Origin of the sequence: Streptomyces sp. CB01881 (genome assembly GCF_002953255.1) — a bacterium.
Classification (GTDB): Bacteria; Actinomycetota; Actinomycetes; order Streptomycetales; family Streptomycetaceae; genus Kitasatospora.
Genome location: NZ_CP026498.1, coordinates 1,533,011 through 1,586,185 on the forward strand (window position 1 = coordinate 1,533,011; position 53,175 = coordinate 1,586,185).

At 74.7% G+C, this 53,175-nt stretch carries 47 protein-coding genes and 1 pseudogene (1 of these 48 running past the window's edge); 23 read left to right on the top strand and 25 right to left on the bottom strand.

What is annotated here, in order from left to right:
* The 3 genes from C2142_RS06705 to C2142_RS06715 form a co-directional block, all read right to left on the bottom strand.
* Positions 1-848: the 5' portion of a glycosyltransferase gene (locus C2142_RS06705; RefSeq protein WP_241002417.1), read on the bottom strand. 511 nt of this gene lie to the left of the window's left edge; the window shows 848 of its 1,359 coding nt (coding positions 1-848); its start codon is at positions 846-848; the stop codon falls past the left edge of the window.
* Positions 841-1,695 (bottom strand): polysaccharide deacetylase family protein, encoded by an 855-nt coding sequence (locus C2142_RS06710; RefSeq protein WP_148641532.1) that lies wholly within the window; start codon positions 1,693-1,695, stop codon positions 841-843. The genes C2142_RS06705 and C2142_RS06710 overlap by 8 nt, the downstream gene beginning before the upstream one ends.
* 314 nt (positions 1,696-2,009) lie before the next feature.
* Positions 2,010-2,282 carry a hypothetical protein gene (locus C2142_RS06715; protein WP_148641533.1) on the bottom strand — a complete coding sequence of 91 codons (273 nt, stop codon included), beginning with the start codon at positions 2,280-2,282 and terminating at the stop codon, positions 2,010-2,012.
* Positions 2,283-2,672: 390 nt separating this feature from the next.
* Here C2142_RS06715 and C2142_RS06720 point away from each other — a divergent pair, with 390 nt between their 5' ends.
* The gene (locus tag C2142_RS06720) at positions 2,673-3,695 is read left to right on the top strand and encodes a polysaccharide deacetylase family protein (RefSeq protein ID WP_241002418.1); all 1,023 of its coding nucleotides are present in this window, start codon (positions 2,673-2,675) and stop codon (positions 3,693-3,695) included.
* Between the two features lie 780 nt (positions 3,696-4,475).
* On the opposite strand, the gene C2142_RS06725 is transcribed toward C2142_RS06720, so the two are convergent.
* Positions 4,476-5,252: an aspartate/glutamate racemase family protein gene (locus tag C2142_RS06725; protein ID WP_148641534.1), complete on the bottom strand. Its 777-nt coding sequence runs from the start codon at positions 5,250-5,252 to the stop codon at positions 4,476-4,478.
* An 18-nt stretch (positions 5,253-5,270) separates the two neighbouring features.
* On the opposite strand from C2142_RS06725, the gene C2142_RS06730 reads away from it, so the two are divergent.
* Positions 5,271-6,449 (top strand): glycosyltransferase, encoded by a 1,179-nt coding sequence (locus C2142_RS06730; protein WP_148641535.1) that lies wholly within the window; start codon positions 5,271-5,273, stop codon positions 6,447-6,449.
* A 24-nt stretch (positions 6,450-6,473) separates the two neighbouring features.
* Positions 6,474-7,220 (top strand): class I SAM-dependent methyltransferase, encoded by a 747-nt coding sequence (locus tag C2142_RS06735; protein ID WP_148641536.1) that lies wholly within the window; start codon positions 6,474-6,476, stop codon positions 7,218-7,220.
* Positions 7,221-7,386: 166 nt separating this feature from the next.
* Here the strand turns inward: C2142_RS06735 and C2142_RS06740 are convergent, their stop codons facing one another.
* From C2142_RS06740 to C2142_RS06760, 5 genes are all read right to left on the bottom strand, one after another.
* Positions 7,387-8,262 carry an alpha/beta hydrolase gene (locus C2142_RS06740; protein WP_148641537.1) on the bottom strand — a complete coding sequence of 292 codons (876 nt, stop codon included), beginning with the start codon at positions 8,260-8,262 and terminating at the stop codon, positions 7,387-7,389.
* Positions 8,263-8,312: 50 nt separating this feature from the next.
* Positions 8,313-8,609, bottom strand: coding sequence for a hypothetical protein (locus C2142_RS06745; protein WP_148641538.1), 297 nt, complete (start codon positions 8,607-8,609; stop codon positions 8,313-8,315).
* A gap of 291 nt (positions 8,610-8,900) precedes the next feature.
* Positions 8,901-9,584, bottom strand: coding sequence for a thiol:disulfide interchange protein DsbA/DsbL (locus C2142_RS06750; RefSeq protein WP_162002421.1), 684 nt, complete (start codon positions 9,582-9,584; stop codon positions 8,901-8,903).
* Positions 9,585-9,861: 277 nt separating this feature from the next.
* Positions 9,862-10,728, bottom strand: coding sequence for a slipin family protein (locus C2142_RS06755; RefSeq protein ID WP_148641540.1), 867 nt, complete (start codon positions 10,726-10,728; stop codon positions 9,862-9,864).
* Between the two features lie 142 nt (positions 10,729-10,870).
* Positions 10,871-11,992: a glycosyltransferase family 4 protein gene (locus C2142_RS06760; protein ID WP_206670917.1), complete on the bottom strand. Its 1,122-nt coding sequence runs from the start codon at positions 11,990-11,992 to the stop codon at positions 10,871-10,873.
* 322 nt (positions 11,993-12,314) lie between these two features.
* Here C2142_RS06760 and C2142_RS06765 point away from each other — a divergent pair, with 322 nt between their 5' ends.
* Positions 12,315-13,433, top strand: a complete 1,119-nt coding sequence (locus C2142_RS06765; RefSeq protein WP_241002419.1) for a glycosyltransferase family 4 protein — start codon at positions 12,315-12,317, stop codon at positions 13,431-13,433.
* Positions 13,434-13,598: 165 nt separating this feature from the next.
* On the opposite strand, the gene C2142_RS39460 is transcribed toward C2142_RS06765, so the two are convergent.
* Both C2142_RS39460 and C2142_RS39465 read right to left on the bottom strand, forming a co-directional pair.
* Positions 13,599-14,399 carry a hypothetical protein gene (locus C2142_RS39460; RefSeq protein WP_162600480.1) on the bottom strand — a complete coding sequence of 267 codons (801 nt, stop codon included), beginning with the start codon at positions 14,397-14,399 and terminating at the stop codon, positions 13,599-13,601.
* 243 nt (positions 14,400-14,642) lie between these two features.
* Positions 14,643-14,813, bottom strand: coding sequence for a hypothetical protein (locus C2142_RS39465; RefSeq protein WP_241002420.1), 171 nt, complete (start codon positions 14,811-14,813; stop codon positions 14,643-14,645).
* A 116-nt stretch (positions 14,814-14,929) separates the two neighbouring features.
* On the opposite strand from C2142_RS39465, the gene C2142_RS06775 reads away from it, so the two are divergent.
* The 7 genes and pseudogenes from C2142_RS06775 to C2142_RS06810 all read left to right on the top strand — a co-directional run bounded on the left by C2142_RS06775 (position 14,930) and on the right by C2142_RS06810 (position 23,744).
* Positions 14,930-15,622, top strand: coding sequence for a CpsD/CapB family tyrosine-protein kinase (locus tag C2142_RS06775; RefSeq protein ID WP_162600481.1), 693 nt, complete (start codon positions 14,930-14,932; stop codon positions 15,620-15,622).
* Positions 15,619-17,477 (top strand): annotated as a pseudogene (locus C2142_RS39470) (aminotransferase class I/II-fold pyridoxal phosphate-dependent enzyme). The gene C2142_RS06775 and the pseudogene C2142_RS39470 overlap by 4 nt, the downstream one beginning before the upstream one ends.
* A 127-nt stretch (positions 17,478-17,604) precedes the next feature.
* A complete protein-coding gene (mscL, locus tag C2142_RS06790; RefSeq protein WP_148641542.1) occupies positions 17,605-18,060 on the top strand; it encodes a large conductance mechanosensitive channel protein MscL in 456 nt (151 codons plus the stop codon).
* A gap of 466 nt (positions 18,061-18,526) precedes the next feature.
* Positions 18,527-19,357 carry a DUF6643 family protein gene (locus C2142_RS41940; RefSeq protein WP_346766363.1) on the top strand — a complete coding sequence of 277 codons (831 nt, stop codon included), beginning with the start codon at positions 18,527-18,529 and terminating at the stop codon, positions 19,355-19,357.
* 222 nt (positions 19,358-19,579) lie between these two features.
* Entirely contained in the window at positions 19,580-20,458 is an 879-nt protein-coding gene (locus C2142_RS06800) for an MOSC N-terminal beta barrel domain-containing protein (protein ID WP_148641543.1), read from the top strand.
* A 227-nt stretch (positions 20,459-20,685) separates the two neighbouring features.
* Positions 20,686-23,115 carry a right-handed parallel beta-helix repeat-containing protein gene (locus tag C2142_RS06805; protein WP_148641544.1) on the top strand — a complete coding sequence of 810 codons (2,430 nt, stop codon included), beginning with the start codon at positions 20,686-20,688 and terminating at the stop codon, positions 23,113-23,115.
* Positions 23,116-23,288: 173 nt separating this feature from the next.
* Positions 23,289-23,744, top strand: coding sequence for a DUF6191 domain-containing protein (locus C2142_RS06810; RefSeq protein ID WP_148641545.1), 456 nt, complete (start codon positions 23,289-23,291; stop codon positions 23,742-23,744).
* A gap of 27 nt (positions 23,745-23,771) precedes the next feature.
* On the opposite strand, the gene C2142_RS06815 is transcribed toward C2142_RS06810, so the two are convergent.
* Positions 23,772-24,362, bottom strand: a complete 591-nt coding sequence (locus C2142_RS06815; protein ID WP_148641546.1) for a TetR/AcrR family transcriptional regulator — start codon at positions 24,360-24,362, stop codon at positions 23,772-23,774.
* Positions 24,363-24,489: 127 nt separating this feature from the next.
* On the opposite strand from C2142_RS06815, the gene C2142_RS06820 reads away from it, so the two are divergent.
* Positions 24,490-24,999, top strand: coding sequence for a DUF4267 domain-containing protein (locus tag C2142_RS06820; protein WP_148641547.1), 510 nt, complete (start codon positions 24,490-24,492; stop codon positions 24,997-24,999).
* Between the two features lie 171 nt (positions 25,000-25,170).
* On the opposite strand, the gene C2142_RS06825 is transcribed toward C2142_RS06820, so the two are convergent.
* Positions 25,171-26,304: a PLP-dependent cysteine synthase family protein gene (locus tag C2142_RS06825; protein ID WP_148641548.1), complete on the bottom strand. Its 1,134-nt coding sequence runs from the start codon at positions 26,302-26,304 to the stop codon at positions 25,171-25,173.
* Between the two features lie 193 nt (positions 26,305-26,497).
* A complete protein-coding gene (locus C2142_RS06830; protein ID WP_148642241.1) occupies positions 26,498-27,724 on the bottom strand; it encodes an ROK family protein in 1,227 nt (408 codons plus the stop codon).
* 236 nt (positions 27,725-27,960) lie between these two features.
* On the opposite strand from C2142_RS06830, the gene C2142_RS06835 reads away from it, so the two are divergent.
* Both C2142_RS06835 and C2142_RS06840 read left to right on the top strand, forming a co-directional pair.
* A complete protein-coding gene (locus C2142_RS06835; RefSeq protein WP_241003128.1) occupies positions 27,961-29,085 on the top strand; it encodes an MFS transporter in 1,125 nt (374 codons plus the stop codon).
* Between the two features lie 78 nt (positions 29,086-29,163).
* Positions 29,164-29,913 carry a barstar family protein gene (locus tag C2142_RS06840; protein WP_148641549.1) on the top strand — a complete coding sequence of 250 codons (750 nt, stop codon included), beginning with the start codon at positions 29,164-29,166 and terminating at the stop codon, positions 29,911-29,913.
* A 66-nt stretch (positions 29,914-29,979) separates the two neighbouring features.
* Here C2142_RS06840 and C2142_RS06845 read toward each other — a convergent pair whose 3' ends face one another.
* A complete protein-coding gene (locus C2142_RS06845) occupies positions 29,980-31,203 on the bottom strand; it encodes an RNA-guided endonuclease TnpB family protein (RefSeq protein WP_148641550.1) in 1,224 nt (407 codons plus the stop codon).
* A gap of 183 nt (positions 31,204-31,386) precedes the next feature.
* Here C2142_RS06845 and C2142_RS06850 point away from each other — a divergent pair, with 183 nt between their 5' ends.
* On the top strand, positions 31,387-31,965 hold the full coding sequence (locus C2142_RS06850) for a HutD family protein (protein WP_148641551.1): 579 nt from the start codon (positions 31,387-31,389) through the stop codon (positions 31,963-31,965).
* Positions 31,966-32,082: 117 nt separating this feature from the next.
* Here the strand turns inward: C2142_RS06850 and C2142_RS06855 are convergent, their stop codons facing one another.
* On the bottom strand, positions 32,083-33,075 hold the full coding sequence (locus tag C2142_RS06855) for an alpha/beta fold hydrolase (protein WP_241002421.1): 993 nt from the start codon (positions 33,073-33,075) through the stop codon (positions 32,083-32,085).
* Positions 33,076-33,189: 114 nt separating this feature from the next.
* On the opposite strand from C2142_RS06855, the gene C2142_RS06860 reads away from it, so the two are divergent.
* Both C2142_RS06860 and C2142_RS06865 read left to right on the top strand, forming a co-directional pair.
* Positions 33,190-34,467 (top strand): helix-turn-helix domain-containing protein, encoded by a 1,278-nt coding sequence (locus C2142_RS06860; protein WP_148641552.1) that lies wholly within the window; start codon positions 33,190-33,192, stop codon positions 34,465-34,467.
* Between the two features lie 160 nt (positions 34,468-34,627).
* The gene (locus C2142_RS06865; RefSeq protein ID WP_241002422.1) at positions 34,628-35,083 is read left to right on the top strand and encodes a hypothetical protein; all 456 of its coding nucleotides are present in this window, start codon (positions 34,628-34,630) and stop codon (positions 35,081-35,083) included.
* A gap of 160 nt (positions 35,084-35,243) precedes the next feature.
* On the opposite strand, the gene C2142_RS06870 is transcribed toward C2142_RS06865, so the two are convergent.
* A complete protein-coding gene (locus tag C2142_RS06870) occupies positions 35,244-36,002 on the bottom strand; it encodes an acyltransferase (RefSeq protein ID WP_148641553.1) in 759 nt (252 codons plus the stop codon).
* A gap of 121 nt (positions 36,003-36,123) precedes the next feature.
* Between C2142_RS06870 and C2142_RS06875 the strand changes: the two genes are divergently transcribed.
* The gene (locus C2142_RS06875) at positions 36,124-36,912 is read left to right on the top strand and encodes a maleylpyruvate isomerase family mycothiol-dependent enzyme (protein ID WP_148641554.1); all 789 of its coding nucleotides are present in this window, start codon (positions 36,124-36,126) and stop codon (positions 36,910-36,912) included.
* 18 nt (positions 36,913-36,930) lie between these two features.
* Here C2142_RS06875 and C2142_RS06880 read toward each other — a convergent pair whose 3' ends face one another.
* Positions 36,931-37,704 (bottom strand): enoyl-CoA hydratase family protein, encoded by a 774-nt coding sequence (locus tag C2142_RS06880; protein WP_148641555.1) that lies wholly within the window; start codon positions 37,702-37,704, stop codon positions 36,931-36,933.
* A gap of 189 nt (positions 37,705-37,893) precedes the next feature.
* On the opposite strand from C2142_RS06880, the gene C2142_RS06885 reads away from it, so the two are divergent.
* Both C2142_RS06885 and C2142_RS06890 read left to right on the top strand, forming a co-directional pair.
* Entirely contained in the window at positions 37,894-38,691 is a 798-nt protein-coding gene (locus C2142_RS06885) for an ATP-grasp domain-containing protein (protein WP_148641556.1), read from the top strand.
* A gap of 59 nt (positions 38,692-38,750) precedes the next feature.
* Entirely contained in the window at positions 38,751-39,167 is a 417-nt protein-coding gene (locus C2142_RS06890; protein ID WP_241002423.1) for a RidA family protein, read from the top strand.
* On the opposite strand, the gene C2142_RS06895 is transcribed toward C2142_RS06890, so the two are convergent.
* A complete protein-coding gene (locus C2142_RS06895; RefSeq protein ID WP_148641558.1) occupies positions 39,164-40,618 on the bottom strand; it encodes an MFS transporter in 1,455 nt (484 codons plus the stop codon). The two genes, C2142_RS06890 and C2142_RS06895, sit on opposite strands and share 4 nt — an antisense overlap.
* Positions 40,619-40,702: 84 nt before the next feature.
* Here C2142_RS06895 and C2142_RS06900 point away from each other — a divergent pair, with 84 nt between their 5' ends.
* Positions 40,703-41,695: an ArsR family transcriptional regulator gene (locus tag C2142_RS06900; RefSeq protein WP_148641559.1), complete on the top strand. Its 993-nt coding sequence runs from the start codon at positions 40,703-40,705 to the stop codon at positions 41,693-41,695.
* A gap of 303 nt (positions 41,696-41,998) precedes the next feature.
* On the top strand, positions 41,999-44,317 hold the full coding sequence (locus C2142_RS06905) for a glycosyl hydrolase family 18 protein (RefSeq protein ID WP_148641560.1): 2,319 nt from the start codon (positions 41,999-42,001) through the stop codon (positions 44,315-44,317).
* A 106-nt stretch (positions 44,318-44,423) separates the two neighbouring features.
* Here C2142_RS06905 and C2142_RS06910 read toward each other — a convergent pair whose 3' ends face one another.
* Positions 44,424-45,572 (bottom strand): geranylgeranyl reductase family protein, encoded by a 1,149-nt coding sequence (locus tag C2142_RS06910; protein ID WP_241003129.1) that lies wholly within the window; start codon positions 45,570-45,572, stop codon positions 44,424-44,426.
* Between the two features lie 298 nt (positions 45,573-45,870).
* On the opposite strand from C2142_RS06910, the gene C2142_RS06915 reads away from it, so the two are divergent.
* On the top strand, positions 45,871-47,238 hold the full coding sequence (locus tag C2142_RS06915; RefSeq protein ID WP_148641562.1) for a dipeptidase: 1,368 nt from the start codon (positions 45,871-45,873) through the stop codon (positions 47,236-47,238).
* A 40-nt stretch (positions 47,239-47,278) separates the two neighbouring features.
* Here the strand turns inward: C2142_RS06915 and C2142_RS06920 are convergent, their stop codons facing one another.
* From C2142_RS06920 to C2142_RS06940, 5 genes are all read right to left on the bottom strand, one after another.
* Complete coding sequence (locus C2142_RS06920; protein WP_148641563.1) at positions 47,279-48,103, bottom strand: DUF4184 family protein; 825 nt, start codon at positions 48,101-48,103, stop codon at positions 47,279-47,281.
* 170 nt (positions 48,104-48,273) lie between these two features.
* On the bottom strand, positions 48,274-49,341 hold the full coding sequence (locus tag C2142_RS06925) for an NUDIX hydrolase (protein ID WP_148641564.1): 1,068 nt from the start codon (positions 49,339-49,341) through the stop codon (positions 48,274-48,276).
* A 464-nt stretch (positions 49,342-49,805) separates the two neighbouring features.
* Positions 49,806-50,705, bottom strand: a complete 900-nt coding sequence (locus C2142_RS06930) for a C40 family peptidase (RefSeq protein ID WP_148641565.1) — start codon at positions 50,703-50,705, stop codon at positions 49,806-49,808.
* Positions 50,706-50,968: 263 nt separating this feature from the next.
* Positions 50,969-52,390 carry an acyl-CoA synthetase gene (locus C2142_RS06935; protein WP_148641566.1) on the bottom strand — a complete coding sequence of 474 codons (1,422 nt, stop codon included), beginning with the start codon at positions 52,388-52,390 and terminating at the stop codon, positions 50,969-50,971.
* Between the two features lie 195 nt (positions 52,391-52,585).
* Positions 52,586-53,175: electron transfer flavoprotein subunit alpha/FixB family protein (locus tag C2142_RS06940; RefSeq protein ID WP_241002424.1), on the bottom strand; the 590-nt coding region annotated here is incomplete at its 5' end.

The following is a 53,175-nucleotide window of genomic DNA, read 5'->3' on the forward strand; positions in this document are numbered from 1 at the left end:
CGCCGGCCGACCCCGCCGACCAGCAGCTCGTCCGGCCCGACACCGAGTTCGGCACGGAGCCGGGCGCGGGCACGAGCCCGGTCGCCCGGGTCGGTGGCGAAGCGGGTCAGGTCCACGCCGTTGCCGACCACGCGCGAACGGCGGGCCGGCACGGCACGGGACAGGGTGCGGCGGTCCTCGCCGTTCTGGTACAGCTCGGCGTGCGAGAAGCGGCCCGCGAAGGCCTCCACGCCGAGCACGAACGCCCGCTTGGCGAACGGGTCGTGGGCCTGCGCCCAGAGGCCGTGGCAGGTGTTCACCACCACGGGCACCCGGGCGAGCCGGCCCAGCACGCGGCCGAGCACGCCGGTCTTGGGGTTGTGGGTGTGCAGCACGTCCGGACGGAGCCGGTTCAGCACGGCGAGCAGCTCGCGGGCGGCCGCGGCGTCGGCGCGGGGCTGCCAGGCCCGGGTGAGCGCGTGCAGCGGCTGGTGCCGGACGCCGATCGCCTCCAGGTCGGTCACGTACGGGCCGGGCGCGCTGATGCCGTAGGTCTCGAAGCCGGCCTCCAGGTCCACCTTGAGCTCGGTGGCCAGGAGGAGGTGGAGGCTCATGTCGACGGTGGTGAGGTGGGCGACGCGCAGCGGGCGGCCGCCGGGGCCGCGCAGCCGGGGCACCAGGGTGCTCGGCCCGGATGGGGTGGGGTCGGGCGCAGTGGGCCGGGGCATGGCGGGCCGAGGTGCGCGCGACCGGGGCGCAGTGGGCCGGGGCTCTGCGGGGCCGGAAGTGGTGGGCTTGGAGACGCCGGGCTCGGAGGCGCCGGGCTCGGGAGCGGTGGGCTCGGGTAGCGGGGCGGTGGACTCAGGCACGCGCACCCACCGCCTTCGCGGTCGCGACGATCCGGGCGTAGGCCCGCTCGGGTATCAGCCGGCCGTAGAGCTTCGCGCGGAAGAAGTCGATCGGGTCGGTGCGGCGGACCGGCACCCGGCACAGCCGGACCGGGTCCCCGCCCGGGGTGTTGCGCCCGACCTCACCGGTGGCGGCGGTCCGGAACCGGGCCCGCAGCGCCGGCTCCATGTGCGGGACGGAAACGCCCCAGGTGTAGGCGTAGTGCCGGGGGCGGGCCCCGAGGTGCTGCTCGACATCGTCGTTGCAGGCGTCCAGTTCGGCGGTGGTGAGCAGCTCGGGCCGCGCGTGGCTCCGGGTGTGGTTGGCGACCGTGCACAGGCCCGAGGCGGTCATCTCGCGCAGCTGCTCCCAGCTGAGCCCCGGGGCGCCCGAGGTCTTCGCGGTCGAACCCTCCCAGCGCATCTCGCCGCCGACGTGGCCGCTGGCGAGGTAGACCGTGAAAGGGAGGCCGCGCTCGCGCAGCAGCGGCCAGGCGTTCTCGTAGACGTCGGCGAAGCCGTCGTCGAAGGTGAGCACCGTGCTGGGGGCGTGGCGGCCGGCCTCGATCCGGTCCACGGCCTCGTCCAGCGAGACCACCCGGCCGGGCGGGAGTTCGGCGAGCAGGTCCGCCTGGGCGGTGAAGTCCGAGGTGGCGACGTCCAGTTCGTCCGGGCTGCCGCCGCCGACGCGGTGGTGGATCAGGACGGTGGCACCCTCGCCCGGCCTACCGCCGACCGCACGGGCCAGCTGGCGTTTCACCTGCTCGCGGATACCCCCGGACGCACCGGCCGTCGCCCCGGCCTCCGCGGGCCCGGCTGTGCCGCTCATCGATCCCCCTGCGCCTATTTCCACCCTCGGCGGCGCCCTCCCCGGCGCCGCCAAGTGGCCTTTTATTCGGCGCAGTTGGCGACCGAATGGAAATCACAGTAGGGGGAACTGTGGGGCTGATGACCCGGAATTGTGAAAGAAGCGAGAAGGAGTTGGCAGATGGGCTGAAAACCGGCCGATCCGACCGGTTGGAATCGATCAGCCGTTCAGTCGACGGCGCGGCTTTCCGGCCTCCCGGCCGCGCCCGGCCCGACCGTCGGCGGGGCTGCCGTCCGAACCGGTCGCGGTCTCAGAGGGTCGCGCCGGTCGCTGTCTCAGAGGGTCGCGCCGCGCCGGTACCGCAGCAGGGCGAACGCGATCCGACCGAGCAGGAGCACCCCGGCGGCAAGACAGCCGGCCACCGCCATTGCCCAGGCCGGACCGTCACTGTCCGGAACCACCACCGCGACCACGATCCCGATCGCCAGGCAGGCCAGGCCGACCATCGCCAGCGGGATCTGGTGGGTGACCAGCGCACCGCCACTCCATGCTCGGGCCATCCGGGTCGCACCGTGCAGGTGGAAGTGATCACGTTCCGCATCTGCCATGAGCCCAAGGTACCCCGAGGCTGCCCGGGAGGCAGCCCGCAAGGAGTGGTATTCCCTGCACTCTGCGCAACCGAAAAGGCTTCGACGGCACTCCGGCGCACCCCCTCGGGCGTTTGTTTCGGACCCACGAAAAATCCTCGCCCGTCCGGTACAACCATCTACGGCGTGTAGGGGTCTCCACTACATTGAGCGATCCAGGAGCCGTCCGCGGTGCGGGTTGGGAGTCCCCGCCGAGGACCGGAAAAACCCAGGGGGCGGAGCCGCCGTGCCCTGGAGTCGGAGGCCGGGCTCCGTCCTCCGACGGTACCGCCACGCCGCACCGGCGACCGAGGGGGAACCGTGCCGCAGTCCCAGTCCACGACATCGATCTCCAGGCCCCGGAGCAGCTCCGTGGTCCGCGCCCTTCCGGGCGTGAACGTGCACCCGCTGTCGCAGGCGGCCGCCGGGCAGCCGGCCGCCCGGCAACCCGTCGTCCGTCCGGTAGCGGCGGCACCCCAGTCGGCCGCCGGACGCGGTGACTGGCTGCGCTTCGCCCCCGTCCAACCGCTGTTCCGGGCCCGGGCAGCGCAGCGGCTCGCCGTGCTCGCATACCACGGCGTCACCGACCCGCGATCCTTCGGCGCCCAGCTCGACCGCCTGCGAAGACTCGCCACACCCGTCTCGCTCTCCGCCGTCCAGCAGGCCGTCACCGAACGGCGGCCCCTGCCGGCCCGCAGTGTCCTCGTCACCTTCGACGACGCCGACCGCAGCGTCCTCACCCACGCCCTGCCCGCCCTCAACGACCGGGGTATCCCGGCCGCCGCCTTCGTCATTTCCGAGCTGATCGGCACCGAGAAACCGTTCTGGTGGCACGAGGCCGACTTCCTCGCCCGGCACGGGGGACGCGCCCGCTCACTCGACTGCGGACACCCCTCGCAGCTGCTCCCCCGGCTCAAGGCCATGGCCGACCCGGACCGGCGGCGCAGCCTCCAGGAGCTGCGGGTCAGTGCCGACCGCCGCCCTCCCCGGCAGGAACAGCTCACCCCCGCCGACCTGCTCGCCCTGCGCGAGGGTGGAGTGGCGATCGGCAACCACACCCAGGGGCACCCCTGTCTCGGCCGCTGCGACGACGCCACCGTCCGTACCGAGATCACCGGCGCCCACGAGGCCCTCACCCGCTGGCTCGGCGAACCACCGGCCGCCTTCGCCTACCCCGACGGCGGCCACGACCCGCGCGCGGAAAGCGTCCTGCAGGAGCTGGGCTACCGCCTCGGCTTCCTCTCCGACCACCGCCTCGGCCCCCGCCTCCCCAACCACCCCCTCCAGATCAGCCGCCTCCAGGTCGACTCGACCACCAGCACCCGCCGTTTCGACACCATCCTCTCCGGCCTCGAACCCGCCTACCGCCGCTGGCGCGGCCAGGCCGTGGCCTGACGGCGAAGGGCGAAGCGGGTGGCTGCGCAGGAAGTCGACCCGCCCGACTTCCTGCGCAGCGGCATCGGCCCACCCGCGCTGCACCAGCGCAGCGATAACTGTTTGCAAAGTGTGCCTGCGCCCGCGCGCCAGAAGTCGGCCCGTCCGACTTCCCGTACAACCGCACCGGCCCACCCTCGGTACACCGGGACCGCAACAACTGTTTGCAAAGTGTCCGTGCACCCGCGCACCAGAAGTCGGCCCACCCAACTTTTCATGCAGCGGCTGGCCTGCCCGCGCCGAGCCGACTCCGCGACAACTGTTTGCAAAGAGTCCGTACACCCGCGTGCCAGAAGTCAGCCCACCCGACCTGCCAAGTTGCAGCAGCGGCTGGCCTGCCCGCGCCGAGCCGACCCTCCACAATTATTTGCAAAGTGCCCCTACGCCCGCGCACCCGAGGTCGGCCCGCACGGCCTCCCATGCCACCGCACCGGCCCGCCCTCGCTGCACCGGTGCCACGGCAATTGTTTGCAAAGTGTGGCTACGTCAGGCGACACCCGCGCGCCAGAAGTCGGCCCGTCCGGCTTCTCATGCGCCTCGAAGCCTCGCCCGAGGCTCGGGCTGCGCGGAACGTCGCCGGAGGGCGCCCCGCGGCCTCGGGCCCGGGCCATCGAGGGCGCACGGGTCGGCCGACAGACGGAGCGGGAGGGCCCGGAGAGGCCAGGAGCCGACCGCAGGCTGCCAAAGCGGCCAAAAAGCAGAAGAGCGCCGCCGACAGCAGCGAACCAGGAGCCCCGCCCGTCAGACCGCCGGGGCCGTGGCGGCGAGGGTGTGGCCCTGCGGATAGAGGAGCGCGGCCGGGGGGAGCGCGGCGGGCGCACCGGCGTGGAGGACGGTCAGGGTGCCGTTGCCGGTGCGGGCCGGGTCGGCGATGCGGCGGAGGGCCTGGGCGGCGACGGCGTCGGCGGAGCCGTGCAGGATGAGGTCCGGGGCCGCGACGGGGGCGACCGCGGTGCGGATGCGGTCGGCCACCAGTTCGTAGTGGGTGCAGCCGAGCACGATGGCCGCCGTGCCCGTCGGCGTGCGGGCGGCCGCGTCGGCGATGGCCGCGTCGATGGCGGCGTCGTCGCCGTGTTCGACGGCGTCCGCCAGGCCGGGGCAGGCGACCTCGGTGACGGCGGCCGTCCCGGCGAAGTCGCGGATGAGGCCGCGCTGGTAGGCGCTGCCCGTGGTGGCCGGGGTGGCCCAGATGGCGACCGGGCCGCCGAGGGCGGCGGCCGGCTTGATGGCCGGGACGGTGCCGATGACGGGCAGCGCGGGCTCCAGTTCGGCGCGCAGGGTGGCGAGCGCGTGGACGGAGGCGGTGTTGCAGGCGATCACCAGGGCGTCCGGCCCGAGGGCGGCGGCCGCCCGCGCGCAGCCGAGGGCGAGCGCGGTGACCTCCTCGGGCGTCCGCGGGCCCCAGGGCATCGAGGCGGGGTTGGAGGACAGCACCAGGTCGGCGTCGGGGCGGAGCCTCCGCAGGGCGGCAGCGGCGGCCAGCAGGCCGATTCCCGAGTCCATCAGTGCGATCTTCACAGGGCAAGACTTTAGTCGATGCCCCGCTGCGGGCCCCGGGTGCGGCAGACTGCCCGGGTGACCGTCCTGCTGTGGATCGCCGTGCTCTCCCTGCTGGTCTGGCTCTGGCTCGCGTGCTGCCACGGGTTGTTCTGGCGCACCGACGTACGGCTGCCGCCGCGCCGTCCGCCCGCCCGTTGGCCGCAGGTCGTGGTGGTGGTGCCGGCCCGGGACGAGGCGGAGGTGCTGCCGCTCAGCCTGCCCGGTCTGCTGGCGCAGAAGTATCCGGGCCGGGCCCGGGTGGTGCTGGTGGACGACCACAGCTCGGACGGGACCGGAACGCTGGCGCGTTCGCTCGCCATGCCCGGCGGGCTGGAGCTGACCGTGACCACCCCTCCCCCGCTGCCGCCCGGCTGGACGGGAAAGCTGTGGGCGCTGCGGCACGGGGTGGAGCTGGCCGGTCCGGACGCCGAGTACCTGCTGCTCACCGATGCGGACATCGCGCACGGACCGGACTCGCTGGCCGAGCTGGTGGCCTCCGCCGAGACCGGCCGGCTGGACCTGGTGTCGCAGATGGCCCGGCTGCGGGTGGAGACGGGGTGGGAGCGGTTGATCGTGCCCGCGTTCGTCTACTTCTTCGCCCAGCTGTACCCGTTCCGCCGCAGCAACCGGCCCGGGGCCCGGACGGCCGCGGCGGCGGGCGGCTGCTCGCTGGTGCGGCGGGAGGCCCTGGAGCGGGTGGGCGGGGTGGCGGCAATCCGGGGGGCGGTGATCGACGACGTGTCGCTGGCCCGTGCGGTGAAGGCGGCGGGCGGCCGGACCTGGCTTGGCCTGGCGGAGCAGGTGGACAGCGTCCGCCCGTACCCGCGGCTGGCCCAGCTCTGGCGGATGGTCTCGCGCAGCGCGTACGCGCAGCTGCGGCACTCCCCGCTGCTGCTGGTCGGGACGGTGGCCGGCCTGGCGCTGGTGTACCTGGTGCCGCCGGTGGCGGCCGTCACGGGGGCGGTCACCGCGCACTGGGCGGTGGCGGCGGCCGGCGGGGCGGCGTGGGCGCTGATGGCGGGGACGTTCGTGCCGATGCTGCGCTACTACCGCCGGCCGGCGCCGGCCGCGCTGCTGCTGCCCTTCACCGCGTTGCTCTACCTGCTGATGACGGTGGACTCGGCGGTACAACACTGGCGCGGACGCGGGGCCGCCTGGAAAGGCCGGACGTACTGAGCCCGGTTGGGCCACACTGTTCGAATGGACCGTCAGACGATCTCCCGCCTTGCCCACGCCCACCATCCGATCGCCGCGCCGATCACCGACGAGTCGGTGGCCCGGCTGCTGGCCAGGGCGACCGAGCACACCGAGACCGGCCGGGCCCTGGACCTCGGCTGCGGCGAGGGCGCCTGGCTGGTCCGGGCGCTGGCGGCGCGGCCGCACTGGCAGGCGGTCGGCGTGGACCTGGACGCGGCGGCGCTGACCCGGGCCCGGGAGACGGCCACGGCGCTCGGGGTGGAGCGGCGGATCGGCCTGCACCACCTGGACGCCCGCGAGTTCAAGGCCAAGGAGCCCTTCGACCTGGTGCTGAACGTCGGTGCGACGCACGCCTTCGGCGGCTTGCTGCCGACCCTGGCGGCCGCCCGCGAACTGCTGGCCCCCGGCGGTCTGGTGCTGGTCGGCGAGGGTTTCTGGGAGTGCGAGCCCGCCCAGGCCGTGCTGGACGGCCTGGGCGCGGCCCGGGACGACTTCGCCGATCTGGCGACCACCACCGACCGGGTGATGGCCGACGGCTGGACGCCGGTGTACGGGTACGTCAGCAGCCTGCAGGAGTGGGACGACTACGAGTTCTCCTGGACGGGGTCGCTGTCGGCCTGGGCGCTGGACCACCCGGACCACCCGGACGCGGCGGCCGCCCGTGAGGCCGCGGACCGGCACCGCACCGAGTGGCTGCACGGCTACCGGGGCACCCTGGGCTTCGTCACGTACCTGCTGCGCCGCGACTGAGCCGCGGCCGGGCCGAGGCACGCCCGGCCCGGCCCGCACACCCGCCCCCGCACACCCGACTCCGGCACACCCCTGCCCGGCAAGCCCACCCCGCCGCGACCCGACACGATCAGCTCCGCCCCCGCCCCGGACCACCCCACCCCGGACCGGCGGCCGGGGCACGGGCCTACTTCTGCGTGCGGGCGAGGAAGTCGTCGATCAGCGGGGCGATCTCCGGCAGCTTCTCCTCCAGCGCGAAGTGCCCGGTGTCGAACACGTGCAGCTCGGCGTCGGGCAGGTCGCGCAGGTAGGCCCGGGCGCCGGGCTCGGTGAAGAACGGGTCGCCCACGCCCCAGAGGATCAGCGTCGGCGGCCGGTGGGCGCGCAGCCACTCCTGCCAGACCGGGTAGAGCGCGACGTTGGAGTGGTAGTCGAGGGCGAGTTCGACCTGGATGTCCTTGCGGCCGGGCTGGTCGAGGAAGTGCTGGTCGAGGGTCCAGCCGTCGGGTGCGACGAGCTCCCGGTCGCCGGTGCCGCCCTCGTACTGGCTGCGGGTGACCTCCAGGGTGAGGATGGAGCGCGCCCGTTCGGCGGCGCCGTCGACACCGTGCTGGTTGGCGATGAACTCCCTTGCCAGGTCGGAGAGTCCCTCCTCGTAGGCGTTGCCGTTCTGGACCACCAGGCCGGTGATCCACTCTGGGTGGCGGGTGGCCAGCCGCAGGCCGACGGGGGCGCCGAAGTCGAAGACGTAGAGGGCGAACCGGTCCAGCCCGAGGGCCAGGCAGAAGCCCTCGACGACGTCGGCGAGGGTGTCGAAGCGGTAGGTGAAGTCACCGGGCGCGGGGCTGTCGCTGTGGCCGAAGCCCGGGTAGTCGGGGGCGATCAGGCGGTAGCGGGTGCCGAGCGTGTCGAGGAGCCGGCGGAACTGGTGGGAGGCGGAGGGGAATCCGTGCAGCAGCAGGAGGACGGGCGCGTCGCTCGGACCGGTCTCCCGGTAGAAGACGCGCAGGCCGTTCACGTCGACGTGGCGGTGCCGGATGTGCGGGATCGTCAGCTCGCTCATGCTAACTATTAAACTCCCACGTACCAGTTAGATGCAACGCCTTCCGGCGATCACCGGCCCAGCAGCCGCAGCGCGGCCGGCTTGGTGAACTCGTACCGGGTCATCTGTTCGAGGTCCTTCAGCCAGCCCGTCACCCGGGCCGGGCGGGCCGGCACCCGGCCGTACAGCTCCTCGAAGGCGGAGGTGACGCCCTCCAGCGAGAACCGGCCGACGACCCACTCCCGCCCCCAGGAGCCCAGCCGGGCCCGGTGATGGAACAGAGCGCGAGCGGGGTCAGCACCGCCCAGGCGAAGCCGAGCACCGCCTGCTTGTACCGGGCGCGCAGGTCGCGCTCGGCCAGCGCGCACCAACTCCCGTGCGCCCCCGAGCTCCCGGGCCACCTGCGTGGGGCTCGGCCGGCGCTTGAAGACCAGCTCCGGCGGCGGGCCGCCTCGGGGCGGCCGATGTCTGGCTGTCGCGCTCGTCGACGAGCTGCGCGCGTTGTCCCCCACGGACCCCTGCCCTCTCCGGTACCGCCGGTATCGAGAAGTGGGCCCGCCACCACGGCAGTTACCGGCCTCGGCGGTGCGACCCGGCGTCCACTCTGGCGCAGGGTGTGGTCACCGGGGGTCGGTTCGGTGAAGGTGATCGGGTCGGGGTCAGTGCTGCTCGTGGCGCGGATTGCGCTGCTGGTCCTGCTGGACCAGCCGGTCGAGGACGTCGGGCATCGCCTCGACGCCGCCGGCCTGGGTCGGCGAGGTGCGCTGCTCGCCCTGGACGACGACGGTGGGCAGCTCGTTGATCCCGTACCGGACGAACATCGCGGCGGCCTCGTCGACGGCCTGCTGCACGTCGGCGGAGCGGTAGGCGTCCCGGAACTGCTGCGGGTCGACGCCCTGGCGCAGCGCCCAGTTGGTGGCGGTTTCCTCGGTGGTGAGGTCCTGCTTGTTGGAGTGGATCGCACGGAAGGCGCTGGTCTGCAGGCGCTCGACCAGGTCGAGGCGCTCCAGCGTGTAGTAGAGGCGTGCGTGGCCGCGCTGCGTGACCTCCCCGCGGCTGCGCGGCCAGATCGCGGGCACCCGGCGCAGGTCGACGTCCTCGCGGTGCTTCTCGGTCCAGGCCTGGAGCGGCTTCTCCAACTGCTGGGAGTGGCTGCAGTCGTACCAGAAGAACTCGACGGCCTCGGTGCGGGCGCTCGCGCGCGCCGCCTGGGGCTGGTCGATCCGGGTGAACCGGGAACCCTCGGTGGCGGGTTGGCTGGTGGCTGCGTCGGCCTGGACGGGGGATGCGGCGATCCCGGTGGCGACGGCGAGCAGGACGGTGGACCTCAACAGCGTCTTCACACCGGGCAGTCTGACGGTGACGGATCGTCATCGACCAGTCGGCCCGGGGAGGCCGGGCCGGGATTCGCCCGTTCGGCGCAGCCCGGCCCGGGACCGCCCCCGGCCCGTCACCGTCCTGTCGCCACCCCGGGGCCGCGGCCAGGCCCGGTGACGGGACCGCGGCCGATGCCGGGACCAGGCCCGGTGACGGAGCCAGGCCCGGTGACGGAGCCAGGCCCGGTGACGGAGCCAGGCCCGGTGACGGCCCGGTACGAGGCCGGACGGACGAGCCGGCTCCTCACTCCGGGCGCGGGGCGTGCTCCGGGCGCGGGGGTACCAGGGCGGGCGCGGGCTCCGTCTTCGCGAGCGCGGGCGCGTCGGCGGCGGGCGCCGCCGCCTGCTGCGGGGCCGCACCGGGCTTCGGGGTGGCGCCTTCGAAGAAGCGCAGCAGCTCGACCGGGAACGGCAGGACGAGGGTGGAGTTCTTCTCCGCCGCCACCTCGACCACGGTCTGGAGCAGGCGCAGCTGCAGCGCGGACGGCGTGCTGTCCATCATCTGCGCCGCCTGGGCGAGCTTCTCGGCCGCCTGGAACTCGCCGTCGGCCGTGATGATGCGGGCCCTGCGCTCACGGTCGGCCTCGGCCTGGCGGGCCATCGAGCGCTTCATCGAGTCGGGCAGCGCGACGTCCTTGATCTCGACCCGGTCGATGTGCACGCCCCAGCCGAGGGCCGGGCTCTCCAGCATCAGCTCCAGGCCGCGGTGCAGGTTCTCCCGGCCGGAGAGCAGGTCGTCCAGCTCGCTCTTGCCGATGATCGAGCGCAGTGAGGTCTGCGCGACCTGCGACATGGCGAAGGCGTAGTTCTGGACGTCGACGGTGGCCAGCACCGGGTCGACCACCCGGAAGTAGACCACCGCGTCGACCCGGACGGAGACGTTGTCCCGGGTGATGCCCTCCTGCGCGGGCACCGGCATGGTGATCACCTGGACGTTCACCTTGCGCATCCGGTCGACGACCGGCACCAGCAGGGTCGGGCCGGGCTGGCGGACCCGTCCGCTCACCCGGCCCAGCCGGAACACCACTCCCCGCTCGTACTGCTGGACCACCCGTACTCCGGTGGCGAGCCAGAGGATTGCAAGGGCCGCGAGGCCCGCGAGTACCACCATGTCCGGTGACCTTTCCCCGTGCCGGCGCGTCCGGGCCGAGTCCCTGATGGCTCCGTCGTACGAGCGCGCCGCGGAGGAAGTATCCGCCCGCTCCGGCCGGATGCCTACGGCGGGTGCGGGTCTTGATGCACGGTCGGCACCGTCACCCCCGTTCCCGGCCGGTGACCGCCGTGAACAGTGCCTGCCACCGGTCGGTCACGACGCCGAGTTCGGAGTGCGCCAGCGCGTGCTCGCGGGCGGCGGCGCCGAGCGCGGCGCGGTCACCCGCCAGCACCTTGGCCAGTGCCTCGGCGAGCGCGAGCGGGTCGCCGGGGGCGGTCAGTGCGCCGGTGCGGCCGTCCTGGACCACCGAGCGGACCCAGCCGACGTCGGTGGCGACGGCGGGCAGGCCGGCCAGTGCGGCCTCGATCAGGACGCCGGGCACGCCCTCGCTGTCGCTGGTGAGCAGCAGCGCGTCGGCGGCGCGGTAGAGCGGTGCCGGGTCGGCGAGGGTCCCCAGGAAGTGGGCCCGGGCGGCGGCCGGGTGCTGTTCGAGGGCGGTGCGCAGCGGGCCGTCGCCGGCCACCGCGAGCCGGACGTCGGGGATCCGGTCGAGGGCGTCGAGGGCGAGGTCGAGCCGCTTCTCGGGGGCGATCGCGCCGATCCAGGCGACCAGCAGGCCGTCGGCGGGCAGGCCGAGGGCGTGCCGGGCGGCCCGTCGGTCGGCGGGGCCGTCGGCGGGCGGGTAGCGGTCGGCGGCGCGGGCGTTGGGGATGGTGCGGACCTTCCCGGCGGGCAGCCGGAACCGGTCCTGGAGGACGGCGCGGGCCTCGTCGGCGAGCGCGGTGACGGCGGCGGCCCGGTGCAGCAGGACGCCGGTGCGCAGGCGGCGCAGCGGGCTCGCCGTCCAGTGCCGGGGGTCGCCGATGGAGACGTAGACGAACGGGGTGCGGGTGCCGGCCAGGGCGAGGGCGCAGGCCGGGAGGGTGGCGGAGCCGTGTGCGACGACGAGGTCGGCGGTGCGGGCTGCGGCGCGCAGGGCGCGCAGGGTGGCGGGGTGCAGCCGGCCGGGGCCGAGCACGGTGGTGGCGCGGGTGTCGGGTGCGTCCGGGTGGGCGTCGGGGTGTGGGGCGAGGGCGCGCAGTGCGGAGGCCTGGCCGCGGCGGCGCAGTTCCCTGTGGAGGTCCCGGGCGAGGTTCTGGGCGCCGCGGCGGCGCGGGTCGGTGATCAGGTGGAGGATGCGGGGGCGGGTTCCGGCCGTCTTCGCCGGCGTCGCTTCGGGCATGGGATCGACCTTGGCACAGGGCCCGGCGCGGTACAGCCCCTTCGCGCAACCCGGTGGTGGCCTGCGCGCCCGCGTGGGTACTCCCGGTGGGCGCCGTTCGATGCCGTCGCACGCTGACCGCGCCGGTCGTGCGCCCTGCCGCACGCCGTCGGCCGCCCCCGGCCGCCCCCGGGGCCGGGGACCGTCCTGGCCGATTCCCTGGCGGGCCGCGGTCGCCACCTGCGATGCTGATCCGCAATCAGGGCGCCGGCCGGCATGGGAGACCGGGCGCGCCCACGAGGGCGGGGGTTGGCCTGTGCATGTGCTCTATGTGATCGACAGCGTGAGCAGGGTCGGCGGGGCCGAGCAGGGTCTGGTGGCGATGGCCCCCCAACTGGTGCGGGCCGGCGTGAAGCTGGACGTCGCGTACCTCAAGGACTCGCCCGGCGGCTTCCAGCCGGAGCTGACCGCGGCCGGCGCCGACGTGTTCGGTGTGGGCCGGCCCACCCGGGGGCGGACGGCCGCCGCGTTGCACCGGCTGGTCCGGGAGCGCCGGCCGGACCTCGTCCACACCACGCTCTACGAGTCGGACGTGCTCGGCCGGGCCGCCGCGCTGTCGGCCTGTACCCCGGTGGTCTCCAGCCTGGTGAACTCGGCGTACGGCCCGGAGCACCTCGGCGCGCGCGGGCTCAGTCCGTGGAAGGTGCGGGCGGCGCAGGCGGTCGACGCCGCGACCGCCCAGGGCACCCGGCGCTTCCACGCGCTGACCCGGTACGTGGCCGGGGCGATGGCGCAGCGGCTGCGGGTGCCGCGGGAGCGGATCGACGTCGTCCCGCGCGGGCGCGACCCGGAGCTGCTGGGCACCGTCACCCCGGAGCGGCGGGCCGCCGTGCGGTCCGCGTTGGACCTGCCGCAGGACGTCCCGGTGGTGCTCGCGGCGGCCCGCCAGCAGTACCAGAAGGGCCTGGACGTGCTGTTGGAGGCCTGGCCCGGGGTGCTGCGGGCCGAGCCGGACGCGGTGCTGCTGCTGGCCGGCAGCGAGGGTGCCGAGACGGCGCGGCTGACGGCGCTCGCCGAGGCGGCCGGCAGCGTGCGCTTCCTCGGGCCGCGCGACGACGTCTTCGACCTGATGGCCGCCTCCGACGCGTTCGCCGTGCCCTCCCGGTGGGAGGGGCTGGGCAGCGCGGCGATGGAGGCGATGGGTGTCGGCGTGCCGCTGATCTGTGCGGACGTGCCCGCGCTGCGCGAGACGGTCGGTTCGGAGGACTACGCCCGGCTGGTGGCACCGGAGCGGCCGGCCGAACTGGCGGCGGCGCTCACCGACACGCTGGAGGACCGGGCGTCGGCCCGGATGCGGGCGAAGGCGGCCCGGGCCCGGTTCCTGACCGCGTTCACACTGCATCACGTGTCGGCCCAGATGGTCGGGTTCTACGAGCGCTCGCTGCGGCTGCGCCAGGTCTGACGGGATCCGGCCACCGCGGTCCCGTTCGCCCTGATTCGCCGGGCCCCAGTATCGCCAGAACGGTTGCGCCGCACGTCGCGGCTCGGCAAGCATCGCAGGAGGGGACCGGCGGGGGCGGCGGGCCGAGGGCCGGCGCGCCCCGCGCCGCCACGGGGGAGCGCATCGTCAGGGGGCGGGTTGCGACAGCAGCCACGGGATTCCACCGTGCCGCACGCCCGGCACAGGTAGCAGCACCCGGACCGCCGCGCTCCCGAACGGGCCTTCCCCGGGCGGGAGTTCCACAGCACCACCGCACCACGAACGCGAGGGGATCCAACCGGTGGAACCGGCAAACCACTTCACCGTCCTGCGGCGGTACTGGCGGCTGCTCGTCGGCTGCACGCTCGCCGCGCTCGTCGTCGGCTGGCTCCTGACCCCGGCCGGTGGCACGGTGGACAACGCCAAGTGGAAGTGCAAGGTCGCCATCACGCCGGTCGCGGGGGCCGGCGACACCGTGCGGGCCGACCAGGTGCTCTCGTACGCGCAGGGCTCGGACGTCGCGACGGCGGCGGCCAAGCAGCTCGGCACCGACGCCGCCGCGGTGATCGCCCGCCGCACGGTGACGGCCGACAGCGCCCAGATGTTGTCGATAGCGACCACCGGACCGACCCAGCAGTCGTGCTCCGACCTGGCGGCCGCGTACTCGGCCGCGATCATCAAGGGCTTCAGCGACGAGTCCGCCAAGAGCGCCGCCGAGACCGTCAAGAAGCTCCAGGCCCAGGCCGACGCGCAGCAGAAGGCGCTGGACGACATCCAGCAGCAGTTCAACCGCTCGTCGGCCGACGACCAGCCCAAGCTGCAGCCCAAGCTGACCGCCGCGTCCACCTCGCTGACCGCGACGCTGACCGCGATCAGCAAGCTGCAGAACGGCGCCCAGACCGACGCCATCCAGCAGTGGGGCAGCATCGACGCCCGCCAGGGCACCACCAGCCTGCTCTCCTCCCCCACCCGCAGCGTCCGGCTGGGCCTGGCGGTGGCCCTCGGGCTGGCCCTCGGCGTGGTCGCGGCGCTGATGCTCAGCCGGATGGACACCCGGCTGCGCACCCGCAACGCGGTCGAGGAGGCGTTCAACCTGCCGGTGATCGGCGAGGTGCCACAACTCTCGCGCCGCCCACGGCGGTTGCGCGAGCCGCTGGTGCGCGCCCGGCCGTCCGACCCGGCCGCCGAGACCTACCGGTCGCTGCGCTCGACCCTGCTGCTCACCGGCCCGGACGCGCTGGCGCTGCCGGTCCACGGGCAGGGTGACCGGGAGCCCGCCGAGGCCGTCGCGCGACGGCTCACCCGGCCCGCGCCGGTGGTGCTGGTCGCCTCCGGCAGCAGCGGCGACGGGCGGAGCACCACGGTCGCCAACCTGGCCGCCGCGCTCGCCGAGACCGGGCGCGAGGTCCTCGTCCTGGACTGCGACTTCCGCCACCCGCAGCTGCACGCCCACCTCGGCGTGGGGGGGCGGCCCCGGCATGGCCGAGCTGCTCAGCGGCGAACAGCTGGGCGAGCTGGACGAGTTGATCCGGCCGACCAACGCCGAGGGGGTCTCGCTGATCACCGGCGGCAACACCACCGCCTATCCGGCCGCGCTGGTGCTGCGGGCCGCCGAGGCGCTGCGCCGGGCGCGCCGGTACGCGGACGTCATCCTGGTCGACACCTCGCCGCTGCTGCACGCCAACGACGCGTACGACCTGGTGCAGCATGCGGACGCGGTGCTGGTGACCGTGCGAAGCGGCAACGTGACGCCCGAACAGGCCGACCGGGTCTCGGAGTTGCTCTCCCGGACCGGGGTGCCGGTGGCCGGTGTGGCACTGCTCGGCACGTACGGCCCGACCGGGCGCCGGCGGCGCAGCGCGGCGGGCGGCGGTACGGCGGCGCTCGGCGGCCGCTCGGCGCAGACGGCCCTGCCGCGTCCGGGGGCGCCCGCGCCGGAGCACGGTGGCCAACGGGCGGCGGAGCGGGGGTCCGGCCGGCCGGCCGGACGATCGGCGGAGCGGACGGCGCCCAGCTGGGCACGGCGCGGCGCCACCGGCACCGGCACCGGCGGCCACGGCGCGAACGACACCAACGGCTCCAACGGCTCCAACGGCCACGGCACCCAGGCCTCCGGGGGCGACGGCGATCACGGCGAGCCCGCCCTGTTGCGCGAGGGGGAGGAGCGGTGAGCGGACCGACCAGGGTCCTCTGGCTGGCCAAGGGCCTGGGCCGCGGGGGCGCCGAGCAGCTGCTGCTCAACTGCGCCCGCCACGCGGACCGGTCGCGCTACGAGATCGAGGTCGCGTACGTGCTCCCGTGGAAGGACGCCCTCGCCCCCGCGCTCGTCGAGGCCGGGGTACGGGTGCACTGCCTCGGCGCCCCCGGGAACGGCACCGGCCCGGGCACCGGGAACGGCGCCGGCCCGGGCACCCCCGGCCGGGCGGACCCGCGCTGGCCGCTGCGGCTGCGCCGGCTGCTCGCCACCCGGCGCTACGGCCTGGTGCACACCCACATGCCGATCCCGGCCGCCGCCGCGCGGCTGCTGGCGCCCACCGCCGGATCGCCGCGCCTGGTGCACACCGAGCACAACGTCTGGGACCGCTACCGGACGGCCACCCGCTGGGCCAACGCGCTCACCTACCGGCGCAACGACGCGGTGATCGCCGTCTCGCACGCCGTCGAGCGGACCATCCCGGCCGCCCGCCGCCGCCCCGGCGCCTGGGTGCACGTGGTGCACCACGGCCCGGACCTCGCCGGCGCCCCCGCAGGGCCGGCCGCCCGGGCCGCCGCCCGAACGGAACTCGGGCTCCCGCAGGACGCGTTCGTGGTCGGCACGGTCGGCAACCTGACCCCGAAGAAGGACCAGGCCACCCTGCCTGCCGCCCTCGGCGGCACGCCCGCGTTCCCGGACGGCCTCCCGCTCACCCGGGTGCGCGTCCCCGACCGCGCCGCGCTGCTGGAACGGCTCGGCACCGTCCTGGACAGCGGACAGCTGACCAACGGCCGCACCGTCGCCGAACTCGAGGAGACCGCCGCCAAGCTGCTGGACGTGCCGCACGCGGTGGCCGTCTCGAACTGCACCGCCGGCCTGATGCTGGTGCTCCAGGCCGCCGGTGTCGAGGGCGGGCGCCCGGTGGTGATGCCCGACTTCACCTTCTCCGCCACCGCCCACGCCGCCCACTGGGCCGGCGGCACCCGGTGTTCGCCGAGGCCCGCGAGCGGGACATCACCCTCGACCCCGAGGACGCGGCCGCCCGCCTCGCCGCCGCCGACCGCCCGACCGCGCTGATGGCCACCCACGTCTACGGCACGCCCTGCCAGACCGAGCGACTCCAGGAGGTCGCGGACGCGGCCGGCGTGCCGCTGGTCTACGACTCGGCGCACGGCTTCGGCAGCCGCCGCTGGGGCGTGCCGATCGGCAACTTCGGCTACGCCGAGGTGTTCTCGATGAGCCCGACCAAGGTCGCGGTGGCCGGCGAGGGCGGCCTGGTCGCCACCCGGGACGCCGGCCTCGCCCGCCGGCTGCGCACCGCCCGCGACTACGGGAACCCGGGCGACTACGACACGCTCTTCCCCGGCCTGAATGCCCGGATGAGCGAGCTGCACGCCGCCGTCGGCCTCAACTGGCTGGCCGGGCTGCCCGAAAGGGTGGCCCACCGGGGCACACTCGTGGCCGAGTTCGCCGCGGGGACGGCCGGCCTGCCCGGACTGCGGCTCGCCCTGCCGGAGGAGGGCGACGTCTCCACCTTCAAGGACCTCACCCTCATCCTGGACGCCGACGCGTTCGGGCTCACCGCGCTCCAACTCGCCGACGCACTGCGGGCGGAGGGCATCGACTCGCGCCGCTACTTCCACCCGCCGGTACAGCGCCAGCGCGCCTACGCCCACCTCGGGCAGGCCGGGACGCTGCCGCTGACCGACCGGCCGGCCGACTCGGTCCTCACCGTGCCGCTCTGGTCGCACATGAACGCACCCGTCGTCCGCCGGATCGCCGCGGCGGTGGCCCGGATCCAGCCGTACGCGGAGCGCCTGCGCACCGCCTGACCCGCCTCGCCGCATTACGCGGTTCGGGTGAACGCGGTTGGACCGCGGGCACCCCTGGTCGGCAGGATGTCCGGCCGGGGCCCGCGGTCCCATCCCACCCTCCTCCGTACGGATTTGGAGTCACCCGGTGCTCAAGGGATTCCGCAGCTTCCTGCTGCGCGGAAACGTCGTCGACCTCGCGGTCGGCATCGTCATCGGCGCGGCCTTCACCGCCGTCGTCACCGGGTTCGTCACGGCCTTCCTCACCCCGCTGATCGGCGTCGCGACCGGCGCCGTCGGCGACTTCACCCAGAAGACCTTCACGGTCGCGGGCACCCGCTTCCCGTACGGCGTGTTCGTGAACGCGCTGATCAGCTTCGTGCTGGTGGCCGCGGTGATCTACTTCATCGTGGTGGTGCCGGTCGGCAGGCTCCAGGCGAAGCTGGACGGCGCCAAGCCGGCACCGGTGGCCAAGGCGGACTGCCCGGAGTGCCTGAGCCCGATCCCGGCCGCGGCGGTACGCTGCTCGTTCTGCACCTCCGAGGTGGCGGGCCGCCCGGGCTTCCCCGCCCAGGCCTCCCCCCGGCCGGCGCCGGTCCGCTGACCCGGGGCGGCTCACGTCCGCCGGACGCGGGGGCTGCAGACGCAGACCCGCCGGAGGGCGGAGCCGACGGAGCGAGGGCCCGGCCGGGGGCGGACGCGCGCAGGGCGGCTGACCTCGGGCTTCGCGGCCCCGAAGACTCTCACGGGGACTTTATTTCCGAAACATTCACGAGCCCCGGCCGGTCCGTCGGCGGGGGCTCGAATGCGCCAGCGCACGCCCTGCCCGCAAAAGTTTCTTCGTCGGTCCCCGAACCGTCCACCGCCCCGACACCGCAACGACCTTCGCGGGCCCCGTCCGAGCCCCGTTCGAGGCCGCACCCCGGCCCGAACCTGGCCTGAACTCGACGCCAGAATGTCCGTTCTTACTACTTTCGAAACCTTTGTGCGAGCGAAGACTGTGTAAACACTCGAACTGCTCGGCCTCCCACTCTCCTCAGCAGGCGCATTGTGGGCTTACCGTATGCCCCATGACCTCGCCCCGCTCCTACGACGGAGTCGGCTACCCCTCTCCGTCCTTCTCCTCCGGCACGCCCATCTACGACTCCCTCGTCGCAGAACGCGGTGTCCCGCAGATCGCGCCCATCAACGTGCCGGCCGCCCTGCCGCCGGCACTGTCCTCCGGTTACGGATCCGGCCTCGGCCCGTCCTACGAGAACCGGTACGGCAGTGGGTACGACACCCCCGGCAGCAGCCTCCCCGCGCTGCCCCCCGCCCGCCTCGCCCTGGGCCCCGGCCCGAGCAGCGGCCCCTCCGCCGGCCCCGCCACGACGTACATCCCGGCGCAGCCCGCGCCGGCGTACGCCTCCGCGCCCCAGCCGCCCGTCCCCGGTTACGGCGGCCCCCAGGCCTACCTGTCCGGCCAGCGCCCGCAGGCCCCCGCCCCCGGGTTCTCGCAGGCCACCGGCGGCGGCGCCTACCAGCCGTCCGGCGGCCAGAGCTTCGGCGGACAGAACACCTTCGTGGGTGCCGGCCAGGGCAGCCCGCAGTCCTTCGGCGCGCAGCCGCTGGGCGGCCCGGGCTCCTTCGGCGGCCCGCAGCAGTCCGCCGGCCAGCAGCACGGCGGGCCGCAGAGCTTCGGCGGCCAGCAGTCGTTCGGCGGCCAGCAGCCCTTCGGCGGGTCCGGTCCGGCCGGCTCCGGCTTCCAGGGCCAGGGCGGCGACCAGTCCTTCGGCGGCGCCCAGCTGCGCCCGGCCTCCCCGGTCGCGCCGGTCCGCCCGATGCAGCCGCAGCGCCCGGGCCAGTACGCCGAGCCCGGCCAGTTCCAGCAGGGCTACCAGCCGCAGGGCCAGGGCTACTAGGTCGAGCCCGCCACCCCGGGCCGGCCCCACCCGGCCCGAACCCGCACCACCTGAGCACCACCCGGAGCCACCGCGCTCCGGGCGTACGGAGAAACGGGTCATCCACGGACCGCCCGGACCGCCACCTCACCTGGCGTCCGGGCGGTCCGTGCGCGTCCGGGGCCCGGTACGGCCCCGAGAACCGGATGCCGACGGCGCGGCGGCTCCTGGCAGGATGGGGGAATGCAGCTCACCGGACTTCACGTCTACCCCGTCAAGTCGATGTACCGCCTGAGCCCCGAGAGCGCCCGAGTCGAACCCTGGGGCCTGCTCGGCGACCGCCGCTGGATGCTGGCCGACCCCACCGGACGCTTCGTCAGCCAGCGCGAGAACGCCGCCCTCGGCCAGATCCGCACCAAGCTCGCCGACGACGGCACGCTCACCCTCACCGCCCCCGGCGGCTCCCGGATCGAGGTCCCGGCGCCGGCCGTCGCGGCGGGCGACCCGCTCGCCGAGGTCGAGGTCTGGGGCGCCCGCTTCAGCGCCGCCGAGGCCGCCAAGGAGGCCCACCTCTGGATCGCCGAGCACCTCGGCGACTACCGCCTGGTGCACTTGGACGACCCGCGCGCCCGCCCGGCCGACCCGGCCTTCTCCTCGCCCGGCGACACCGTCTCGATGGCCGACGGGTTCCCGCTGCTGCTCACCAGCACGGGTTCGCTCGACGAGCTCAACGCGCTGATCGCCGAGGACCACCCCGGGGGTCACGAGGTGCTGCCGATGGAGCGGTTCCGGCCGAACGTGGTGGTCGACGGCGCCGAGCCGTGGGCGGAGGACGGCTGGCGCCGGATCCGGATCGGCGCGCTCACCTTCAAGGTGGTCAAGCCCTGCGGCCGGTGCGTGATCACCACCACCGACCAGGAGAGCGGCGAGCGGCGCGGCCCCGAGCCGCTGCGCACCCTGGCGCGGCACCACAAGCTGCTGAAGAAGGCCGCGTTCGGCCAGAACCTGATCCCGGAACGCCCGGCCGGCACCGAGGGCGACGTGCTCGGCACGCTGCGGATCGGCGACGAGGTCGAGGTGCTGGAGGACGGCGCGCACTGGCCGGCCGACGAACTGGTCTGAGCAGCGGGCTCCCGCCGCCCGCCCCGCCCGCCGGCGTGATGTCCGGAACCGGAACTGTGCGCGCTCGTTGAAGCATGTGGTGAAGACGAAACGGCCCCTGGCACCTCTCCGCGCCGCGCGGGCGGACCGCGCACGCGGGCGCGCTACGGTGGGCGGACGGCCCGCGCACCCCCGCGCGTACGGCCCGTTGATCGCCGGCTCGACGAAGGTGGGGACGACAGACCGTCATGGCTGAGCACAGGGTCCGGGTCACCCAGGACAGCGCATCCCGCTGGCGGCGCCGCGCCGGCGAGTACGACACGCTCGCGGAGGCCCTCGCGGCCGCCGAACCGGGCGACACGGTGACCGTCCGGCCGGGCACCTTCCGGGAGAACCTGGTGCTGGACAAGGCGGTCACCCTCGTCCCGGCGCAGGGCCCCGGCACCGTCCGGATCGATCCGCCGAGCGGTGTCCCGCTGACCGTCACGGCCGCCGCCACCGTCCGCGACCTGGTGATCGAGGGCAGCGACAGCTCCGTACCGGCCGTGCTGGTCACCGGCCCGGAGGCGACGCCGGCGCTCAGCGGCTGCCGGGTGGAGACCCGCTCGGCCAGCGGCGTCGAGGTCACCGACGGCGCCCGGCCCACCCTGCGCGGCTGCGTGGTCACCAACCCGGCCGGTCTCGGCCTGCGGCTGCGCGGCGGGGGAACCGCCGCCGCCTTCGACGACTGCGAGGTCGCCGCCGCCGGGCAGGCCGGGATCGCCGTCCTCGGCGGCGCCACCGCCGCGCTCCAGCGCTGCCGCATCCACCACGCGACCGGCGCCGGCGTGCTGCTCACCGACCCGGGCAGCGCCGCCGAGCTGACCGGCTGCGAGATCTACGAGATCCGCGGCAGTGGCGTGCAGGCCGAGGCCCAGGCCGGCGGGCGGCTGGTCGACTGCGACATCCACCGGGTCACCGGCAACGGCCTGACCCTGGACGGCGAGGCCGAGCTGGTGCTGACCGGCTGCCGGGTGCACGACCTGCCGGAGAACGGCGCCGACCTGCGCGGCCGGGCCCGGCTCGGCCTGGTCAACAGCACCGTGCGGGACTTCGGGCGCGGCGCGCTCTCGGTCTGGGACCAGGGCACCGAGGCCACCGCCGAGTCCTGCGAGATCCACGGCTCGTCCGGCGAGTACCCGGCGCTCTGGGTCAGCGACGGCGCCCGGCTCACCCTCACCGACTGCTCGTTGCACGACCTGCCGGACGCGCTCTTCGTCCTGGACCGCGACTCCGCCGCCACCGCCGAGGGCTGCTCGTTCAGCCGGATCCGCAGCTCCGCCGTGTCCGTCAGCGGCGGCGCCGGGGTGACGCTCTCCCGCTGCCGCGTCCAGGAGGCCGGCACCGGGCTCTGGTTCCGCGACCACGGCAGCGGCGGGCTGCTCACCGACTGCGAGATCTCCGACGTGGCCACCGGCGTGATCGTCACCAAGGGCGCCGACCCGGTGGTGCGCGACTGCACCGTCCGGGCCAGCTCGGACGCCGGCGTGTACGTCTCGGCGCAGGGCCGCGGCACCTTCGAGAACTGCCGGGTCTCGCACGGCAAGGGCTTCGGCTTCCACATCATCGACGGCTGCCGCACCGCCCTGACCCGCTGCCGGGCCGAGCAGAACGAGCGGGCCGGCTTCGAGTTCTCCGAGCCCGGTCCCGTGGTGGAGGCCTGCACCTCGGACGACGTCGGCCCGGCCGCGCCCGCGCCCGAACTGCCCGCCCCGCGGGCCGCCCAACTCGCCCCTGCGGCACCGCCGTCGGCGGCCCCTTTGGCCGCCCAGGCCCCGGCCCCCGGGCCGGCCCCGGCGGCGATCGGGCCGATCCCCGACTGCCGGCCCGCCGACGAGGCACTGGCCGAACTCGACGCGCTGGTGGGCCTGGCCACCGTCAAGCAGGAGGTCCGGACGCTGATCGACCTGATCTCGGTCGGCCGGCGCCGCCGCCAGGCCGGGCTCAAGGCCCCCTCGCTCCGGCGGCATCTGGTCTTCACCGGCGCCCCCGGCACCGGCAAGACCACGGTGGCCCGGCTCTACGGCGAAATCCTGGCCTCGCTCGGGGTGTTGCAACGCGGCCACCTGGTCGAGGTGGCCCGCGTGGACCTGGTCGGCGAGCACATCGGTTCCACCGCGATCCGCACCGCCGCCGCCTTCGACCGGGCCCGCGGCGGGGTGCTCTTCATCGACGAGGCGTACGCGCTGGCACCCGAGGACGGTGCCCGCGACTTCGGCCGGGAGGCGATCGACACCCTGGTCAAACTGATGGAGGACCACCGGGACGAGGTGGTCGTCATCGTGGCCGGCTACACCGCCGCAATGGAACGCTTCCTCTCCGCCAACCCCGGCATCTCGTCCCGCTTCTCACGGACCATCACCTTTTCCGACTACAGCGCGGACGAGTTGCTGGAGATCGCCCGCGCCCAGTGCGCCGAACACGAGTACGCGCTGGCCGAGGCCACCGAGGGCGCGCTGCTCGACCACTTCGCCACCCTGGAGCGCGGCCCCAACTTCGGCAACGGGCGCACGGCCCGGCAGGTCTTCGAGACGATGGTCGAGCGGCACGCGATGCGCGTCGCCCACCTGGAGGACCCGTCCACCGAGGAGCTCCAGCTGCTCGTCCCCGCCGACCTCCCGGCCGCCCGGCTGCCCTGACCGGACCTGCGCCCGACTGGCCCGGGCCGGACCTGCGCCGCCCTGCCCTGGCCGGACCTGCGCCCGACCGACCCCGACCAGTTCGGCTCGATCTGACCGATTCGGCTCTGCTCGGCCCGGTCCGGCCCGGCAGGACCGGGAACTCGCCCCCGCCGGAGGGGCGTTGGGCTGTCATGGACGTGCTTCTCACCGGCGCGGCCGGCGGGCTGCTGCTGCCCGCCGCCCTGGTCGTCGTGTTCTTCCTCGGCGCGGTCGCCCGCCGGCTGCTCGCGCACCCGGAAGCGGGCGGCGTGGCCGCGGACTCACGCGTGGGCCCGCGGGCCGGCGGGGGCCGTGCGGGTACCACCGCCACCGAGGAACTGCACGCGCTGCTCTACCCGGGCAAGCGCGCCCAGCTGGAACAACGCCGAATCGAGCTGGTACTGCGGGACGACGAACACGACGGCGCACCGAAGCGGACCGGCATCGACCTTGCGGGCGGCACGGCGGTCCTCCGGCTGGCGCCCGAGCAGCGCGGGGCGAGCCGGGAGGCCCCGGGAGGACCGGTCGTTCCGGTCGGACCGGGAGGACGGGGAGGACCGGGAGGACGGGGAGGACCGGGAGGACCGGGAGGACGGGGCGACGGCTGACGACCTCGCCCCCGCCGCGCGGTCCCGTCAGTCCCCGAGGGCCTCGCCCCCCAGCATCCGCTCCACCAGCAGTGCCAGCCGGTGCTCCGCGAAGTCCGGACGCAGCCGGCCGCTGCGGGCCAGCGTGACCAGGCCGTGCAGGGCCGCCCAGACCATCTCGGTGAAGGGCCCCGGGTCCTCGGCGCCGGACACTTCGGCGATCGGTCCGGCGAGCGCGGCGAACGCCTCCTTGAGCGGGGCGGGCGCTTCCGGCTTTCCGAACGGCAGGTCCGTCGCAAGGGTGAACATCGCGTCGTAGAGCGCCGGGTTGGCCGCGCCGAACGCGAGGTAGGCGTCGGCAACGGCGGCGAAGGCCCTGGCCGGCCCGTCGGCCTTCCGCACGACGGCCCGCAGGTCGGCGGCCAGCTCCGAGAAGCCCTCCACCGCGACCGCGGCCACGATCGCGTCCTTGTTGGCGAAGTGGCTGTAGAGCACGGGCTGGCTGTACTCGATCCGCTCGGCCAGCCGACGGGTCGTCACCGCCTCCCAGCCCTCGGCCTCGGCCAGTTCGCGGGCGGTCCGGATGATCAGCCGATGCCGGTCGGCGCGTTCGCGCTCGCGGCGCTCCTGGATTGACATGAAACGAATTCTAGCAGCGCTAGACAAGGGAGCGCCGATCGCGCTAGCTTCGTTTCAGTTCCTAGCGGCGCTAGAAAACAGTGCAGCGCAAGATTCCGGTTCGCATTCGCATCAAGGGGGATCCACCATGTCCGGCACCGCCACCATCGCCAGCACGTCCGCCGCCAACACGTCCGCCGTCGGCACCGGCACCACCGACACCGGCGCCTCGGCCGCCGGACCGACCGGCAGCCGCACCGCCCGCACCGCCCGTGAGCGGACCGCCACCGTCCTGGCCGTCCTGCTCGCCCTCGGCATCGGCTACGTCGGCCTCAGCTACCTGTTCGCCCCCGAGAGCACCGTCAGCGGCTTCGGCCTGCCCGAGTGGCCGCACGGCGGGGCCACCGCGTTCTTCGACGTCAAGGGCATCCGCGACCTCGCCCCCGGGATCGCCATCCTCGCCCTGCTCGCCACCGGCCACCGCCGGGCCCTCGGCATGCTGCTGCTGGCCGACGCGCTCGTCCCGCTCGACGACGCACTCAACGTGCTGAGCCACCACGGCTCGGCGGCCGCCGCGTACGGCATCCACGGCGCGACGGCCGTCGCCGTCGCACTGACCGGCACCCTGCTCCTCACCGAGCGCCGGCCCAGCGTCTGAACCGGCCCCCAGCCAGGCCCGAGCCGCACCACGAGCCGGGCCCCCGGCCGGGCCCACACGCCCCGGGCCCCGGCCTCATACCCGGGACCCAGCGCCTGACCGCCCTACACCTGACCGCCTGGCCCCCGGCCGCCTGACCCCCGACCCCCAGCCGCTCGGGCGGTCCCGGCGTCAGCCCGACCAGGCGCCGCCGGCCAGGAAGGACTCCAGACGGGCCCGGTACGGCGCGATGTCGATCCGCTCGCCGGCCAGCCAGTCGTCCGAGTAGTACTTGTCGAGGTAGCGGTCACCCGGGTCGCAGATCAGGGTGACCACGCTGCCCCGCTCCCCCGCCGCCCGCATCTGCGCGACGATCTTCAGGGCGCTCCACAGGCCCGTCCCGGTGGAGGCGCCGGCCTTCTTGCCGAGCACCTCCTCCAGCACCCGCACGGCGGCGATCGAGGCGGCGTCCGGGACCTTCATCATCCGGTCGATCGCCCCGGGCACGAAGCTCGGCTCCATCCGGGGCCGGCCGATCCCCTCGATCCGCGAGCCGCTGTCGCAGACCGCCTCCGGGTCATGCCGGACCCAGCCGTCGAAGAAGCAGGAGTTCTCCGGGTCGGCGACGCAGATCCGGGTGTCGTACTGCATGTAGTGGACGTACCGGGCGATGGTCGCCGAGGTGCCGCCCGTACCGGCGGTGGCGACGATCCAGGCCGGTTCGGGGTGCGGTTCCAGGCGCAGCTGGGCGAAGACCGACTCGGCGATGTTGTTGTTGCCGCGCCAGTCGGTGGCCCGCTCGGCGTAGGTGAACTGGTCCATGTAGTGCCCGCCGGTCTCCGCGGCGAGGCGGGCGGAGGCCTCGTACACCTCGTCGGAGCGCTCGACCAGATGGCACTCGCCGCCGTGGAACTGGATCAGGTCGATCTTGGCCTGGCTGGTGGACTTGGCCATCACGGCGATGAACGGGACGCCGACGAGCTGCGCGAAGTACGCCTCGGAGACGGCCGTGGAGCCGCTGGAGGCCTCGATCACCGGCTTGCCGGGACGGATCCAGCCGTTGCAGAGCCCGTACAGGAAGAGCGAGCGGGCCAGCCGGTGCTTCAGCGAGCCGGTGGGGTGGGTGGACTCGTCCTTGAGGTAGAGGTCGATGCCCCAGTCCGCGGGGAGCGGGAAGCGGAGCAGATGGGTGTCGGCGGAGCGGTTGGCGTCCGCCTGGACCTTGCGGACCGCCTCCTTGAGCCAGCTGCGGTAGGCCTCGTCAGTGCGGTCCACGTCGTCGGTCCGCCCGGCGCCCGCGCGCTCGGCACTCAGCTGGGTGCCCATCCGTCACTCTCCTCGCTCGACCCCCCGGTCGCTCACTACGAGTGTACGATAGTCACAATAAGTGACCGTTTGCGGTGCCCCAGCTTCCGCTTATCGCGCCCGCCGGGCCGCCGGGCCGCCGGGCCGCCGGCCACCCCGCCCTGCCCCACCACCTCCACCGCCCCAGCCCCCACCACCTCAGCGCTCCACCACCTCAGCGCACCGCCACCGACTGCGGGTCCGCCAGGTACGGCCGCCAGGCCAGCTCCGCCGCACCGGCCAGCGCACCGTGCGCCAGCTCCGCGCCGACGATCGGCACCCGCCCGCTGCGCCCCCACAGGCAGCGCTCGGCGACCACCGCGCGCAGCCGCTCGGGCGCGGCCTCCAGCAGGTCGAGGTGGAGCCCGCTGAGCACCACGCGGTCCGGGTTGAGGATGTTGGCGACACCGGCCAGGCCGAGGCCGAGCCGGTCGATGACGTGCTCGACCGCGGCCCGCGCGCGCTCGTCGGTGGCGGCGGCCCGGCAGAGCTCGCGGGCCTGGTCGAGCAGGGGGCGGTCCGGGTCGGGGGTGAGCCCGGCCGCGGCGAAGAGGGCGTCCGGGTCGGTCTCCGAGTTGAGGCAGCCGCGGTTGCCGCACTGGCAGGGCCGGCCCTGCGGGTCGACGGTGAGGTGCCCGACCTCCAGGGCGAGCCCGGCGCTGCCGGTGTGCAGCCGGCCGTCGATGACCAGCGCGCCGCCGACGCCGCGGTGGCCGGAGGTGACCAGCAACAGGTGGCGGGCGCCGCGGCCGGCGCCGTGCCGGTACTCGGCGAGGGCGCCCAGGTTGGCGTCGTTGGCGATGGCGGCGGGCAGCGGGTCGAGCGCGCGCGGCCCGTTGTCGGCGCGGCCGACCTCGACGTCGTACAGGTCGGCGACGGGCGTGCCGCTGGGCCAGGCGAAGTGCAGGGCGGCCAGCGCGGTGCCGTCCGGTTCGGTGACCGGGTTGGGCAGGGCGAGTGCGGCGCCGAGGCAGCGGCGGTTGCTGTTGCGGGCGAGTTCGGCGCCCGCCTGGGCGACGGCGCGCAGCATCCGGACCGGGTCGGTGGCGGCGGGCAGTGGCCGGTGGACGGGCGCTTCGAGCAGTCCGCCGAGTCCGGCGAGGGTGACGCTCAGGCCGTCGGCGTGGATCTGTCCGGCGATGACGACCGGGCCCTCGGGGTCGATGGCCAGCCGGTGCGAGGGGCGGCCGCGGCCACCGCCGGCCGGGCGGGAATCGACGGTGATGAGACCGAGCGCCTCCAGCTCCGCGGTGACCGCGCCGGCGGTGGCCCGGGTGACGTCCAGCGCGCGGGTGAGCGCCGAGCGGGTCGGGGTCTGTCCGGTGTGGATGAGCGAGAGCGCGGGGCCGAGCAGCGTCCGGCCGCGGTCGGGGGCCGCACGGCGGTGGGCGTCGCGCTGCACGTCGCGGTCGGCCTCGGTGCCGGGGGTCGAGCCGGAGGGCCTCGGACTTGAAGGAGTGAGCTGCACGCCCCTATTGTGACTTTGTGCCGCTCCGAAACAAAATCCGTGACCATGTCCGCACCGACCTGCCGTCCTCCCAGTCTCGCAGCACACCCGCCGCCTCCGACACCCTCCGCCGTCCCGACGTCCCCCCGCAGGGCCCGGCCGGCACCTCCTGGAGTACCGCGCGCCTCGCACTGACCGCCTTCTTCGCCGTCGACGGCTTCCTCTTCGCCGCCTGGGTCGTCCGCATCCCGGACATCCGCAGCCAGGTCAGCGCCTCGCACAGCGCACTCGGGCTCGCCCTGCTCTGCGTCTCGGCCGGCGCCGTCGCCACCATGCCGGTGGTCGGCCGGCTCTGCCTCCGGTACGGCTCGCGGCCGGTCACCGTCGGCTCGCTCGCCCTGCTCAGCCTCGCCGTCCCGCTGCCCGCGCACGCCCACTCGGTGGCGGCGCTCGGCGGCGTCCTGCTGCTCTTCGGCGCGGGCTACGGCGGCGCCAACGTCGCCATGAACAGCGCCGCCGTCGACCTGGTGGCGCAGCTGCGGCGCCCGGTGATGCCGAGCTTCCACGCCGGGTACAGCCTCGGCGGCCTGCTCGGCGCGGGCGTCGGCGGGCTGCTCGCGACCACCCTCACCACCGCGTGGGCGCTCGCCCTCGGCGGGCTGCTCGGGCTCGTCGTGACGGTGGCCGCGGGCGTCGTCCTGCTCCGCGGTCCCGCCGCACCGGTGGTCGTGCCGGAGCGGGCCGCTGCCTCGTCCCCGGGGGCGGCCCGGCTGCCCCAGGCCCGGCTGCTCGTCCTGTTGCTCGGCCTCACCGCCCTCTGCACCGCGTACGGCGAGGGCGCCGTCGCCGACTGGACGACCCTGCACCTCACCGACGACGTCCACGCCACGGCCGGCGCGGCCGCCGCCGGGTACGCCGCGTACGCCTTCGCGATGACCAGCGGCCGGATCGCCGGCACCTGGCTCTCCATCCGGTTCGGCCAGACCCGGCTGATGCTCCTCGGCGGCCTCACCGCCGCGGCCGGCATGCTGCTCGCCGCACTGGCCCCCTCGGTGCCGCTCGCCGTCACCGGCTTCGTGCTGGTCGGCCTCGGCCTGGCCAACCTGTTCCCGCTCGCCATCGCCCGGGCCGGCGCCGCCGGCGGCCCGCAGGGCGTCGCCCTCGCCTCCACCCTCGGTTACGGCGGCATGCTGATCGGCCCGCCGGTGATCGGGTTCCTCGCCGACGCCGTCGGCCTCCCGCTCGCCCTCACCACCGTCGCCCTGACCGCCACGCTGGCGGCCCTCTTCCCCCTCACCGTCCGCGCCCGCCGCTGACGCCCCCTCACCGTCCGCGCCCGCCGCTGACGCCCCCTCGGCGCCGGCCTCCACCCGGCCCACCCGTACGCTGGCACGGTGGACCGAGCCCTGTACCGCCTGACCGGTGAAGAAGACGAGGACCTCTGGGCATACGCCCGGGACGCCACCGGCCTGTTCCGTCCGCTTCCCGGCGGCCGGCGCCGGGTCCGGCTGCTCGGCTGCGTGCCGCAGGGCGGCCTGGAGCGCGCCCTGCGGCACCTCGGCGGCCGGCGCGCCGAGGCCGGCAACGCCCACCTCGACCTGCTGGACCACTCCGGCGCGGAGCTGGGCTCGTACTTCGTCAACTGGGTCACCGCCCGGGAGGTCCGTCCGTCCGCCCTCGGCCCGGAGCTGGTCGACCTGACGCTCGACCTGTGGGGCGACGACCTGCTGCCGCACTCCGAGTGGCCCTGGGAGCTCCGGCGCACCGGCCGGCTGGACCGCCCCGGCCTCTGGCGCTCGCTCGGCCCGGCCGGGCGCCACGCCTGGCTCTCCGTGGCCCTGTGGCACCACGGCCACCGCGGGCTGCCCGACGCCCCGCCCGGCACGGTGTACGAGCTCGACGGCCGGCAGCTCGTCGACGAGGACAGCTTCTACTGCGCCGTCGGCGAGGCCGTGAACGGCCCCGGCGGGTACTTCGGCTGGAACCTCGACGCGTTGGACGACTGCCTGGGGGGCCGCTGGGGCGCCACCGCCCCGTTCACGCTCCGCTGGCACCACTCCGACGTCGCCCGCGCCCGCCTCGCCCGGTTCCCCACCGTGCTGGAGATCCTCCGCAGGCACCGGGTCGAGGTCGACCTGCGCTGACCGCCCGGTGCACCCGTGGCAGGATGCCGCTTTGACATCATCCCCTCCTGATGGAGGGGATTCCCCTCAGCCTCGCGGCTGAGTCGCTGCGCGCCGGCGCTGCGGTGGGACTACTTCCTGCTTCACCGACGACCGCCCGCCCGGAGTGCTCCGTTGAGGTCTTACACCGTCTCCACAGGCCGACACCGCCAGTCCGGCGGCCAGAAGGTTCTTCGCGGCGTTCACATCCCGGTCGTGGGTCGTGCCGCATCCGCACGTCCAGGTACGAACGTTCAGCGGCATCCTCCCGGCGAGGCTGCCGCAGGCGGAGCACAGCTTGGAGGAGGGGAAGAAGCGGTCCACGACCACCAGGTCCCTGCCGTACCAGTCGCACTTGTACTCCAGCATGGACCGCATCTCGGTCCAGCTCGCATCCGAGATGGCCCGGGCGAGCGTGTGGTTCTTGACCATGTTGCGGACGGCCAGGTCCTCGATCACGAGCGTTTGGTTTTCGCGCACGAGCCGAGTGGTGAGCTTGTGCAGGAAGTCCCTGCGACGGTCGGCGATCCTGGCGTGGATCCTGGTGACCCTGACCCGGGCCTTGGCCCGGTTGTTGGAGCCCTTGGCCTTGCGGGCGAGGCCCCGCTGCGCCCTGGCCAGGCGCTCCCGGTCCTTGCGCTCCTGCCTCGGGTTGATGATCCTCTCCCCGGTGGAGAGCGTCACCAGCGAGTCGAGCCCGGCGTCGATGCCGACCGCCGTGTCCAGCACAGGCAGCGGCCCCACGCCGGGGTCCTCGCACAGCAGGGAGACAAACCAGCGTCCCGAGGCATCGCGGCTGACGGTCACCGTGGACGGAACCGCCCCATCGGGAAGCGGACGCGACCACACGAGGGCCAGCGGCTGCGCCATCTTCGCCAAGGTCAGCTCACCGTCCCGATAGCGGAACGCGGAGCTGGTGTACTCCGCGGACGCCCGGGACTTGTGCTTGGACTTGAAACGCGGGTACTTCGCCCGCTTGGCGAAGAAGTTGGTGAACGCCCCCTGCAGATGCCGCAACGCCTGCTGCATCGGAACGCTGGACACCTCGTTGAGGAACGCCAGATCCTCCGTCCTCTTCCAGGCCGTCAGCATCGCGGACGTCTGGTTATAGGTGATGCGCTCCTGGCGAAGCGCCCACGCCTCGGTACGGGCGGCGAGAGCGAGGTTGTACACCTTCCGCACGCATCCGAACGTCCGGGCAAGCATTTCGGCCTGCTCGGCGGTCGGGTAGAAGCGGAACTTGTATGCCCGCTTCACGTGGCTGGTCGGCACAGCTCACACCGTATCGCCTCGGATTGTGACCATGTGACGAATCATCACCTTACGCGTCGGCATACCGCCTTGGCGGCGGTCTGCCGATCCCTGTCCCGCTACGCGGGAGTTTCATCTCTCCCCCGCAAGCGGGAAGTACCCCCACCCCCGGCTGAAGCCGGGGGTATCCACGAAAGGACCCTGATGACGACCAGCGGGCGGATCCAGGTACTGCGGGCGGCCGAGCGCCCGGCGACGGCATGGCTCAACGGGGGCGGGGTGACCAGGGAGGTCGCCGGTTTCCCGGCCGGGGCCGGGCTCGACGCCTTCGACTGGCGGGTCAGCCTCGCGGACGTGGCCTCCGAGGGGCCGTTCTCGGTGTTCGCCGGGATCGACCGGGTGATCACCCTGGTGGAGGGCAACGGCATGGCGCTGACCGTCGACGGGGCCGAGCACCGTGTCGACGAGCCGTTCCGCCCGTTCGCGTTCTCCGGTGACGCGTCCACCGGCTGCCGGCTGCTCGGCGGCCCGGTGGTCGACTTCAACGTCATGACGCGGCGCGGCCGCACCACTGCCGGCCTCGACCTCGCCACCGCGCCCCGGACCGTGGACGTCCCGGCCGGCGGCGTCGTCCTCCTGCTCTGCCTCGCCGGCACCGCCGCACTCGGCACGGACACCACCCTCGACCGCTTCGACGCCGCCCTGCTGGACGGTCCCGGCGGCCCGCACGAGCTGCGGCCCGACGGCGTGACCGCGGTCGTCACCTTCCGCACCGGCCACTGAGCCCGGCCGGGCGCCACCGCCCTCCACGGCACGCCCTGCCCTCCACGGCACGCCGCGCTGCACAGGAAGTCGGCCGATCCGACTTCCTGTGCAGCGTTCATGCGCGGGCAGGGACGGTCAGCCGCAGTAGGCCGGCGTCGCGTGCTCCGGGTCGAGCGCGTTGGTGACCAGGTGCAGCGCGGTCGGCGAGAACGCGATCGCGACGTGCTCGGCGAGTGAGACCGGGCAGCGGTCCTGGAGGACGACGTTGTCCACGGCCGGGCCGCTGAGGAACTGGGTCCGGTACGGCGTGACCACCTCGTCGTACACGGTCGAGATCACCGTGTAGCGGACGCCCGGCACGGTGTCCGGCAGCGTGGCCATCTTCCGGTTGAACGCGGAGCCCATCGCCTGGTCCCGGCAGGCGTTGCAGGCGGTGTAGATCAGGTCGGCGACCCCGGGGAAGTACGACGCCAGGTTGGTGATGCCGTCGAGCGTGGTGCCGTGGTTGGACGGAGCCAGGCCGACGACCTTGTCGACCTTGGCCGCGCCCCCGAGGAACTTCAGGTAGTAGTTCGGGAGCATGCCGCCCTGCGAGTGGCCGACGATGTCGACCTTGGCCGCACCGGTCGCCGTGCGCACCAGGTCCACGAACCTGCCCAGTTGGGCAGCCGACTCGTCGATCGGGCCGAGCCCGCCGACCGGCAGCAGCAGGCCGCTGCCGGAGGAGGTGATGCCCGGCACCATGCCGTAGTCCAGGGCGAAGACGCAGTAGCCCTTGCTCTTGAGCAGCGGCGAGAGGGCGAGCCAGTTCTCGTACCGGTTGGCGAAGGTGCCGTGCACCAGGACCACCGGGTCGGGGTGCGCGGCCGTCGGCCGGCAGCTCCAGTCGTTGGCGCCCGGCGGCGAGGCCACCGAGTCACCGTCCGGCGGGAGTTGGGCTCCCGCGAGCTGATCCGGCGAGGCCGCCGGGGCGGACGCGGTGGGGGTCGCGTCCGCCCCGGCGGCCGCATACGCGGCACCGGCCGGACCGCCGGCGAGCAGCGCACCGGCCAGCAGGGCCGAGCCGAGGGTGCCGAGCAGCCTGCGGCGTACCGGTCTTGCGGGGAAGCGGAGAAGTGGGGTTCCCAACTGTTGCCTCCACAGCGGAAGTTTGTTACCAACAGGTAACCCGAGTGCCTCCATCATGCGGTCGCCCCTCCGACCCGGCCCTTGGGTGTCCCCCAGACCTGGACGGTGTTTTCTGTGACCGGTCACAATTCACCCGCTTGCGCCCCCGGTTGGCGGATCCCGGTGATCGGCGGAGTGCCCGCCGACCAGCGGCTGCTCGGCGCCGTACCGGAGTTGGTCGAGACCGTCATCGCCACCCTGGTCGAACGCGTACCGACCTACCGCCGCCTGCCGCGCGAGCAGGTCGCCGGTGAACTCGCCCAGGTCACCGAACGACGGATCCGCGCCCTCGCCCAGGCCGTCCGCACCGGACTGCCCGCCCCCGCAGCCGAGTTCGCCGCCGTCCGGGAGGCCGCCGCCCGCCGGGCCGAGGAGGGACTGCCGCTCGACGCCGTCCTGCTCGCCCACCACCTCGGCATGGAGGTCTGCTGGGAACTGGTCACCCGGCAGGCCCGCGACGGCGACGCCGCCGACCTGCTCGTCCTCAACCGGCTCCTGCTCGACCAGCTCCGCCGGGCCACCTCCGCCGCCGGCGCCGGCTACGTCGAGGACCGCCGCGACCTCGCCGACGAGCGGCACGCTGCCCGGCACGCCCTGCTCACGGCACTGCTCGACGGCGCCCCCGCCGACGAGGCCGCCGAACGCGCCGGCCTCCGGCTCCCACCCGCGTACGCCGTGCTCTGCCTCGCCGTCGCCGACCACCCCGACGAACAGGCGCCCGGCGTCGACCGGACGGTGGCCGCCCGGCGCAAGCTGCGCCGGCTCCGGGCCGAACTCGACCACCGCACCCGGCAGTCGGCGCTCACCTCGCTCACCGCCACCGGCGGCGTGGCACTCGTCCCGCTGGACCGCGGGCCGGACGCCGTCCCCGCCGCCACCTGGCTGCTGCTCGCCGACACCGTCCACCGGGCGGCCCGCGCCGCGGGCGCGGCCGTCCAGGCCGGCGCGGCGGCGGCCGCCCCCGCCGGGGTGCCGGGCGCGGCCGCGCTCGCCCACGAGGTGCTGGAGGTCGCACGGGCCTTCGGCCGCCCGCCCGGCCTGTACCGGCTCGACGACGTGCTGCTGGAGTACCAGCTCAGCCGGCCCAGCCACGCGCGGTCCCGGCTCGCCTCCCTGATCGAGCCGCTGGCGGACTCCGGCGACCTGCTCGCGACCCTCCGCACCCACCTGGCCGGCGGCCTCAACCGCCGCCACACCGCCCGCACCCTCCACCTGCACCCGAACACCGTCGACTACCGGCTGCGCCGCGTCGCCGTCCTCACCGGCCTCGACCCCACCCGGCCCGCCGATCTCCTCCGCATCGCCGCCGCCATCGCCGCCCACGACGCCGAACGCACCCAGGAGCCGGCCTGACGCCGGACGCCGGACGCCGGACGCCGGACACCGGACGCCGGACACCGGACGCCGGACACCAGGCGTTGGACAGCGGGCGCCTGACGCTCCGACCTCGCTCCCCCGCCCGGGACGCCCCGGCCCCACGTCGTTGTCGGCGGGGGCGGGCAGAATCCGGGGTGTGGACCTGGGACCGGAACTGTCACCCCCACCCGTGAGCCCGTCGAGGCAGGCAGAGCTGAGCCGCGAGATCGGGCGGATCGCCGATCTGGTGGCCACCGCCTCCGCGGGCGCGGAGGCGGCGGTCACGGCCTTCAACCTGACGACCGGCCACGACTACCGGCCCCTCGACTTCACCGGGTACGAGGGCAGCCGGAGCCGGGAGGAATTCGCCCGGGAGGCCGCCCGGCCAGCCCGGCCCCGGGTGCCGGACATCACCCGCGACGAGCTGGTCGAGATCGTCCGCCGGATCCTGGCGGCCTCACCGGAGACCGACCACTACCTGCGGGTGCTGACGGCCAACGTGGTCCATCCCCGGGTCGGCGACCTGGTCTTCCACCCCCCGGCCGGACTCCGCGGCGCCTCGGCGGAGCAGATCGTCGACGAGGCCCTCCGGTACCGGCCGATCGCGCTCTGACCGACGGCGGCCGGGGACCACGCGCTCCCCCGGCCACCGCGCGCCCACCCCGCCAGGGCCCGCCCAGCACCCGGGCCACACCCCGCCAGGGCCCGCCCAGCACCCGGGCCACACACCGCCAGGGCCGGCCCACCGCCGGGGCCCGCCGCTGCGCGCCCCCTCACACCCCCGACTCGCCGGGCAGCCGCAGGTCCCAGCCCGCCAGGGCCCGCAACTGCTCCGCAGTGATGCCGCCGGGGAGCGGGCTGGGCGGGTCGTTGCGGAAGGGGGGCTGCCAGCCCTCCTCCTCGGTCCAGCGGCGGACGACCTTCGCGGGCGCGCCGGCGACGACACTGTGGTCGGGCACCTCGCCGCGGACCACCGAGCCGGCCGCGACCACCACGTTGCGGCCGAGCCGGGCGCCGGGCAGGATCACCGCGCCGGTCCCGATCCAGCTGCCGGAGCCGATCTCGACGGGCTCGTTGCGCGGCCACTGCTTGCCGATCGGCAGGTCGGTGGCCCGGTACTCGTGCGCCTGGTCGGATATGTAGACGCCGGGGCCGGTCCAGACGTCGTCGCCGAGGACGATCGACTGGTGGCCAACGATGTGGCTGTCGCGGCCGATCACACAGCCGCCGCCGATCCGGACGATCGGCTCGGGCCCGAGATCGAGGCCGGGCAGGAAGCCGGCGCTGATGGTGACGCGCTCGCCGATGATCGAGAACGGGCCGATGGTGATCCACTGCTCGTTGAAGACCGCGCCCAGCGGGAAGCTCAGCTTCGTCCCGGCCCCCAGTTCACCGAACCGGTACGGGCCGGGGCTCTCACTGGACACCGCACCGGCCCGCTGCACCCACTGCCAGCCCCGGTGGACGAGCCGCCCGACGACGCGGCGACCGCCGGACCGGGCGGCGGAGAACAGGGAACGGGTGATCGACATGCGGCCACGTTACCGGCCCGTACGGCGCCGTCACCGGGCAGGCGGCCAACATCACATCCGGCCCTCCCACCCGGACGGAACCACGTCCGAAATCCGCCGGAGGCTGCCAGACTCGTACGCCATGGAGATCATCGAGCACATCGACGCGCTGCGCCGCGAGGGCACCCTGCTCGCCGACGCCGCCGCCCGGACCGACCTCGACGCACCCGTTCCCACCTGCCCGGACTGGCGCCTGCGCGATCTGGTGCTGCACACCGGGCAGGTCCACCGCTGGGCCGCCGCCTACGTGCGGGACGGCCACCGGGAGCTGCTGGACGCCGACGGCGAGCGCGCGGTCACGGGGCCGGAGCCGGCCGACGCCGACCTGGTGGACTGGTTCCGCGCGGGCCACGCCGCCCTGGTCGAGGCGCTCGCCGGGGCACCGGCGGGACTGGACTGCTGGAGCTTCCTCCCCGCCCCGAGCCCGCTGGCGTTCTGGGCCCGCCGCCAGGCGCACGAGACGGCCGTGCACCGCTTCGACGCCGACGCGGCGGCCGGGGCCGAAGGTCCACGGGTGGCCACCGGCCTGGCACTGGACGGGATCGACGAGCTGCTCCGCGGGTTCATGGCCGGCAGCCGGGCCCGGGTCCGCAGCGAGCAGCCGCGCACCCTCCTGCTGCAGCCCACCGACGGGCCGGGTTCCTGGCTGCTGACCATCAGCCAGGAACCCCTCGTCGTCACCGCGCCGGGCAGCACCGCCCCCGACCAGGGGACCGGTGTGGAGGCCGGCGCGGACCTCACGCTCACCGGCCCGGCCCACGAGCTCTACCTGCTGCTCTGGAACCGGCTGCCGGCCGAGCGGGTGCGGCTCACCGGTGACCGGTCCCTGCTGGACCTCTGGCGCGAGACGGCCGCCGTCAACTGGAGCTGAGCGCGCCGCGCCGCACCCTCAGCGGGCCCAGGGCGCCGGGCGCTTCTCCAGGAAGGCCCGCATGCCCTGCTGCGCCTCGTCGGAGCCGAACAGCCGGGCCGACAGCTCGACCAGCTCGTCGGCGTCCCGCTCAAAGGAGCGCACCACCTCGGCGTTGGCCAGCCGCTTGGACTGCGCGAGCCCCTGCGGCGAGCCGAGCCGCAGCGCGTCCAGCAGGCCCTTGAGCGCGGTGCCGGTGGACTCCGCGGAGTCCGTGGCCTCGGTGATCAGGCCGATCCGGGCGGCCGCGGCGGCGTCGAACACCTCGCCGGTCAGGTAGTACCGGGAGGCGGCACGCGGGTCCAGCTTGGGGCGCAGCGGCAGCGAGATGACGGCCGGCGCGAGGCCGAGGCGGACCTCGGTGAACGCGAAGGTGGCGGCCGGTCCGGCCAGCGCCAGGTCGGCGGCGCCGACCAGGCCGAGGCCGCCGGCCCGGACGTGCCCCTCGATCACGGCGATCACCGGCTTCGCGCAGTCGACGATGGCCCGCTGGAGGTCGACGAGGCCGCGCGGGCCGACCGTCGGGTCCGCGCCGGTCGCCTCGGAGAGGTCCGCGCCCGCGCAGAACACCTTCCCGGTGTGGGCGAGCACCACGGCGCGGACCTCCGGGTCGGCCGCGGCGGCGGCCAGGCCGGCGGTGAGTTCGGCCATCAGCCGGGTGGAGAGCGCGTTGCGGTTGTGCGGCGAGTCGAGGGTCAGGGTGGTGACGGCGTCGGCGGTGGTGACGCGGACGAAGGGTACTTCGCGGGTCATCGGTGCGGGCCTGCTTTCCGGCTGAGGGTGGGTCGGATTGCCGTGGCGCCGGTCCTCCCCGGACGGCGCCCGGACGACTCTGACATGCCCACCCGCCGCTCGGCCAGAGCCACCCGCCGCGAGACCCGTCACCCCTTCGTACCGAAAACCGGTGGTCGGCCCGCGGCCGGGCACGGCAGCATCGGTGCCATGACCACCGACGCCGTCCTGCTGCTCGCGCCCCGGATCAACGACACCGGGCTCCAACTGCGCACCGCCGCCGGCCGCCGCGGCCTGCGCGCGCACACCGCGACGGCCTGGCGCGCCCCGGCGGAGCTGCTCGGCGCGCCCGTGCACGTCTACGGCGGCCCGCTGTTCGGCGACGCGGTCGGCGGCGCGTTCGGCCTGGCCCTCCTCCAGCCGCCGGACGACTGGCCGGCCCGTCTGCCGCGGGAGCTGACCGGGCGGCCGATGTCCCTCACCACGCTGGCCGAAGCCCGCCGGCTGCGCCGCCCGATGTTCCTCAAGCCGCCGGGCGACAAGCTCTTCCCGGCCAAGGTCTACCCGGACGGCTCCGGTCTGCCCGGCCCGGACGCGCTGGACGACGACACCCCGGTGCTGGCCAGCGAGGTGGTGCGGTTCCACCGGGAGTACCGGCTGTTCGTCCTGGACGGCGAGGTGCGCACCGCCTCGCGCTACGCGGTGGACGGCGACCTGAACATCGCGCCGCTCGACGAGGACCCGTACCGGGCCGAGGTGGCCGCCTTCGCCGCGGACGTGCTGGCCGCCTCGGCCGGGATGCTGCCGAGCGCCGTCGTGGTCGACGTCGGCCCGCTGGACGGCGGCCGCTGGGCCGTGGTGGAGGCCAACACGGCTTGGGCGAGCGGTGGTTACGCCTGCGCCCCGGACGCCGTGCTGGACGTTGTGCTGCGGGCAGGCGGGCCGGCCGCCGTTCTCCCGGCCGCCGACCGCCCGTACTGCCGGGAGCTGCCCGAGGTGGTCCACTGATCGCGGCGGGCGGCGAAGGACACTGGTGCGGTGATCGTCCGTCGGCCACCATGGTCGCCATGACCTCGCACTCCCAGCACCTGACCCACATCGCCGAGCCGCCCGGGGTCGCCCCCGGCACCGGCTACACCCAGGTCGTCACCGGCACCGGCCGCCTGGTGGCCGTCTCCGGCCAGGTCGCGTTCGACGAGCAGCGGCAACTGGTCGGGGCCGGCGACCCGAAGGCGCAGGCACGTCAGGTCTTCGAGAACCTGAGCCGCTGCCTGGCCGCCGCCGGGGCCGGCTTCGGCGACGTCGTCAAGCTGACCTACTTCGTCACCGACATCGGGTTCATGCCCGCCGTCCGCGAGGCGCGGGACGAGTACTTCGGCTCCACGCCGCTCCCGGCCGGTTCGGCGATGCAGGTCGCCGCGCTGTTCCTGCCCGAGGTGCTGATCGAGATCGAGGCCCTCGCGCTGGTCCCCGGGGAGGGCTAGGACGCCTCGACCACGCCTCGCCGCCCGGCCCACTGGACGGCGGGGCGCACGGCCAGGCCGGCGGCGGCGAGCAGGGCTCCGAGGGCGGCCCAGCCGATCAGGCCGTACCCGATCACGGCGGTGCTGACCACCGCCGGCCCGATCATCAGCGCGGCGGACGAGCCGGCGTTGTAGACGCCCTGGTAGGCACCGTGGTCGCGTTCGCCGGCCAGGTCGTAGCTGAGCGCCCAGCCGCCGGCCTGGGCGAGCACCTCGCCGAGGGCCTGCAGGGCGACGCCCGCGAGCACCACCACGGCGGCGACCGTGGCGGGCAGACCGTGGGCCAGGGCGATCACCAGGCAGGACGCCGCCAGGATCACCCCGGCCCGGCCGCAGGCCCGGGCGGCACCGGCCCGCTCCTCGGTGCCCCGGGTGGCCCGGACCTGGAGGGCGATCACCAGCACGGTGTTGACGATCATGGTGGCGGCCACGGTGATCCGGGGCGCGTCGGTGTGCTGGACGACCCAGAGCGGCACACCGACCTCCAGCATCGCGAACTGCAGGCAGAGCAGCGCGTTCAGCACCGTCACCACCAGGAACGGCCCGTCCCGCAGTGCGGGGTTGCGCTTGCGCCCGCCCCCGGTCGGCTGCCCGTCCGCCGCGGCCTTCCGCGCCGCCGCCGGGACGGCCAGGCGGTAGAAGAGCACGGCGACGACGGCGTACGAGGCGGCGTCGGCCAGAATCGCCGTCAGGTACGCCTGCCGGGTGTCCACCTGGAGCGCGATCGCGCCGATCGCCGTGCCGAGGCAGATCCCGATGTTGGTCACCACTCGCAGGTAGGCCCGGCCCGCCACCCGGCGGTCGGCGGGCAGCACCTCCGCGTAGAGCGCGTTGCGCGTGGCGGCCGCGCCGCGGTCGACGGCGGACACCACGCAGGCCAGCGCCAGGAAGGCCGGGTAGCTGTGCACCAGGGTGTAGCCGGCGGTGGCGACCGCGTTCAGGGCGACCAGCGTCACCAGGACCGGCCGCGCGCCCCACCGGTCGGCGGCCCGCCCGGCCGGCACGCTGGCGGCGACCCCGCAGAGGCCCGCGACGGTGAGGCCGAGGCCGAGCTGGGCGGCGCTCAGCCCGAGCACGCGGGTGAAGAAGAGCACGCCGACGGCCATCGAGAGCCCGCTGCCGATGGTGTTGACGAGCGTGATCCCGGCGAGCCGGCGCACCATCGGGTCGGGGTGCAGCAGCCGGGCGGCGCGGCCCGGCCCGGTGCCGGCGTCGCCGGACGGCCCGTCGCCGGAGGATCCCTCGCCGGCGGAGCCGAGGCCGGAAGAGCCTTCGCCGGCGGAGAGGCCGGAGGAGCCGAGGCCGGTCGGGCGCGGGTCGGAGGAGCCGAGATCGGTCGGGCCCGGATCGGGCGATTCGTCGGCGGACAGGCCGGAGGAAGGTGCGGAGGACTCCGCCGATGAGGTGGTCATGCCCACGATCCCACCCCCTCCCCCCGCCTCCGCAGTATTGATTTAGGCTCTGGCTGAAAGCAGCAGCCACCGGGGGCGGAGCACGTGCACAGATTCAGGCTCGGCCTCGCCGACCTCGCCAGCACCTCCTTCGCCTGCTCACCGATCCAGGAGGCCGCGCTCAGTCTGCGGATGTGGACCCACCCGGGCTTCTACGTCCTGCAGTCCCCCGCCTTCGAACGTCTGCGCCCGGCGTTCGAGCGGCTGGACTCCACCCTCCTGCTCTCGCTGGTCGCCGACAACCGCTGGGTGCCGGACTTCCTGACGCCCCGGCCCGCCTCCCCCGCGCCCGACTTCCGCACCGAGCTGGCCGTGGTCCGCGCCCTGCCGCCCGAGGAGCTCCGCCCCGAGCTGGAGCAGACCTTCCTGCCGAACGGTCGGCCGCTGCCGGCCTCGCTGGCGGCCGGGCTGGCCGATCCGGCCCGGCTGCTGGCCCGGATCGCGGACGCGTTGGAGGAGTACTGGGAGCTCTGCCTCGCCCCCACCTGGTGGCCGCAGGCCCGCGCGGTGCTGGAGGCGGACCTCGTGTACCGCGCGCGGGTGCTCGCCCAGCAGGGCGCGGCGGCGCTCTTCGCCAACCTGGACCACCGGTTGCACTGGGAGGACGGGGTGCTCTCGATCAACCGGCGCTGGACGCCGCAGGACGGCGAGATCACCGTGGACGGGCGCGGACTGGTGCTGGTACCGACCTTCTTCGCCCGCGGCGCGATCACGATGATCAGCAACGACCGTGCACCGCAGATCAGTTACCCGGCCCGCGGCCAGGGCGGCATGGCCGGACCGCCGGTGCCGGTCGCCCCGCGGGCCCTGGAGCAGCTGCTCGGCGCCCCGAAGGCCCGGCTGCTCGCGGTGCTGGTCGAACCCGCCTCGACCACCGACCTGGCCTACCGGCTGGGCGTCACCCCGGGCGCGGTCAGCCAGCACCTGGCGGTGCTGCACCAGACCGGTCTGGTGACCCGGGCCCGGCACGGCCGCTCGGTGCTCTACAGCCGCAGCCCGCTCGGCGACGAGCTCACCGGCAGCCCCCGCCGGTCCTGACCGGGGACCGGGGACCGGACCGGGCCACGGGCCGGGCCTCGGCCGGGCCAGGACCGGCCCGGGGAACCGGCGGCCCTACGCCCTCAACTCCCAAGTGGTACAGACCTGTTGACGCATTGGTCCAGTCCTCCTACAGTGCCCATGCCCCGTCTCCCCACGGCGCGGGCACCGGTCGGCCACGCACCACCGGCCGGACGTCGTCACCACCGGACGCCGTCACCACCGGCCGGCGCATCGCGGGCCGGGCACCACTCGTACGGTTCTGCGCCACCCTGTCCAACCCCCACAGTCACAGGGAGAACCATGTCCGACCGATCCAGGGCCGCCGGCCGCCGGGCCCGCCGCCCGCGAGCGCGCAGCAGACTGCTGCCGCTGCTCTGCGCCCTGCTCCTCCCGCCGGCCGCGCTCACCGCGCTGGCCGCCCCGGCGAACGCGGCCGGAAAGCTCACCGCCGCCTTCACCACCGCCGACAACGGCTCGTGGTGGAAGGGCACCTACATCGTCCACAACGACAACGCCGCCGCGGTCTCCGGCTGGACGCTGGAGTTCGACCTGCCGGCCGGCGTGACGATCCAGAGCAGTTACAACGGCACCGCCACCGTCAACGGCCGCCACGTCACCGCCACCAACGCGTTCTACAACGCGAGCGTCCCCGCCCACGGCACCACCGAGCCGTACAGCTTCTGGTTCGTGGCCAACGGCCCGATCGGCACGCCGGCCGGCTGCCGGATCAACGGCGACAAGTGCGACGGGAGTCCGGACGTCCTGCCGTCCGCGCCCGGCACCCCGACGGTCACCGGGTCGACCGCGCACAGCCTCGCGCTGAAGTGGCCGGCCGCCACCGGCGGGGACTTCCCGGTCGCCTCCTACGAGGTGCTGAACGGCGGCGCCGTGGTGGGCACCGGCGCCGGCACCGACACCGTGGTCACCGGCCTCACCCCGGCCACCTCGTACACCCTGGCCGTCCGTGCCAAGGACACCCGGGGCAACGCCGGCCGGCCGAGCGCGCCGGTCACGGCCTCGACCGTCGACCCGGCCACCGACCCGGTGCCGCCCACCGCCCCCACCGATCTCCGGGCCACGGCGGTCACGTCCACGGACGTCACGCTCGCCTGGAACGCCGCCACCGACAACCAGCGGGTGGCCGCGTACGACGTCTACCAGGGCACCGCCCTGGTGCGGTCCGTCACCGGCTCCACCCTGACCGCGACCGTCAACGGCCTCTCCCCCTCGACCGATTACACCTTCACCGTCAAGGCCCGCGACGGCGCCGACAACGCCTCACCCGCCTCGGCCCCGCTCGCCGTCACCACCGCCGACCTGGTCGGGGCCGGCAAGTACGCCCGGGTCGGCTACTTCACCCAGTGGGGCATCTACGGCCGCCAGTACTTCGTGAAGAACCTCGACACCTCGGGCAGCGCGGCCAAGCTCGACGTCATCAACTACGCCTTCGAGAACATCGATCCGGTCAACCTGACCTGCCTGGCCGGCGTGACCAAGGGCACCACCGCCAACCCGCAGGACCCGGACCAGGGAACGGGCGCGGGCGACGCCGACGCCGACTACGCCCGCCCGATGAGCGCCGCCCAGTCGGTGGACGGCGTCGCCGACGACGGTTGGGGCAAACTGCGCGGCAACTTCAACCAGTTGAAGAAGCTCAAGGCCAGGTACCCGAACCTGAAGGTGGTCGTGTCGCTCGGCGGCTGGACGTACTCCACGTACTTCTCCGACGCGGCCGCCACCGACGCCTCCCGCCAGAAGTTCGTCAAGTCCTGCCTCGACGTCTGGATCAAGGGCAACCTGCCGCTCTACAACGGCGCCGGCGGCGACGGCGTGGCGGCCGGCATCTTCGACGGCATCGACCTCGACTGGGAGTGGCCCGGTTCCGGCGACGGGCACGCCGGCAACCACTACAGCGCCAACGACAAGGAGCACCTGACCCTGCTGCTGGCCGAGTTCCGCAAGCAGCTGGACGCCCTGGGCGGTTCGCACAAGCTGCTGACCGCCTTCACCCCGGCCGACCCGGCCAAGGTCGGCCAGGGCTGGGACCTCTCGAAGATCTTCAACTACCTGGACATCGCCAACGTCCAGGGCTACGACTTCCACGGCGCCGGCAGCGACAACTCGTGGGAGCCCGATCGGACCGGTCACCAGGCCAACCTCTACGCCGACACCCAGGACCCGTACAACGTCCACTTCAGCGTGGACGCGGCCGTCCAGACCTACCTCAACGCCGGGGTCAACCCGCGCAAGCTCACCATCGGCTTCCCGTTCTACGGGCGCGGCTGGCAGGGCGTGGCGGACGGCGGCGCGGCGGGCGAGTGGCAGAGCGCGACCGGCGCGGCCCCCGGCCAGTTCGCCGAGGAGGCCGGAACCCGCGGGTACAACAACCTCATCACCACCTTCCCCGACCTCACCGTCCACCACGACCAGCAGTCCGTCTCCACGTACGGCTACACCGGCGCGGGCGGGCAGTGGTGGACCTTCGACGACGCCTGGTCGATCAGCCGGAAGACGGCCTACCTGAAGTCGAGGAACCTGCTCGGCGCGATGATCTGGGAGATGACCGGCGACACCCCGGGCGGCGCCCTCATCACGGCCCTCGACACCGGGCTCAAGTGACCGCCGGACTCACGTGAGCACCGCACTCACGTGAGCACCGGGCCGGACGGACGGGGGGCTCCCGGGGCGGGTACCACCCGCCCCGGGAGCCCCCCGTCCACCACCGCTACCGCGAGGCCAGCGACGCCAGTTTCCGCGCCGCCCGGTACTGCCGCATCACCTGGGCGAAGGTGGTGTGCCCCTGGGTCGTCCGGGCGAACGCCCGCCAGGCCGGGGCGACCAGGCAGACCGCCGCGTGGAACAGGTACGGCCGGCGCTCGAAGGCGGTCAGCATCAGCTTGCCGGCCCGCATCTCCACGCCCAGCCCGGCCTTGATCGCGAACGCGTAGTTCAGCGCCTCGCGCCGCACCCCGGCCGCGTTGCCCGCCTCGGCCACCTTCACCGCCCACTCGCCGGCCAGCCGGCCCGAGCGCAGCGCGTACGAGATGCCCTCGCGGGTCCACGGCTCCAGCAGGCCGGCCGCGTCACCGGCCACCAGCACGCGGCCCCGGGAGAGCGGCGAGTCCTCGGCCCGGCAGCGGGTCAGGTGCCCCGACTCCACGCTCGGCGGGAAGCCCGCCAGGCCGAGGCGGCGGATGTAGTCGGCCAGGTACTGCTTGGTCCGCTCGCCGTCGCCGCGGGCCGAGATCACCCCGACGGTGAGGCTGCCGGACTCGGTCTTCGGGAAGACCCAGCCGTAACTGCCGGGCAGCGGGCCCCAGTCCAGGTGGATCCGGCCGGCCCAGTCGGCCGCGACCGAGGCCGGGACGGGGATCTCCGCCTCCAGGCCGAGGTCGATCTGGTCGAAGGACACGCCGACGTGCCGCCCGATCCGGCTGGCGCTGCCGTCGGCGCCCACCACCGCGCGCGCCTCGAAGCTGCGCCCGTCGGAGGCGGTGACGACGGCCGTCCGGTGCTCGCCGCCGCGCTGCTCCACCCCGGTGACGGTCACTCCGGTGACCAGCACCGCGCCCGCCTGCTTGGCCGCCTGCACCAGGCGCAGGTCGAACTCGTCCCGGTTGACCAGCCCGAACAGCATCCGCTTCGACCGCCGCGTCCGGGTGAACCGGCCGCCGTAGGCGAAGGTGACGGCGTGCACCCGGTCCTGCAACGGCAGCCGGAAGTCCGGCGGCAGGCTGTCCCGGGACGGGCCGATGATGCCGCCGCCGCAGGTCTTGTAGCGGGGGTGCTCGGCCTTGTCGAGCAGCAGGACGCGGCGGCCCTGCGAAGCGGCGGCGTGCGCGGCCGAGGCCCCGGCCGGTCCGGCGCCGACCACGACGACGTCCCAGACGCCGTCGAGGCCGTCGGGCCCGGGCCCCGCCCGGTCGGGCTGAGGCTCGGACGGCTGTCCGGACGCCGCGGCGTCGAGCGGGCTACGGGGATCGGAGCTTCCGGAATCAGTCACGTCGAGCAATCCTATGCGGCCGGGTGAGCCATCGTCCGCTGCGGCACCCCGAACGTCCACACGAATCCGCGGGCGCCCGTTCGGCTCCGCCTATGATCGGCGGTACCCCCGTCAGCAACCATCCGCCCGGAGTACCCTCCGGACGGACCACCCCTCCCGGAGCACCCGCATGCCACAGCAGCCCCTGGCCGACGCCGTCCGGTCCCTGATGGACCGTGCCCGCACCGACCTCGCCGAGCTGGTCGCCTTCCCGTCGGTCGCCGACCCGCGGCAGTTCCCGGTCGAGGAGTGCGAGAAGGCCGCCCGCTGGGTCGCCGACGCCTTCGCCGCCGAGGGCCTGACGAACGTGCAGCTGCTGGACACCCCCGACGGCACCCAGTCGGTCTACGCCGAACTGCCCGGCCCGGCCGGCGCGCCGACCGTGCTGCTCTACTCCCACTACGACGTCCAGCCCCCGCTGGACGAGTCCGGCTGGCTGAGCCCCGCCTTCGAGCTGACCGAGCGCGACGGCCGCTGGTACGGGCGCGGCGCCGCCGACTGCAAGGGCAACATCCTCATGCACCTGACGGCCCTTCGGGCGCTGCGCCAGGTCCACGGGGACGCCTACCCGGTCGGGCTGAAGATCATCGTCGAGGGCTCGGAGGAGCAGGGCACCGGTGGCCTGGAGCGGTACGCGCAGGCGCACCCCGAGCTGCTGGCCGCCGACGCCATCGTGATCGGCGACACCGGCAACTTCGCGGCCGGCCTGCCCACCGTCACCGCCTCGCTGCGCGGCATGACGGTGGTCGAGGTGGCGATCACCACGCTGGCCGGCAACCTGCACTCCGGTGCCTTCGGCGGCGCCGCCCCGGACGCCCTCCAGGCCCTGGTGAAGGTGCTGGCCTCGCTGCACGACGAGCACGGCGACGTCGCGGTGGCCGGGCTGACCAGCGACCAGACCTGGTCCGGCGTGCAGTACGCCGACGAACAGTTCCGGGCCGACGCCAAGGTGCTGGACGGCGTCGCGCTGACCGGCACCGGCACCGTCGCCGACCGGCTCTGGGCCCGCCCGGCGGTCACCGTCCTCGGCATCGACGCCCCGCCGGTGATCGGCGCCACCTCCTCCGTCCAGGCCTCGGCCAAGGCCCTGGTCAGCCTGCGGGTGCCGCCGGGCACCGACACCGCCGCCGCCCAGAACGCGCTGGTCGCCCACCTGGAGGCCCAGGTGCCGTTCGGCGCGCAGCTCCGGATCGAGCGGCACGGCAACGGCGCGCCGTTCAGCGCGGACACCTCCGGCCCGGCCTACGAGGCGATGGGCGAGGCGATGGAGGAGGCCTTCGGCACCCCGATGGTGGCCTCCGGCGAGGGCGGCTCGATCCCGCTCTGCAACACCCTGCGCACGCTCTACCCGGAGGCCGAGATCGTGCTGATCGGCGTCGAGGAGCCGACCACCCAGATCCACGCGGTCAACGAGAGCGTCGACCCGCTGGAGCTGGAGCGGATGGCGCTGACCGAGGCGCTCTTCCTGCGCCGCTTCGCCGAGTTGCGCAAGGCCTGAGGCCGCCGGGCGGCCGCCGGTCCCGGACCCGCCGCCCCCGTCACACCGGCACCCGCTCGGCCGGCCGCTCCCGGCCCCCCGGGCGGGTGCCGCCGTGCCTCCCCCGGCGTGCCACCGCCGCGTGGACCAGTGCGTACCCGACGGCGCCGACCGCGAGGCCGGCGCCCGCCCCGAAGCAGAACTCGGGGATCAGGTTCCGCCGCAGCGGCGTCAGCCGCTGCACCACCCCGGCCGCCGTCGCCACGCCCAGCGCCGCGACGGCGGCCCGCCGTACCCCGGCCGGCAGCGCCACCGCCGGCCGGGCCGGCTCCACCGCCCGGACCGCCCTCACCAGGTACCCGGCCAGTGCGGCCAGCGCCAGCGCCGAGCTGCCGTACTGCAGCACGGTGTACAGCGGGAGCCCGGCGACCGTGCGGTCCAGCACCGGCAGCAGGGTGACGCCCAGACGGCCCCCGTGGGTGAAGGCGTCCCAGCCGACGTGGGTGGCCGCGCCGAGCGCCGCCGAACCCGCGAACCACGCCGCGTCCACCGCCCCGCGCGCCGCCGTTCCACGCCGCCGGGCGGTCAGCGCCTCGGCCGCGGGTGCCAGGCGGTCGGGCAGCAGCCCCACCAGGGGCCCGCGCAGCAGCGTGTGCCACCCGGCCACCAGGACGCCGGCGATCGCCACGTCCACCGTCGGCACCCCCCACCAACTGTGGGTCGCCCCGCCCAGCCCGTACGCCCCCGGCAGCAGCGACTCGGCGAAGAACGGCACGTCGGGCGCCATCGACCCGGCGACGAGCGCGGAGGCGACCAGCGGCCCGCGCGCCCCCGCCGCACGCAGCAGGGGCAGGACGGCGGCCGGATGGCTGAGTGTGAACGGCATGCCCCCATCCTGCCGTCCCCGGCCCCCACCCGCCGCCCCGGCCCGGCCGACGCCGGACGGGTCAGCCAGGGCCGGCTCCTACGGCCGGCCCACCCGGCCGGCCGCCGTACCCCCGCCGGGGTCCCCGCCCCGTCCGCTACGCCGCGTCGGCCGCCACCCCGCCCCGTCCGCTACGCGGCGTCAGCCGCCCGGGCCAGGCCGAGCGCCGCCCGCCGGCCGGCCTCCAGGTACCGCAGCTCGCCGCTGCGGCGGGCGTCCAACGCGGCGGCGAGCCGGCGGTAGCGGCCCGGCGGCAGCAGGCCGGCCGCCTCCTCCAGGCTGACGAAGCGCCAGCCACGCAGCTCCTCCTGAGGGAGCATCAGGCGCTGGCGGGCGGCGGCGTCCAGCAGGCCGCCGTCGTAGACCAGCCGCAGGCCGCCGCGGCGCGGGCCGGTGCGCGGCTCCCAGTCGACCGCGAGCAGGCGCAGCGCGGCCGGGTCGAGGCGCAGCCCCAGCTCCTCCGCGGTCTCCCGCAGGGCGGCGTCGGTGGGGGCCTCCCCGCACTCGACCACGCCGCCGGGGAACTCCCAGTCCGGCTTGTAGACCGGGTCGACCAGCAGCACCCGGTCCTGCTCGTCGAAGAACAGGACGGCGGAGGCCACGGTGTCGCCGCTCGGGTCGGGGGTCTGGACGATCGGGCAGCGGGCGGAGCCGTCCCGGACGAGCCGGGCGAGCCGGGCGGCGGTCTCGCGCGGGGTCAGGGTGCTGTTGTCGACCAGTCTGGCGTCGCGGCCGAGCCAGCGGCGGGCGGCCAGGTAGCGGGGTACGTGCTCCAGGCACCACTGCCGGATCCGCGCACTGCGTTCGGGGTCGTCGGGGATCTCCTCGCGTTGGGCGATGCGCGCACGCAGGATCGTTTCTTCAGGATCCAGCACGAGGTGGTGCACGGTGATCCCGTTCGAGGCGAGCGCACCGAAGATCTCGTCCCGGTAGTCCTCCCGGAGCAGCGTCATCGGGACGACCAGCGGGCCCGGCACCTCGCCGAGCAGCGCGGCCGCCGTCTCGGGGACGAGCCGGCGCCAGGCCGGCAGGTCCTGGAAGTCCGACACCGTCGCCAGCCGGTCGGCCGGGAGCATCCCGCGCAGCCCGAACCCGATCAGCTCCGGGTCGAAGAGCATGCTGCCGGGCAGCAGCTCCACCAACTCACGGCAGGCACTCGTCTTGCCCGCGCCGAACGTGCCATTGACCCAGACGATCACAACGTCCCCTGCCCCTCGACTTCCCCCGGTGCCGTTCGCACCGGGCGGCGCCCCCGTCAGTCGAACCAGCGCCACCCGAGGTGGTACCCCTGCCGCGCCGGTCCCCATGCCTCCGGACCGGGCCCTCCCAGCGAAGCGTGACCCGCCCCGTGACAGGGGCATGTGCCCAGGCCAGGCGGCCTACCCTACCCGCCGCACGCCCACGCGCCCGCCGGTGCGCACGCCCTCGATCACCGGCGTCAGTCCCCTCCGTACGCGCCCTCTCCACGCCCCACGCGCCCCCTCCGTACCCGACCCCTCCGCACAGGAGGTCGGCCCGCCCGACTTCTCGTGCGGCCGCCGCCCCGCTGACCCCGACGCACCGGACGCCCCCGCACACCCCCGCACGCCCGACGCCCGGGCCGTCCGGGAGACGGTGTGTCTCCCGGACGGCCCGGGCGTCGTGGCACCCGTGCCCGCAGGGCTCAGGGCCGGCCCATGAAGGCGGGGTAGTAGCCGCTGCTGATGCCGGAGATGCGGATGCTGGTGCCCGGCCGGGCGGCCTCCACGTACTGGTTGTTGCCCAGGTAGATCGCCACGTGCTGGATGCCCCGCGCCGTACCGTCGGGCGACCAGAAGAGCAGGTCGCCGCGGCGCAGCTGGCTGGCCCGGACCGGAGTCGTCGCCGCGTACTGGTCGTTGGCCACCCGCGGCAGGTCGATCCCGCCGCGCCGGAAGGCCTGCTGGACCAGGCCGGAGCAGTCGTAGCCGTTCGGCCCGTTTCCGGCCGTGACGAACGGCTTGCCGAGCTGGGCGAGCGCGAACTGCACGGCCGTCTCGACGTCCCCGTCCTCCGCGGGCTCCGCGGAGTCGGCGGACGCCCCGGACGAGGAGCCGGACGAGGAGCCGGACGAGCCCGAGGAGGACCCGCCGGTCCGGTCCAGGTAGATGTCGTAGTGCGAGGTCCAGCGCCACTCGCCCTGGCTGTTCCTGAACCAGTAGCGCGAGCCGTCCCACCCCTGCTTGATACCGCCGGAGGACGAGGACGACGACTTGGCCGCCGAGGTCGAGGATCCCCCGGTCCGGGCCTTGTAGATGTCGTAGTGCGAGGTCCAGCGCCACTGGCCCTGGCTGTTCTTGAACCAGTAGCGCGAGCCGTCCCAGCCGGCGTGGGCCGGCGCGGGCTCGGCGGCCGCGCTGCCCACGCTGGTGCCGAGGCCGATCACGCCCGATCCGGCTGCGATCACGGCCACCATCGCTATCCCCCGACGGACGCGCGCCGCCCGGGAGGGACGGGCGGCACGGGTCCGTCCGTCGGAGGTGGTGGCGTGCTGCCCGGTCTCGTCGTCGGCGGCACCCGGTGCGCCGGTGTTGACGGTCGTCATCCTGCTGTCTTCCTTTGCTGAGCGGGAACTGCGGAACCGTCCTCCGGCCGACATGCCGCGGCTTCCGGTCCTGCGACCTGAAGCCGCGGCATGTGGTCCAGCGATTCGGTTCTGCCTGCGTGTCACGGTAGGCACGCGTCCGCTCACGGCGCGCAGTGGAGTGCGCCAAAGGAAGGGTTCACGGATGGTGAGCGACAAGACGGTCGATCAGGTGAGCGCCCGTCACCGGACGACCGCCCGGCGACCGCCCGGATGACTTTCCGTCACCCGTGTGCCGACTCCGCCAGCAGCTGCTTCTTGAGCACCTTTCCCATGGCGTTCCTGGGAAGTTCGGGTACCAGCACCACCTTGCGCGGCCGCTTGTGCACCGAGAGCCGCTCCGCCACGAAGGCCGTCAACTGTTCCCCCGTCACGGCGCCTTCCGCGATGACGTAGGCGACGACCGCCTGGCCGAGGTCCTCGTCGGGCGCGCCCACCACGGCCGCGTCGGCGACCGCGGGGTGGTCGCGCAGGGCGGCCTCCACCTCGCCGGCGCCGATCCGGTAGCCGCCGCTCTTGATCAGGTCGACGGAGGCGCGGCCGACGATCCGGTGGAAGCCGTCCTCGCCGATCACCGCGACGTCCCCGGTGCGGAACCAGCCGTCCGCCGTCCAGGACTCGGCGTTGGCGTCGGGCCGGTTGAGGTAGCCGGTGAACAGGGTCGGCCCGGCGACCTGGAGCTCCCCGACGCTCTCGCCGTCGGACGGGACGGGCCCGCCGTCCTCGCCGACCAGCCGGGTCCGCACCCCGGTCACGGGCAGGCCGACGCTGCCGGGACGGCGCTCGCCGTCCGCCCTGGTGGAGACGGTGATCAGCGACTCCGTCATGCCGTACCGCTCGATCGGGGCGTGGCCGGTCAGGGCGGCCAGCCTCTCGAACACCGGCACCGGCAGCGGGGCGCTGCCGGAGACCAGCAGGCGGGCGGAGGCCAGCTGCCCGGCGGCCTCCGGGTCGGCGGCCAGCCGGGACCAGACGGTCGGCACGCCGAAGTACAGGCTGCCGCCGGCGGCCGCGTACCCCGCCGGGGTGGGCCGTCCGGTGTGCACCAGCCGGCTGCCGGTGCGCAGGGCGCCGAGCACGCCGAGCACCAGGCCGTGCACGTGGAAGAGCGGCAGGCCGTGGACCAGGGTGTCGTCGGCGGTCCACGCCCAGGCCCCGGCGAGCGCGTCCAGGTCGGCGGCGACGGCCGAGCGGCGGATCATCGCCCCCTTGGGCGCGCCGGTGGTACCCGAGGTGTAGAGCACGAACGCGGTGGCGTCCGGGTCGGGCTCGGCGTGGGTGGTGGCGGAACGCTCCGTCAGGTCCACCGGCAGCCCGGTCACCCCGGCATCCTGCGGCGCCGCGTCGGCGGCCGCATGGGCGAGCAGGACCGCGCCCGAGTCCCGGAGGATGTGCGCGCGCTCCTTGGGGCCGGAGTCGGGCGGCAGCGGCACCACGGGCACGCCGGCCACCAGGCCGCCGACGACCGCGGCGACGGTCTCGGCGGTGGGCCGGGCCAGCACCGCCAGGGCGGGGGCGCCGGCCACCCGGTCGGCCACCGCGGCCGCCGCGCCGAGCAGTTGCTCGCGGGAGAGCGTGTGGCCGTCGATCCGCAGCGCGTCGCCGGAATCGCCGAAGTCGCCCTGAAGTGCCGTCAGGAGTGTCATGCCTCTGCCCTCGCCCTTGCTCGCGGTGTGCGGCCGTGTCACCGCCGGCCGAACCCTCGCCGGTGTGTCACCGCCGGTCCTGTCCCTACCGGTCGTGGGGCCGACTCTACGGGCCGGACGGCGGGCCCCGGAAAGGCCGCAGGGCGCGCCCGGGAGGTCCCGGGCGCGCCCTGCGGCTTCGACGTACGCGGCGGATCAGCCCTTGCGGGCCTTCACCTCGCCGGTGAGCTGCGGCAGCACCTCGAAGAGGTCGCCCACCACGCCGTAGTCGGCCAGCTCGAAGATCGGGGCCTCCGGGTCCTTGTTGACGGCCACGATGGTCTTCGAGGTCTGCATGCCGGCCCGGTGCTGGATGGCGCCGGAGATGCCCGCTGCGATGTAGAGCTGCGGGGAGACCTGCTTGCCGGTCTGGCCGACCTGGTTGCTGTGCGGGTACCAGCCGGCGTCGACGGCGGCGCGCGAGGCACCGACGGCCGCGCCGAGCGCGTCCGCGAGCTCCTCGACCACGCCGAAGCCCTCGGCGGCACCGACGCCGCGGCCGCCGGAGACCACGATGGCGGCCTCGGTCAGCTCGGGGCGGCCGGTGGAGACGCGCGGGGTGCGCGAGACGACCTTGGCGGCGTTGCCGGTGAACGCGACGGTGACGTTCTCGACGGCGCCGGCGGCCGGGGCGGCCTCGGGGGCGACGGCGTTCGGCTTGACGGTGATGACCGGGGCGCCGTGCGACACCGTGGACTTCACCTGGAAGGACGCGGCGAACACCGACTGGGTGGCGACCGGGCCGT

Bases quoted from the DNA above. Each gene is read 5' to 3' on its own strand.
- C2142_RS06710 (WP_148641532.1), bottom strand. From the start codon at position 1,695: ATGAGCGGCACAGCCGGGCCCGCGGAGGCCGGGGCGACGGCCGGTGCG.
- C2142_RS06715 (WP_148641533.1), bottom strand. From the start codon at position 2,282: ATGGCAGATGCGGAACGTGATCACTTCCACCTGCACGGTGCGACCCGG.
- C2142_RS06730 (WP_148641535.1), top strand. From the start codon at position 5,271: ATGCCCCGCTGCGGGCCCCGGGTGCGGCAGACTGCCCGGGTGACCGTC.
- C2142_RS06735 (WP_148641536.1), top strand. From the start codon at position 6,474: ATGGACCGTCAGACGATCTCCCGCCTTGCCCACGCCCACCATCCGATC.
- C2142_RS06740 (WP_148641537.1), bottom strand. From the start codon at position 8,262: ATGAGCGAGCTGACGATCCCGCACATCCGGCACCGCCACGTCGACGTG.
- C2142_RS06755 (WP_148641540.1), bottom strand. From the start codon at position 10,728: ATGGTGGTACTCGCGGGCCTCGCGGCCCTTGCAATCCTCTGGCTCGCC.
- C2142_RS06760 (WP_206670917.1), bottom strand. From the start codon at position 11,992: ATGCCCGAAGCGACGCCGGCGAAGACGGCCGGAACCCGCCCCCGCATC.
- C2142_RS06775 (WP_162600481.1), top strand. From the start codon at position 14,930: ATGGCCGAGCTGCTCAGCGGCGAACAGCTGGGCGAGCTGGACGAGTTG.
- C2142_RS41940 (WP_346766363.1), top strand. From the start codon at position 18,527: ATGACCTCGCCCCGCTCCTACGACGGAGTCGGCTACCCCTCTCCGTCC.
- C2142_RS06800 (WP_148641543.1), top strand. From the start codon at position 19,580: ATGCAGCTCACCGGACTTCACGTCTACCCCGTCAAGTCGATGTACCGC.
- C2142_RS06805 (WP_148641544.1), top strand. From the start codon at position 20,686: ATGGCTGAGCACAGGGTCCGGGTCACCCAGGACAGCGCATCCCGCTGG.
- C2142_RS06810 (WP_148641545.1), top strand. From the start codon at position 23,289: ATGGACGTGCTTCTCACCGGCGCGGCCGGCGGGCTGCTGCTGCCCGCC.
- C2142_RS06815 (WP_148641546.1), bottom strand. From the start codon at position 24,362: ATGTCAATCCAGGAGCGCCGCGAGCGCGAACGCGCCGACCGGCATCGG.
- C2142_RS06820 (WP_148641547.1), top strand. From the start codon at position 24,490: ATGTCCGGCACCGCCACCATCGCCAGCACGTCCGCCGCCAACACGTCC.
- C2142_RS06825 (WP_148641548.1), bottom strand. From the start codon at position 26,304: ATGGGCACCCAGCTGAGTGCCGAGCGCGCGGGCGCCGGGCGGACCGAC.
- C2142_RS06850 (WP_148641551.1), top strand. From the start codon at position 31,387: ATGACGACCAGCGGGCGGATCCAGGTACTGCGGGCGGCCGAGCGCCCG.
- C2142_RS06870 (WP_148641553.1), bottom strand. From the start codon at position 36,002: ATGTCGATCACCCGTTCCCTGTTCTCCGCCGCCCGGTCCGGCGGTCGC.
- C2142_RS06875 (WP_148641554.1), top strand. From the start codon at position 36,124: ATGGAGATCATCGAGCACATCGACGCGCTGCGCCGCGAGGGCACCCTG.
- C2142_RS06880 (WP_148641555.1), bottom strand. From the start codon at position 37,704: ATGACCCGCGAAGTACCCTTCGTCCGCGTCACCACCGCCGACGCCGTC.
- C2142_RS06885 (WP_148641556.1), top strand. From the start codon at position 37,894: ATGACCACCGACGCCGTCCTGCTGCTCGCGCCCCGGATCAACGACACC.
- C2142_RS06890 (WP_241002423.1), top strand. From the start codon at position 38,751: ATGACCTCGCACTCCCAGCACCTGACCCACATCGCCGAGCCGCCCGGG.
- C2142_RS06895 (WP_148641558.1), bottom strand. From the start codon at position 40,618: ATGACCACCTCATCGGCGGAGTCCTCCGCACCTTCCTCCGGCCTGTCC.
- C2142_RS06905 (WP_148641560.1), top strand. From the start codon at position 41,999: ATGTCCGACCGATCCAGGGCCGCCGGCCGCCGGGCCCGCCGCCCGCGA.
- C2142_RS06915 (WP_148641562.1), top strand. From the start codon at position 45,871: ATGCCACAGCAGCCCCTGGCCGACGCCGTCCGGTCCCTGATGGACCGT.
- C2142_RS06920 (WP_148641563.1), bottom strand. From the start codon at position 48,103: ATGCCGTTCACACTCAGCCATCCGGCCGCCGTCCTGCCCCTGCTGCGT.
- C2142_RS06930 (WP_148641565.1), bottom strand. From the start codon at position 50,705: ATGACGACCGTCAACACCGGCGCACCGGGTGCCGCCGACGACGAGACC.
- C2142_RS06935 (WP_148641566.1), bottom strand. From the start codon at position 52,390: ATGACACTCCTGACGGCACTTCAGGGCGACTTCGGCGATTCCGGCGAC.